Below are 57671 nucleotides of genomic sequence, written 5' to 3'. Positions count from 1 at the left end.
GATATGAGGCAAGCCATCCTTGCTGGCGATGATCGGGCACATATTGGCAAGCGGTTTGACGCCAGCCGCAATGGAGTTTGGCTGGCCGGAGCGTGGGTCGAACCACATCATGCCATTGTTCATAAGAAGATCGAGCGAGGGTGCAACGACCTTCGAGCCGAAGCGAGACAGCAATGTGTTGGTGAGCGAAACCATTGTTCCATCGCGATCAACAACGCTGATATGCGTCGTGCAGCTTTCGCCATTGCTGCCGTGGCCGAGTGTACGAAGTCGCTCTTCGGTTGCGCGCCGGATTGCCCGTGCAAAGGCCAGTGCGGTTTTGCCGGAAAGTGCATCTTCTTGCGCCAATGTCCTGTCGAGTTCTTCAAGAACGCGTGCGAGTGTCGGTCCGCCAGAAAGTCCCGGCATGGCATGAACGGCTGACCCGCGATAATCGATGGTGAGTGGTTTTTTCCATTCAGGATGGAAATTGCGCAGATCGTCCTTATCGATACGGCTTCCGCCAGCGCGCAAATCTGCGATGAGCTTCTCTGCGATTTCGCCTTCGTAGAAATCGCGTGCGCCTGCATGTGCCAGCCGCTCCAGCATGGCCGCTTTTCTGGGCATCGGAATGCTACGCGGCGAACCTGTTTCAGGAACGCGAGGTGCGCGACCGTTATCGAGAAACAACGCATTGGATGCAGGAAAGCGGTTCAATCCTTCGGTATCAATTGCCAGACAAAGCGTGGTGAACCAGTCAATTTGCAGCCCATTCCACGCATGGTCTATGGCGGGTTGCAGCGCCTCGGCAAAGCTGATTGAGCCGAAACGTTCCAGTGCGCAAGCAAGGCCGGCAATCGCGCCGGGAACACAGATAGAGCTATATCCAATAAGGTTTCGGTCTTCGACAACCTTTGGCCAGTTGAACCAGTCGCCATCGTTGCCCGGCGCCAGCGGATAATCGGCGGGGTCAATGTGGCGCGGTGAAACCACATTGAAATCAAGCCCGTCCACACTTCCGTCTTTGCCATCAGCGCGCAGCAGAAAACCGCCGCCGCCGACCCCTGAAAGCCATGGCTCAACGACACTCAGAACCAGTGCAGTCGTTACGGCCGCGTCCATGGCATTGCCACCATGGCGCAAAGCCGCTGCTCCTGCTTCAGCCGCGAGCCAGTTCTGACAGGCAACCATTCCGCCTTCGCTACGGGTCTGCTTTTTCTGGATTGCCCAGCTCTCAGCCATGCGTCTGCCCAAACCTGCGGTTTCCGATTGCAACGGGTATGTTTGCATCGACAGCAAAGCGTCCCGCGTTGGCTGATGCTCCATGGTGGGCTGCAATTTCTGCAGCGGTTGCTACCCATGCATCGTTCTGGTTGGTGATGTTTTCCAGCAGCTCTTCCAAGAGTGCGATGCGCTGCGCACGCCCTGAAATCCAGTCATGAACGGTCAGTGTGAACAGGCCGCCAAAGCGGTGCAACATGCGCCATTCAGAAATCCAGTCCTGCAAAATCGCCTGCCCGGATTGGAGAGGCCACTTGTCACGCCCCCCACCTTCAAACTTGAAGAAAATGGCATCATCCGTGGCCCATTGAACCGGAATTTCTGTGACGCTATCGATTTCGTAGGGATGATCAAAGCCAGAGAGTGAGGAGTCGTAGGCCAGGCCGACACGCTTGATCTCGTGCAGCATATGCGGTGTTATTTCCCATGCGGGTGAGCGAAAGCCAACCGGTTTGACCCCGGTCTGTTTGATGAAAAGATCGATACTTGCTTCCAACGCGCCGGAAAATTCGGCATCAGATACATCGCCAACGATCTCATGAAAATAGCCGTGAAGGCCAACTTCATGCCCCGCCTCAATGAGTGCTGGCAGAATTTCCGGATTGGTTTCTGCGGTCAGTCCGGGGACATAGAAACTGGCTTTAACATTGTAACGCTTGAAAAGGTCAATCAGCCGATAAAGCCCGGTACGGGGCCCGAAGTTGCGGATTTCCAATGTGGCAAGCCGATCAGGAAGGCCATCGCGATGCGCCCACATGAACGGCACCTGCGCATCCACATCGACAGACAGAAGCGTCGCGGATTGCTTACCAGTGGGCCATTGATAGCTGGGCCAGGGCGATTTTATGTTCAGCGGGTCTGTCATAGTGCTTTCTTTTTCTGCTGAAACACGGCGAGTGATCCTATGGAGTTGCCGCCGTCCACAGTCAGCGTAGCGCCAGTTACATAAGCGCCTGCCGATGAGGTGACGTAGAGAACAGCTGATGCCACATCGGGTGCAGATGAAGCGCGCCCAAGTGGAATAGATGAGGTCACAGTCTTTACATGCTCCTCAGACAGAGCGCTTACGTCACTTCCAGCCGCAAAGCCGGGTTCGACCGCATTGACGCGAATGCCGTATTCCGCGAGTTCAAGTGCGAAGCCTTTTGTGAGGCGGTCAAGCGCGGTCTTGGAAGTGCAATAGGGAACAACCGTGGTGCGCATCTTGCGTGCAGCACCCGACGAGATATTGACGATAGAACCGGCGGTTTCGGTGTTGACCATCTGCTTTGCGAAAAGCTGAGACAGCAGAAATGGTGCACGCAGGTTAACGCCCATGATGCGGTCCCAGTCTTCAAGCGAAATGTCGAGCAGAAAACCCGAAGGATATATGCCTGCATTGTTGACGAGAATATCTGGCGCGCCCCAGCGGGTAGCTACCTCATCTGCAAAGCGGTTGATCGAAGCTGCGTCGGTAAGGTCTGAAACGATACCGAAGTGACCATGGCCGGGAAGCTCTGCAATGCGTTCATCGATCTTTGCCTGATCCTGATCTGTAAGACAGAGGATTGCGCCTTCTTTTGCAAATGCGTTGGCGATCCATCCACCGATGATGCCGCCGGCACCTGTTACGATAACTTTTTTGCCTTTGAATTCATTCTCGAAATTCACGGATAAACTCCTATCTGCCGCGCGGGTCGAGCCGGTCGCGGATATGATCGCCGATAAGGTTGATGGAGAGCACGAGCAGGAACAAAGCGAGACCCGGAAATGTCGCGATCCACCAGGCGGAAGCGACATAATTGCGTCCCGTTGAAAGCATCGCGCCCCAGCTTGCAGTGGGTGGCTGCACGCCCAGCCCGAGGAAAGACAATCCGGCCTCAAACAAGACCATCAGTCCGAATTCAAGCGTGGCAACCACAATGAGTGCGCCTGCGATATTGGGCAGAATATGCCGCCACAAAAGGCGCAGCCATCCGGCTCCCATGAAACGAGACAGGCGTACATAGGGCATATTGGCGATTGAAAGCGTCTGTCCATAAGCGACGCGCGCATAGCGCGGCCAGCGGGTGAGGGCCAGAACGATGACAACATTGGCAAGGCTCGGCCCAAGAATTGCGACTGTGATGATTGCCAGAAGAATGGCTGGAACCGAGAGGACCATGTCGACCAGACGCATGATTATGGTCTCGGTCCAGCCGCGATAGAAGGCTGCGACCATACCAAGGATACTGCCCAAAATTCCGGAAAGAACGACCGAGGAAATAGCCACCAGAAGAGAGATACGCGCGCCGTAAATCAGGCGGCTTAAAACATCGCGTCCCAGCTCATCAGAGCCCAGATAATAGACGATGCCGCGGCTTTCAAAGCCGGGAGCTTTGAGCCTTGCCAGTAGGTTCTGCTTGTTGGGATCCATGGGCGCAAAGAACGGCGCCAGGACCGCAATCAGGATTAGAAGAATGAATATCGCCACAAAAGGTGTTACCGAAAGCGGCAGTCTCTTCGACCATTTGGCAAATATGTTGGAAGAGGGCGCATGGGACGTCATGAGTGACCTCCCATACGAATGCGCGGGTCGATGATGCTATAGAGCACGTCAGCGACCAGATTGAGTGCAATTGCGGTAATTGCACCCAGCAGAACAACACCCTGAACCAGCATGAAATCACGTGCGGCGATGGCCTGCACGGTCAATTGCCCCAGCCCCGGCCATGCGAAGACGGTTTCAACAATCACAGCGCCAGCCAGAAGATTGGCAATCTCGAGAGCTGCTACGGTGACAACCGGAATGGATGCGTTTCGCAGTAAATGGCGGATGACGATGCGCGTTATTGGCACGCCCTTGGCATGAGCGGTGCGCACATAGTCTTTTTCCAGCTCATCGAGAACGGCGGTACGTGCAACACGCGCAAATGTCGCCATGGACAAAAGCCCGAGCGCAACGGATGGCATGATGAGGCTTGGCCAGTCGCGCGCACCGGACGGCGGCAACCATCCGAGCCAGACCGCGAAGACCATGATCATCAGGATCGCGCTCCAGAAGGTCGGCATGGATTGGCCTGCAAGCACAAAACCCATAATGGCTTTTGATGTTGCGCGACCACGACGCACAGCCATAATTACGCCAAGCGGAATACCAAGACCAACGGCGACGAGAAGTGCTCCTCCGGCCAACATGAGTGTGTAGGGCAGGCGGCTTGCAATCAGGGTCCAGACCGAGACATTCTGGACATACGACCGACCGAGGTCGAAAGTGAGCAGACCACGCAGATATTCAAAATATTGAACGGCAAGTGGCCGATCAAAGCCGAGCGCTGTGCGCATTGCGTCGATATCGGCCTGGGTCGCATTCTGCGGAACGAGCAGCAGAACGGGATCGCCTGCAAGACGTTGCAGAAAGAAAATGAGCGTCATAACGCCAAGAATGGCGATTAATGCCTGCACAATGCGGGTCAGAAAAAAGGCTGGCACTGCGTGTATCGTTCCCTTGTTATTTTTATTGCAGGCCTGCCGATTACGGCGCTGGCCTTGGTGCTGCTCCAATTAAGACAGGGTCATCGGAACAGCTGTATCTATTTGTTTTGATGCATGTCTCCCCCAAAACCGGTCCCATTTTTGGGAGACCTGCTCTGGGGTTTAGTCCTGCCAGTTCATGCGGTTCAGGAAGAGGCTCTCATTGGCTGTCGGCTTCCATTGAAGTTGCTTTGCTGCACCATAGATGATCGCTGCCTGATAAAGCGGTACAAGTGGTACATCTTCGGCCACGAACGAGCTGACTGTCTTGTAGTTCTCAAGGCGAGCTTTTTCATCGAGCGTGCCGCGCGCTGCTTCCAGTGCCTTATTGATTTCAGGATTGTTCGTGGACGACCAGGAGCTTGAAGAATGCAGGAGTGGAAAGAGAACCCCGTCCGCATCCTGACAGGCACAAGACCAACGACCGAAGGCGATAGCGGGCTGGCTTTTCGGCTCACTCTGCGCGCGTTTAAGATAGGTCGCCATATCGGTCATCTCGATATTGACGGTCAGCCCCGTTTCGCCAACCATCTGGGCCACAGCCTGCACGATGCGTTGATCGAAGGTTGGGGCAGTGGCGAAGCTCACGGCTTTACCGGTTGCGCCCGCATCCTTGATAAGCTGCCTGGCCTTTTCCAAATCGTAAGCATAGCCTTCAATGCCATCGACGTAACCAAAATGCGATGGCGTTACCATTTGTGCGACTGGCTTATCAACGCCTCCAAGCAGCCCCTCAGTAATTGCTTGCTTGTCGATGGCGCGGGCCACCGCTTCGCGGACGCGCTTGTCATCGAAAGGGGGGAGGTTCGGGTTGAGCTTCACATAGCCGACGCGCTCGGTGAGCACCGACAGCGGCCTGGCACTGGCAGAACCTTCAATCTGAGCTGCGAGATCGGCATCAAGACCAACCGCCAGATCGGTCGTGCCGGATTGCAGATTGGCGATACGGGTTGCCGCATCAGGAACGGCGCGGAATTCGGCGGTTTTGAACGCGCCTTTCTCACCCCAATAATCATCATTGCGTTCCAATGTAACCGAAACGCCGCGCTGCCAGTTTACAAACTTATATGGGCCGGAGCCGACAGGGGCCGCATTGAAGCCGTCGTCGCCTTTTGCTTCAACGACCTTTTCCGGAACAATGGAGAGTTTGACGAGCTGTGCCAGAAGTGCAGGATAAGCGCCATCTGTCTTCACAGTGACTTCGTTGTCGCCGGTGGCTTCGGCTGAAACGATTTTGTTGAACTGGCCAAGCTGCGGGCTCGCGAAGGCCGGGTTGATGATGCGATTTATGCTGAAGGCAACATCTTTCGCCGTTAGCGGCGAACCGTCGTGAAACTTAACATCATTGCGAAGCTTGAAGACAATTTCCGTGTCGGAGTTGTATTTCCATTCGGTGGCAATCTGTGGTGTGATCTCGCCATCGTCGGTGCGCGTAACCAGATTGTCGAAGATATTGCGATAGACGTAGTAGCTGTCCGGGTTCCATTGCTTGTGTGGATCAAGCGATGATGGCTCGTTCACGAGATCAATGACCAGCTGATCTTTGGCAAAGGCTGCGGTCACCGTAAGCGGTGAACAGGCCAGAACGAGGCCTGCAATGGCGGAACGGATCGAACGGCTCGCTACTTTCATATCTATAATGCCCCTGGTTTATCCAAATGTGGTTCTGAACGGTTTTGTTGCTCGGTTTTGTTTTTGCCTGCACTGCGGCGGGCGGGCTTTGCACCGACCATCGCTTCCGATTCAAGAAAGCGGTCGAGGAGGTAGGTTTCGAGTGCTGTGTTGGCAGCGCCAAATAGTTCCAGAGCTTCGCTCTTTCGCCCTTCGATAATCGCGCTGATCAGCCGTGATCTGTTGGCGGGGATCAGTCTGACGCGCCCGGTTTTCTCGAAAAAATTAACCAGCCGCACAGCACGGTCCCAAAGGTCGGTCAGCCAGCCGGAAACAATCGGCATGTTGAGCCGGGTAGCGAGAAGGTCCAATATTTCGCGCTCATAGCGGCGGATGGTCGGGAGAATGTCGCCACCAAGCTCGTTGCGCTGTGTGAGTGCGAGATGCATTTCACCAAGTGCGTTCAGTCGCTGGATGGAGGACTCATCCAGCACTGCTGCGAAAAGCAATGGCTCCAGATGACGTCGCGCTGCGCTTAGTTCACGGATTTCGCCCGCCGAAATTGGCGTCACAACCCAGCCGCTGCGCGCCGATGATGATACCAGTCCGCTTGCTTTAAGACGTGCGAGTGCTGCGCGCAGTGCACCGCGCCCCAATGCAAATTCTGTTGCAAGTGCGGATTCAGACAGCCGTTCACCCGGCGCCAGAACGCAGTTCACAATTGCATTTCGCAGTGCCTTTTCCGCCAGGTCTCCTTTGCCTTCAGGCGCGACGGGAGACGTATAGGCATCGTTGTCCAACATTTATAACTGACCTCTTAGTTTTATATTTTGAAATCTCTTTAAACGAAAGAAAAGGACATATTTTCTGTTCCTGATCGCCGAAGTGAAGAATTCTTCTCCATAACGCGCTCCAGAGGAAACATCAGCATGTTGCCTTCACAATTCCAATAAATCAACTGTTTCTCTTAGGACCGCAAAATTGAAATGACATTTTTCAATTGCCTGCAGATTTAGAAAACCTGTTGGTTGCACCGGTTTCTATAAGGTGACAATATCATACATTAATATTGCAAATGGCAAAACTGAGATATCAAACAATCAGTTTGATTTGCAGTTAATTTTATTCAGTCGGGAAATCCGGGGAACCCACGGGAGATAATACGATGCGCCTCAAAACCGCGCTCTACGCCGCGCTGCTGGCCGCTACCGCGCTCGCGGCCCAGCCGAACAATGCCAGCGCCAAAGACTTGCTGGCGGTGGATTTTATTGCAGAGCCAAGCTCGCTTGATCCACATGTGCAGTGGAACACTGATAGCTTTAATGTCTATCGCAACATTTTCGATAACCTTCTCACCCGTGACGACAAGGGTGAGATCGTTCCGCAAATCGCAACTGAGTGGAAATATCTTTCCGACGCGGAAGTTGAATTCAAAATTCGCGACGATGTGAAGTTCCATGATGGCACCCCGCTGACCGCGCAGGACGTTGCCTTCAGCATCAGGCGTATTATCGATCCAGCCTTTGCCAGCCCCCAGATTGGCCAGTTCAACCAGATCAGCGATGCCGTTGCAAAGGATGACACGACGGTTGTCGTGACAACAAAGGGACCCTATCCGGTTCTGCTCGCACAGTTGACGAAACTATCCATCGTGCCAAAGCATGCGGTCGAGGCGGTCAGCAAGGATGAGTTCAATATCAAGCCGGTGGGATCGGGTCCTTACAAACTAGAGAACTGGAACCGTGGCGTTGAAGTGTTGCTGGCACGTAATGACGACTATTGGGGCAAGAAAGGCGAGTTCCCGAAAGTTGCTTTCCGCGCAGTCCCTGATGGTTCTACCCGCATCGCCAATTTGCAGGCTGGAACCACGGATCTCGCCAGCAACCTCGATAATGATCTGGCTGCTCAGCTTGAAGCATCGGGTCAGGGCAAAGTTTTGCCGGTTCGCGGTGAACGTATTGCTTTCTTTTCACTCAATATCAACAAAGCACCACTTGATGATCCGCGCATTCGTTTGGCGATCGCTCATGCCATTGATAAGCAAGGCATCGTCGAAGGTATTCTTGGCGGTTACGATGCACCGATCGATGAGCTTACTTCGCCGGTTTCATTTGGTTTTGTCGAGGGCATAAAGGCGCCTGAATATAATCCCGAGAAAGCCAGGGAGCTGGTGGCCGAAGTCGGTGATGCAGCCAAGACCGAGATCACGCTGCTCACCACGCCGACCTATGATCAGCGTGTCGTGCAGGCTATCCAGCAAATGCTGAACGATGTGGGCCTCAACGTCAAAATCGTTACGACTGACATGGGCAACTGGATGCAGCAGATGCAATCCGGCCCCGGCACGATTCCATCGGCTGCTTTTGGGCGTTGGAGCTGTGGCTGTCAGGATGCCGATGGCACACTCTATCCGCTTCTGCACTCGTCCAGCAGTTGGTCGACAATCAAAGATGAGCGTCTGGACAAGGCACTGGATGAGGCACGAACTGTCATCAATCCGGAACGTCGCCTCGAACTCTACAAGTCTGTGCATGAGATTGTCGCTGCGGAGAACTACATCATTCCGCTTTATCAGGCTTCAGTGCTTTACGGAGCGGCAAAGAACGTGGAGTTCACGCCGCTGCCCAACGAGAACCTCTTCCTTAACCGCGTTGGCTGGTCGGAAAAATAAGCGGATCGAAGAAACTGTAAAGCCGGGCTGGCATTCAGCCCGGCTTTTGCCGTTTTCAAGTGTGATGACAGGAAAAGACTGAAGTGATTACAATTCTCGAAAATGCCAATGTCGTTGATGTCGAGAACGGCGCTATTCTCGCTGATCAAAACATCGTTTTGGAAAATGGTCTCATCCGCGAGGTGAGTGAAGCGAAGCCGTCACATTCCGTTGTAAACCGGGTCGATCTCAAAGGCTCATTCGTCATTCCGGGGCTTATTGACGCCCATGTACACGCTACTGCTTATACGGCCAATCTAGGCGAGCTGCCGCGTCAATCGCCGATGTATGTCGCAGCACGTGCGGCAAAGGTGCTGGACGGAATGCTTTCGCGTGGGTTTACAACTGTACGCGATGTCGGGGGCGCAGACTTTGGTCTGGCGCAATCTGTGGAGGAGGGACTGATTTCGGGGCCTCGTCTTCTGTACGGAGGCAAGGCGCTTTCAGCGAGCGGTGGCCATGGCGATCATCGCGCCATGGGCGTGGATCGGACTGATGAGACCTATGCACAAGTCAGCCTTGGTCGCCGCTGCGATGGTGTTGATGAAGTTCGCCGCGCAGCGCGTGACGAGATCAGGCGCGGTGCGCATCATATCAAGATCATGGCCAATGGCGGTATTTCATCCCCTACTGACCGCATCACGTCGGATCAGTTCTCGGAACAGGAAATCGCGGCAATTGTCGATGAAGCCAATATGGCTGACCTCTATGTGGTGTCGCATACCTACACCGCGCGTTCGGTTGCACGTGCGGTGCGCAACGGCGTCCGCTCAATCGAACATGGTAATCTGCTTGATGAAGAGACAGTCGCTCTGATGAAGCAGGCTGGGAGCTTCCTGACGCCGACGCTTTCTTGTTTCCGGGCGCTGGCGGAAGTTGGGGCGGAAAGTGGCTTCCCGAAAGACCGGATGGACAAGATCAAGCTGGTGCTCGACTCTGGACTTTATGCCGTTGAACTTGCCTATCGCGCAGGTGTTCCGATGGCATATGGCACCGATCTGATCGGGCCGATGCATTCACGCCAGCTGCATGAGTTTGCCTTGCGTGCTGATGTTATTCCACCACTTGATCTGCTTCGCGCAGCAACAAGCACGGCGGCGGAGCTGGTCCGTCTTGAGACCGAAATCGGCTACGTTAAGGAAAATTACCGCGCCGATCTCAATGTTCTCTCAGCCAATCCGCTTGATAAAGGCATTCTGGAAAGTTTCGCCGATCACTTGCAGCTTGTCATCAAGGGCGGCGAAATCGTCAAAAACTATTCTTCATAAAGTACGAAAAGCGATCTCGCATTCTTCAGCGACCTGACGGTCCCATTCGCTCTTATCCAGAGAGGCGAGTGGAAGGATGCGGGTTGCTCGCTTGGTGAAGGGAAACTTGGTCGCATCTGTCGAGGCATAGCCGCCGCTATCAACGACGAAAACACCTTGCTCCGCAAGCGGCGTAAACGATGTGCGAAAATGGTTGCTTGATTTGATGTGAATGATCGCCTTGCTTTCCAGATTGATGCCCAGACTACGGAAAGCCTGTGTGTCATAGGCCTGAATACGCTCGGTGACGAGAACGATGTGACCGTGATCGCGGACACGAAGCACGGCCCCTAAACCGCCTTCTAACAATTCACCGTGCAGATTTGCGCCTTCGTTACGATAACGAACCTCTGTGACGCGTTCCACGAGCGCATCGACAACAAACGGCGCCCCATTTTGCAAACGCCCCATTGAGATTTTACCGCGATTACCTTCGCCGATCGCTTGCGCAGCCAAAACAGCGTCGCCATCAACCATAAAGCCTGCTGCAAACGGCAGGTCGTGTGCAGAAAGACTTGCGAAAATATCGGCGACGTTGGCGACGCCGCCCGAACCGGGATTATCACCCGCGTCACCAATGACCACACGCCCTTTGGTGGCACGCTCATAGATTTCCGGCGCGATGGCATTGAATGCAGGCGCTGGTCGGGTGATGGCTTCGCGCTGTTGCCAGATGGCCTCTGCCATGTCGCGATAGGCCTGCTTCATGGCTTCTTCGTCGGTGCCGGTTACAAGAACAGAGCTCCCAACATCATCGGAATCCACATAGGGGAAGCCGCCCATTACAACCACATCGGCCAATCCGTTGTGGCGCTCGATATCATTGGAAAGCGCAACCAGACTTTTGAACGGCTCTGCATCGCTGGTTTGTGCGCTCATCGGTGCTGCTACTGGCAAGCGGAAGCGCCGTGTCCGCCAGCTCACAGGATCAAGCGCCAACTGTATCAATTTTTTGCCGCGCGCGTGAGTGTCTGCATGTGGGTACAGTTTGCCGCCTATCACCACATCAACAACATGCGGCAGCATGGGTTCGACATTGGCATGAAAATCGAGCGGTACGGCTATGCGAACATCAGGGCCAACAATCGCGCGTACTTTCCGGGCAAGATCAGTCTCAGGTGTGGCGACGCCCTCAACGGTCAAGGCTCCGTGCAACAAAAGCGCTACGATGTCTATGGGGCCTTTAGATGCAATGTTTTCAAGTGATTGAATGATTTCCGCCACGAGACGGTGATAGCTTTCTGCCTCGAGCGTTCCACCGGGAAGACATCCGGTGCAGACGCCGTAGGCTATCTCATAACCGGCGTCATCGAGCGCTTCCGTCACCCCGCCCAGCCAGTTGCTGGTTGAGCCGAATTCCCGCCGCACATCTTCGCCCTGAAAATATTGAGCAGAGAGAAAGCCCTCGTAATTAGCTTTTACGGGTGTGAAGGCATTTGCTTCGTGAAAGAGCTGAATAACGGCTGCGCGGGGCATGGGGTTTCCTTGGAGCTTTGATCAGACTTCGCGGCCATCTTGCCAACGAAAGTAGGGCAGGATGAAACGGGCGGTCCGGCTGACAATCGGGTGAAAGGCAACCTGCGGCACAGGTGTGGGACGCAATGCGAGCTGGTCATCCGCTACGCCGCAAACGGCATCGGCAACTACATCCGCCATGGCGCATGAGAGTGCGAGGCCGCGCCCATTACAGCCAATCCAGCTGTAAAGACCGTCGTCGCGTTTATGCAGATGCGGCAGGCGATCCACCGTCATGGCGATGCGCCCACCCCAGAACGTCTTCACTGTTCCGCTTAGCAGATCAGGGAAGAGCTCACGCAACCGGACCTCAACCATTGCAGGCAAACGATACGGCGCACCGGCCTGAATGGCGAGTGCGCCGCCGGAAACCAGCCGCCCCTCACGGTCTTTGCGAAAATAACGAAGGTCGAACCGGGTATCTGATGATGCTTCATTGCCGGGAAGGATTGTATTCGCCAGATCACCCAGCGGTTCGGTTGCCGCTTGATAGGACGTAACCGGCACAATGGAGCGTCGAAGCTCAGGCCAGAGACTGCCGGTGTGGGCGGCGGTCGCGAGCACCACTTTTTCCGCGTGAAGGTCGCCGGTCGGGGTCTTGATCCGCCAACCTGTTGACGTTCGGGTGAGATTGAGCGCGGGACTTTGCTCGAAGATTGTGACGCCTTCTGATGCGGCACCACGAGCAAGGCCGACTGTGAAAGCATAAGGGTTTATGTGGCCGCCGCCGCGATGCTCCCATCCGCCATGATACGCATTTGTTCCCAGGCGTGCAGCCAACGCATCCGGAGCAATTGCTGTCGCTGGTGCGCCGGCTTCAGCCCATTGCGCTGCGAGAGCGGAAACGCGCTTGAAGCGACCGGGACTATGCGCTGGTTGCAGCCAGCCAGTGCGACTTAAATCGCAGTCGATCTGGTAGCGGTCAGCTAAGGCATAAAGCTTGTCGGCAGCGCCCTTCACGAGTTCAATAAACCGTTCAGCCTGTTCTGCTGGCCAGATATTTCGCAAGGCATTGGGGCCATGACGTGTCAAAGCAGAAATAACCTGCCCATTGGCACGGCCTGAAGCTCCATAGCCAACCTTGGCTGCTTCAAGCACAGTGACTTTGCGACCGCGCCTTGAAAGCTCGATAGATGCCGCAAGACCGGCAATGCCACCGCCGATGACTGCAACTTCGGTTTGCGCAACACCTGTGAGAACTTCGCCTTCAAACCTCTCACGCGAGAGCGACATCCATAGGGACGAAGGCTTACCCGATGGCCAGGATTTCATGCCTGCACCATCGCGATTTCCAATCCGCAACTTTCGCGCAAATCGAAAAGAGCATCACTGTTTCCGCTGATTGTCAGGCGATCCTGTTCTGCCATGACCGCGATATTCGGCGATCTGTCACTGGATAGCACCTCAAGTTCTGAGGCATTTGGTGTTGCAACCGATATCAGACGCTGCGCACCGTTGGGGTGTTCCATTATGTCAGATGTCCAGAGAAGTTGAGGCGTGTGGTGCTGACAGAGCAAACATTGATAGGCTGGGGTAACACTATCTTTGAAACGGCTTATCGAAAACCGTAACTCGCCAGCGTCGGTTTGTCGTGAAAAGTGCCTTATCGCCTCAGTCTCGATGTTCTTATCTTTGAAGATTTGAACGTCGGCCTCGACTTCTGTGCTACGAAGAGCAATCCCGCGCAATCCCGAACCATTTTCAAGAAGCTTGCGCCATCTGGCATTGGCTTCTGTTTTCTCAACGATTGCGAGGATCTCGATATAGGTGCCATTGAGCATGATACAGCGATTTGCCGTCCCCATGGCTGCGCTGTGCATTGCACTTGGTGTGACATGGAATCCGGCATTCTCAAATGCCGTTCCGGCAGCATCCAGATCGCCTGTGAGAACCACAACATGGTCGATGGGTAAGTGAAAAGTCATGCGGCCACCGTCATTTTTCTGATGCCATAGATGCGGTCGACAATGATGAGCGTCGCAACAGCCATCAGCAGTTGCAGCGTACTGAGAGCGGCGATTGTCGGATCGAACTGATGTTCAAGATAGCTCAGCATTACGACCGGCAAGGTATTGGTGCTTGCGCTCGCGAAGAAATAACTCACCGGCAAATTGTCGAACGAGGTGAGAAATGAAAACAGCGATCCGGCCATAATGCCGGGGCGGATGAGCGGCAAAGTTACATGCCAGAAGACCTGCAAAGGGTTGGCGCCCAGAATGGCGGCCGCTTCTTCATAGCTTTTGGGCATACTGCCATAAACGCCTGCAACCGTGCGAACGACATAGGGAAGACATACGATGGTATGGGTGATCAACAGTGCGCTGAATGAAATGCCTAGTCCAAGCCTGCTCATGAAGAACAGCGACGCGAAACCAATCACAATCATCGGCATCGACAACGGTGACAGCAGAAACGCCATGACAGCGCTTGCCCAGCCTGTGCGTGAGCGGGCGAGATAAAGGCAGGCGGGGATGCCGATGAGGCAGGAAAGAACGGTCGCGCCGATCCCGACTTTAAAGCTGACGATAAGGGCATCCACAAATGGCTGGTAGGCGAAGATATTCGCGAACCATTTGAGCGACCAGCCCGGAATGGGAAATGCCACATAGCCCGCAGATGTGAAGGACACGAGAACGACAACAAGAATGGGGGCGAGCATGAAAATGAAGAACGCGATCACAAACGAGATCAATGCAATGTCTGCACAGTCTTTGCCAAAGAGTTTCATCGTTTAAACTCCCCGACGGCGCACGAGACGCAATTGCAGGAAGAGACAGGCAACTGCGATCACCAGAAGGATCGAACTCATTGCACTCGCCATGCCAAAATCACGTGTGGTGTTGAATTGCTGGTAGATCATTAATGGGAGAGTCTGAAGACCACCGCCCAGCATAACCAGCGTCACGAAGCTTCCATTTGCAATCATAAATACAAGTATTGCACCGGTTCCGATGCCATCGAGTGAGAGCGGCAAAGTCACTTCCCAGAAGGTGCGCAGACGACCGGCACCGAGAATTTTCGCGGATTCCTCTAGTCTGCGATCTATGCCCAGTAACACTGTGCTGATTGAGAGCACCATGAAGGGTACGAGCACATGCACAAGGGCCGCTATGGTGATTTCTGGCGAGTTGGTAAACCGCAACGGCGCTGAGATGATACCGAGTTGGTCAACAAGAAGGTTGTTGATGAGACCGCGACGGGCAAACAGAACCTGCCAGCCGAAGGTACGCATAATGATGGAAGTCAAAAGTGGTGCGATAAGCAAAAAAACGATCAGCCCAGCCCAGCGGCCTGCTTTACGGACCAGAAAATAGGCGACTGGATATCCGATGATGACGCAAATCAGTGTCACGCCACCCGAAAGCAATATCGTCTCGCCGATCACGCGCAGATAGAAGGGATCGGTAAGCAGCGTGACATAACGTGCGAAAGTCAAACCGCCTTCGCTATCGAAAAAGCTGCGCATGCTGTTGTCAAACAGCGGCAGGACGAAAAAAGCCAGCAGGAATGCCAGAGCAGGCAAGATGAGCAGCCAGCCCGGCAGAGCCAGCCCTGTTCTTGCTTTAGCGTTTGATGTTTCTGTCTGGCTCATATCCGTCTCCGCGACCTTACTGACCGATTTCCCGGTTCCAGCGATCCACCCATTCATTACGAACCTGAGCAATCTGCTCATATGGCGGGAAGGCTGTTTGCTGCCATGGCGTGATGCGTGGCTTGAGCTTTTCGCTGTAAACCACGTCCTCATTGGTGACGCCGTAATTCATGATGTCGGCAAATTGCGTCTGATTGGCTGCATCAAGGACTTCGTTGATATAATCCCAGGCGAGCGGATTTGCGTTTTTCGCCTTCTGGATAGCCAACCCGTTGAGCGAGCCGCCTTCTTCCGGATTGATGAAATCGATCCAGGTCGCGCCCGCATCATAATGGTTCCAGGTGCGGCCATCGAAATAAATGCCGATATCGGCTTCGCCGGAAGAAAGATGGTTGAAGAAATCATTTGGTCCGGCCCAATAGACCAGATTGTCCTTCATCCGCTCAACGGCTTTGAAGAATGGATCAACGTTGTCGGCGCCGCCGCCAAATGCCTTGGCCATGGCCCAGATCAGCATGATCGGCGTGACAGCATAGCTGATGGACGGGATCGAGGCGACGAACTCGCCTGCAGCAACTCTGTCGACAAATTCGGCGAATGACTTCGGTGGGTTTTTCACCCGATCCTTATTGTAGGTGATACCGGCAACACCATAGTCGAACAGCGTGCCTTTGCCTTCAACCGAATCCGTTAGCTGCTGTGGAATTTTAGCGAGGTTAGGCAGCTTCTCGACAGTAAAGTCGTCAACAAGGCCTGATCTTGCTGCGGTCAATGCGAGGTCCGGTGTCATGATGAGTACATCGACCGGTGGCTTCGCAGGTGAGGCTTCGACCTGCGCCAGCCATTGAGGCGGGCCACCGAGCGAGACATTGGCTTTTGCACCGGTCCTGGCTTCAAATGGTGCCACAAAGCACTTGCGAACAGCTTCTTCCCATATGCCGCCGAAGGCGGTCACGGTGATTTCTTTTGCTGCCTGCGCATTGGCGATGCGTGGCAACCCGCTTGCGGCAAGACCCAGACCAAGCATGGCGCCCGAGCCGAGGAGGTTGCGTCTGGTAATTAATGTCATTGCGATACTCCGTATCTGGAACAATCAGGCGTTTGCGGAATTGGAAATTGCGACGAGGTTCTGGACAGCCGTTCGCAACGCGATACCCGCTGCAAGCACGCTTTCGACCTTTGCATTTTCTCTTGGAAAGTCTTCGGGAAGCTCAGGTAAAACAGCGTCAAACACAGCTTTGCGTTGGCGCTGCATTACTGATCCCGGAAGCTGCACGAGTGCGTTGTTCAGGCTGTCCATCAACGCCGGTTCAAACACTTCGTCCCAGCGCTTTCGCTCAGGCCCAAATCCATTGGCGGGCCCGCTTTCTGACAGCGTTAGGCGGTGTGTGGCTGTGGCCTCTTTATCGATCGTGCCATTGTTTATCACCACGCCATAATGGGTTTGAGCTGCGGCGAGCGAGACGAAACCATCAAGGACATCACGCAGCACGGCATTGGGGTCTCGTTCAAGTGGATTGCCCCAGCCACCTGCGCCGGGTGTCAGAAAGGTGACCGTATCGCCCGCGTTGACGTTGAGCACGTCGATCTTGCCAAGCCTGCGCTCATCACTGCGCCCTCGATTGACGAACAGCGCACCTGGGAGACCCGCCTGACCACCATAGGAACCCCATGGCCGGAACAGCAGACGTTCCATGCCACGGCCGAGCACATTGGTGTCATCGGTTAATGCGCGAAAGGTCAGTTCCATGCCGCAACCACCGCGCCATTGGCCGGAACCACCGGAATCCGGACGCAGGCCATAATGCAGGATTTCAACACCAAGCTCGGCTTCCACCGTTTCAACGGGGTTATTGGCCAGATTGGAGATGCCGCTATCACGACCATCAACGCCATCAACGCCATCACGACCCAAGCGTGCGCCCGTGCCACCGATCATCGGTTCGATGACCTGTACGCGACGCCCACCCTTGCCATCTGGTTCGGCCATTACAACGGGAATGACGGTGCCTGATGATGCCGCAGGCATGACATCAGGCAATGCCTTTCCGAAGGCGCCATTCAAAACATCATTGACACGAATAGCGGCTGCATGGCGAACGCCTGTTGCGGCAGGTTCCTGCGGATTGACCAGACTTCCCTCCGGTGCGGTTATCCGAACCGTATCGAGAAGACCAACATTCAGCGGTACTGTTGGATCAAGTGTGTTGACCAATGCAAGTACCCGCAGTGTCAGCCACGCATGGGGCCGTCCGCGCGAAGGAATGTTCATGGCCGTAGCCACTTGCGGATCAGTTCCGGTAAAATCCAGATGCACTTCGCCGTCTTTGAATGTCACGGTCAGTGCGATGCGAACAGGCAGGTTACCAGCTGCGTCATCATCAAGATAATCCGAGAACGTATAGGAGCCTGCGGGAACCTTTCGCAGAACCGAGCGGGCCTTTTGTGCTGCATAGGACACAAGCTCGATGCTTGCTGCCGAAACTTCATCTGCTCCGTGTTGAACAATCGCCTGTTCGAAGCGGCGGCGACCGGCAGCAAGAGCGGCCAGCATGGCGCGAATATCGCCCATATTGGCTTCAGGCGTACGGCTGTTTGCTTCCAGAAACAGGCGCACTTCAGGAGACATTTCTCCGCGCTTCATCAGTTTGACCGGCGGAATACGCAGGCCTTCCTGAAAGATTTCGGTATTCATTGGAGAAATGCTGGATGGCACGCGTCCGCCTACGTCCGAGCAATGTACGAAACACCAGCCATAAGCAACCACGCGGCCCTCGTGGAAGTAGGGCTCGATCATATGAAGGTCGGGCAGGTGTGTGGCGAGGCCTTCTGAACGATAGGGATCGTTGGTCAGGATGACATCGCCGGGTTCGAGCGGTCCGACTGCTTCAATCGTTGGCCCGCATTCAAGGCCGACAAATCCTGAAACACCAATGGAACGCGGATAGGCGAAAAATCGTCCGTCCAGCCCGGCAAGCGCACAGGCAAAATCCGCTGTTTCCTTGACGTAAAGGGTGCGGCCCGTCCGCTGCAGTGTCAGGCACATTTCTTCGCTGATAGCTGCAAGCTTGTTGCCGAGAATGGCAAGCGTGACTGGATTGAGTTTCATTGTGCCAGCCTTTCAAGATGCAGATTTCCGGTTTTGTCGCAATTTGCTATCCAGCCCGGTAGCAGAATAGTGGTGGTGTCATCCTGCTCGATTATTGCAGGGCCATGAACTTGATCGCCGGCGCGGAAACTATCGCGGTCGTAGATATCTGCATTCAGCCATGCACCTTTGTGGAACAAGCGACGTTTTCCTTTGATTTTCGGCGTGCCATCGCCTTCCGGGAATTCCTGAGCGGCTAAATCGGGTGTGACACCAATGACAGCAAGGCGCGCAGTCCCCAGTTCGACTTCTGCTGTGCCGTCGCGGAAACCATAAATGCGCTCGTGTTCGCGGTGAAAAGCCTCGGAAATGGCATGAACGCTGGCATCGACATCGTTTAATGCCACGCGCAATTCATAAGCCTGACCGACATAGCGCATGTCGGCGGCCTTTTCGAAAAGGCGTCCGGTACTTTGCTCGCCTTCCTGGTCGAGCCAGTCATTTCCTTCGGCAGCAAGGGTTTCAAATGTCCCGGCAAGAGTTGTCGCGGTCGCTTCATCCAGCTCTCGACGCAGGCTGCGAACGAAATCGCGCCGTAGGTCTGCTGCCGCTGCACCCAATGCACAGAATGTTCCTGCTGCTGGAGGGACGACGATGCGGGCAATGCCCACTTCTTCCGCCAGAAGGTTGGCGTGTGTTGGGCCTGCGCCGCCAAATGGAACGAGCGCAAAGGTTGCCGGATCAAGGCCGCGTGCGGCGAGTGTTTTATAGAGTTCTGTCGCCATGCCAGCCGTGGTGACTGCAAGTGAACCCTGAGCCGCCTCAGCCGCAGCATTCTCGCCGTGAAATCCGATGCGATTGCCAACCTCCGCAAGAGCTGCCGCAGCAGGCACGCTATCAAGCTGCATACGTCCACCAAGAAAACCAGCCGGATCGATATAGCCAAGCGTGAGGTAGCAATCGGTGATGGTTGGCTCTGTGCCGCCGCGACCGTAGGAGATGGGGCCCGGCATTGCGCCAGCACTGCGGGGGCCGACTTTCAGCACGCCATGATCATCAACCCATACGATTGAGCCGCCACCTGCACCGATGGCCGAGACGTCCACCACCGGCAAAACCAGAGGCAAACCGCCAATATCGGTTTTGGTGGCAAGTGCAGCAGAGCCATCTTGTGCCACGGCGATGTCTGACGACGTGCCTCCCATGTCGAATGTGATGATTGCGCGCACGCCTGATGTTGCAGCCAAACGCGCGGCTGCCATCACGCCGGAGGCTGGTCCTGAGAGGATGGTTTCGACCGGACGCTCCTGCGCGGAGCCGATGCTCAGCGATCCGCCATTGGAAGCCGTGACAAGGATCGGAGCATGTACGCCATCGCGAGCAAGACCTGTTTTCAGCCCGTCAAAATAGCGCTGCATCAAGGGCTGGATATAGGCGTTGAGACAGGCAATCAGCGTGCGCTCATATTCGCGGATTTCGGGCCAGATAGCTGCTGCAGATGTGATGGAAAGCCCATTTGTCTTTGCGGATATTTTCTGCGCCAGCTCTGTTTCAACTGATGGATTGGTGTAGCCATTGATCAAGACAAGTGCTGCCGCATCGACATCCAGCGCATTAAGTTGCGTCGCGATTTCTTCAAGAGCCGTATCGTCGGGGATTTGGGTTGTTGTGCCGTTCGCTGAAAGCCGCGCACCGATTTCGATGATGCGATGGCGCGGCACCAGTGGCTCTTCCTTGCTTGCATGAAAATCAAAGGAAGAGGGCATGCGACTGCGCGCGATTTCCAGAATATCGCGATAGCCTTCGCTGACGATGAGTGCGATCTTTGCACCGCGCCGCTGGATAATGGCATTGAGGCCTATTGTCGTGCCATGCATAAGCGTGTCGATCTGGTCGGCTCCAAGATCGGCTTTCTTAAGCAGTGACTGCAAGCCTACGATCAACGCCTGAGATGGGTCTTCAGGCGTCGATGGTTCCTTGTAGTGGATCAGGTTTTTGCGGTCAGGATCGAACAGAACAAAATCGGTAAATGTTCCGCCCACGTCGATGCCGATACGTGCACCATTCTTCTGCATATTCTGAGCTTTCAGTTCATTCTGATGTTACGACGACCGCATCCTGCGGGTTCCAGTCGAGCGTGATTTCCTGATTGAGATGGTAGGCGAGTTCGCCAAGGCGGCTTTCCGCTTGCCGGTAGATGAATATTTCCCGGCCAAGTGCCGGAACATCGATCTGATAAGCCGCGTAGTTTCCACGGAACACCGCGCCGACGATCCGGCCATTGAACAGGCCATTTCCATCTGCGACCGGCACGATGCGCTCTGGCCGCACCGAAAGTGTGAGGGGCTGTGAAGGGGGACGCGCTGAGGCGAGGGGAAGAGCCACGCTCCCCTGACTTCCGTTGATCAGGAGGGATGCGCCGTCTGGCGATGTCTGTCCCTCGAAAATGTTTGATGCTCCCAGAAACTCGGCAACAAAGCGGCTCTGCGGTTTGTCGTAAATTTCGCCTGGCGTTCCAAGCTGGAGAATCCGCCCCTTGTTCATGACTGCGACTTCGTCGGCCATGGAAAGCGCTTCTTCCTGATCGTGCGTCACAAGAAGGGTGGTAATGCCAAGCCGCGCCTGCATGGCGCGGATTTCAAACTGCATGCTTTCGCGCAAGGATTTATCGAGCGCGCTTAAAGGCTCGTCCAGCAGCAAAACTTTTGGGTTCACCACCAGCGAACGTGCAAGCGCCACGCGCTGCTGCTGGCCGCCCGAAAGCTGGGAGGGAAAATCATCGCCACGGCCAGACAATTGGATGAGATCGAGCATCGATTTGATGCGCTCATCGCGTTCTGTTTTTGCAGCGCCCTGCATCTTCAAGCCGAAGCCGATATTTTCCGCGACCGTTCTATGTGGAAACAGGCTGTAGTTCTGAAAAACCATGCCGAGACGGCGCCGATGAGGCGGAAGACTGGTTACATTGGTTCCGCCGATATGGATCGTGCCTGAATCTGCACTTTCAAATCCTGCAACCATACGCAAGGTTGTCGTCTTGCCGCACCCCGATGGACCGAGCAATGAGACGAGTTTTCCTGCCTCGATGATCAGATCAAGACTGTCGACAGCCATGTTCGACCCAAAACGCTTCGTTATGGCTTTAAGCACAAGTTCGCTTGCTCCGCCCTTCGGATCTAAGCTCATGCGGGCGTCTCGCGATTTACCCTGCTGTCTGTAAGAAAGATCATGTGCATTTCCAGCATTACAATATATTGTAGCGCTACAATCGACCTTCAAGCCGATTTCGTCAAGGATGGGTTTTCTGCGTTTCATTGGTTTGTGAGTATAAAAAACCTTGAGAAGTAACATTGATGAGAATATTTGGTGCATTAGGCCATGAATAACCTCGCTCGCAGCAAAAATGTCATAACGATGCAGTCGGTTGCACAGGCGGCTGGCGTATCGCCTATGACCGTATCCAATGCGTTCCGCTACCCCGAGCGAGTGCTTGAGGAGACGCGGTTGCGCGTTTTTCAGGTCGCGGCGGAACTTGGCTATGTTCCAAACCATTCTGCAGGCATTCTTTCGTCCGGGCAAAGCCGGGTTATTGGCGCAGTCATTCCGTCGATGAAGAATTCGAGCTTCTATAAATATGTGCGCGGGATGCAGGATCGCGCCAGCGAGAGCGGCTATGAGTTGATACTCAAACTTGCGGAAACCAGGCAGGACGAAACGGCAGCAATTCAGACATTTATCGGTTTGCGTGTCGCTGGCATTTCGCTGGTCGGCAACCAGCATTCAGAAGAAGCCATTGATCTTATCAGGAAGACCGAAACACCTGTCGTAGAAGGTTGGGTCACTGACAATGTGCTCGATATGGCGGTTGGCTATTCTATGACAGATGCAACACGGACAATGGCTTGTCTTCTCGTCGAACGAGGTTGCCGTCGTATCGGGTTCGTCGGATATGGTGGCGCATCCGCACGTCGATATAGTGATCGTCTGCCAGCCTTTGAGGAGACCATGGCCGCAGCCGGTCTGGAACATCACCGGGTCTGCATCGTGGATGAAGCGGATGGTTTTGGTGCTGGCCCCAAGGCGCTTGAAGCACTGCGCCGTATCGATCCTGATATCGATGGTGTGATCTGTCCCACCGATATCGTGGCGGCTGGTGTTATATTCGAATGCACACGCCTTGGATGGAAAGTGCCGGAGCGTCTTGCTGTCACCGGATGGGGTGATTACGAGATCGCATCGGAGATCACGCCGGGGCTTTCGACGATCCAGCCGAATGCCTATGAAATGGGTGTGAAGAGTATGGAAATGATTGTCGCACGCGTATCGGGAACGACGGCGGACGATGCAATCGTCGATATCGGGTATGATGTCGTGAAGCGTGAGAGTGCATAGGTTTTTCAGGCACAGATTGTTTAGCTGTTCGCTTTCTTTCTGAAAGAAGAAGCGTCGATGCTCGCAAGCTGATGAATGGTGGACCTATCCGATCTTTTCCGCGCTTGAGCAGACACATGATATGCAGCGCTGAGCTTTAAGAACAGCGGTTGGGAGCGTGGCTTCTACCGGCAAATAACCGTCATGATTGGTGTTTCTCTGATCATCTATCTTCGGATGCGTGATGCCAGCAGAAACAGCATGATCAGGGAAGACTGAGAAGTTAAAATGCCGGGCATTGCAGCCTGGTATTTTTTTGTTGGGTGGAGCGCTTAGTCAACCTCAATCCGTCTGTTGTCCGATGGGGAGGATTTCTCCGAAATCGTTTGTGCTGCATTCTGGATAAGTGGTCCAAAACTGTCGCTGAAGCCTTCAGCGGTCCATTCCTGCAGACTGCCCGCCACATGGATTGCACCGACAGGAGCGCCTCTCCAGTCCAGAATGGGGGCGCCAATTACGACCTCATGATTGAGCAGCTGCCTGCATAGCAGCGAGTGCCCACGTTCACGCGTGGCGCGAACATAGTCCATTACACCTTCAAGATCACGGACAGTATGCTGTGTGAAAGGTGTGAGATCTGAACGGCTGACAATATCTGCAATCTTCTTGTCCGGCAGCCTCGAGAGAATAGCGACGCCGCCTGCCGTGCAATAGGTTGGAACGGCATTTCCAACAATGGTTGCGCTGAACACCTCATGCTTTGACGGCATGCGCAAAGCGTAAATAACGCGAACATCATCGAAGAGCGAAAGATCGACACGCTCGCTGACCCGGCGACGCAGCTCCAGCAAGACCGGATTTGCGCGTTGAAGCATGGGATTAAGTCGCAACAGATCGTGCGTCATGTCGAGAATACGCAAACCAGGTAAATAACCGCGATCTTCAGGGTCGCGGGCCAGCATATTTAGTTTCAACAGAGAATGAACGATACGCTGTGTTGCACTGCGGTCAATGCCAGCAGCGGCTGCTACCTGACTAAGCGACAAAGGATGACGCGCACTTTGAAATGCTGACATGACCGCAACGGTTCTTGCAACTGAGCGCAAGAATAGCGGGTCGTCCTTGTAGGCTTCACCCTCATCAGGATCGAAAGTGGATATGCCGCGCAGGTCTCGAAATGTGTTCATGCGAAAAAGCTTTAATCCAGATTCAAGGATTGACAAGGATCAAAATTGGTCACTATCATAAAAAATCAATATAGATGTATCGCTGACAGATACACATCATAGCCCGAGGGGGCAAATCAGGAAAATGGGAGTGCGCTCGTGTCAAAACGCGTGGCTGTAGCTGGCTTTTTGCATGAAACGAATACATTTGCTGCCGCTCCGGCGACTATGGCGGCCTTTGTTCAGGGTGGCGGATATATTCCGCTTTCGCGTGGTGACGCGATTTTCGAGAATGCGCAGAACGTCAATCTTGGCATTGCTGGCGCGCTCAGGTTTGCACAAGAAGCTGGTTGGGATGTCGTGCCGGTCCTTTGGGCTGGTGCAATACCTTCAGCGCCAGTTACTCAGGACGCCTATGAGGCAATTGTTACAGAGATTGTCTCAGGACTGCGTGATTGCGGTCCACTTGACGGCATTTTCATTGATCTGCACGGTGCAATGGTCGCGGAGCACGTGGATGACGGAGAAGGCGAGCTTCTTGAACGGGTCCGTTCAGTTCGTCCATCTGAGCCTTTATCGATAGCGCTTGATCTGCATGGCAACATCACGCGTCGCATGTTCAAACATGCCGATGTTATGGTTGGCTTCCGTACCTATCCACATGTCGATATGGCCGAAACGGGCTATCGGTCTGCTGAAGCTTTGCAGGCCTTGATGGATAAGCCTGACGGTTTGCATAAGGCGATGCGACAGGGCGATTATCTCATTCCTATTGCATGGCAATGCACGGATGAACAGCCTGCCAAAGACCTGTACGGCATGACGGTCGATGTGCCGGAAAATATACTGACAGCGTCGCTTTTCATGGGGTTTCCCGCTGCCGACTTCGCAGAATGCGGACCTTCGGTCTTTGCTTACGGCTGGGACCGACAGGCAGTTGAGAACTGCGCAGATGACATCCTGGCTGCACTTTCGGCAGCCGAACCGTCCTTCGCAGGTATCTCTTATCAGCCGAAAGAAGGGGTTGAGAAGGCTATCGAGTTGGCAAGAGATGCATCTCGTCCCATCATCATTGCCGATACGCAGGACAACCCCGGCGCAGGCGGCAGCTCGGATACGACCGGGATGCTTCGCGCACTTGTTGCCTGTGATGCAAAACGCGCGGCCATTGGCTGTATCCACGATCCCGAAGCGGCAAGGATTGCGCATCAGGCGGGCGAGGGAACCGAGATCGAAATATCTCTTGGTGGCAAGTCGGGAATTGACGGCGATGAACCATTCAAGGCGAGCTTCATCGTGGAGAAACTTTCAGACGGCAAGGCCCATGCTACGGGGCCTTATTATGGTGGCACGTGGCTGAACATGGGCCCATCGGCTTGTCTGCGTCTTGGTGGAACACGGATCGTTGTCACAACCAACCTCGCGCAGATGGCGGACCGTGCGCTTTATCGTATGGTTGGCATCGAGCCGGAACAGGAAGCCATTCTCGTCAATAAAAGCTCGGTGCATTTCCGGGCCGACTTCGCACCTATTGCGGAAAAACTCCTGGTCTGCACAGCACCCGGAGCAATGCCGCTCAGCCCGGCACAACTATCATGGAAGCACTTGCGCTCGGGCATAAGGCTCGAGCCGCTCGGACCTGAGTTCAAATAAAATAATAAGAATAACAACCTTCAGAGGAACCAAGTAGATGCAGTTTTTTAAATCACCACAACCTGGCCCCATCCTCCGCAAACTAAAATATGGGATAGCAGTTTCACTGATTGCCCTTGGGGCTGGCAACGCATGGGCTGAAACCACGCTGACTGCCGTTATGCATTCGGATTTGCGTATTCTCGATCCGATTATCACTACGGCTCACATCACACGCGATCATGGATACATGATTTACGATGTGCTGATTGCTGTTGATGAAAACTTCAAGCCTCAGCCACAAATGGCAGACTGGACTGTTTCAGACGACAGCAAAACTTACACATTCACGCTGCGCGACGGTTTGAAATTCCACGATGGTGCGCCGGTGACAGCTGCTGATGCTGTGGCTTCGCTTGAGCGCTGGGCCAAGCGCGATGCCGGTGGTCAGCTTATCATGGATATCACAGACTCCCTGAAGGCCACTGATGACAAGACACTGGTCTGGACACTCAAGGAGCCATTCGCGCCGTTCCTTGATACGCTTGCCAAGCAGGCGGCTTTGCCTCCTTTCATCATGCCTGCACGGATTGCTGCAACACCTGCCGATACCGCGATTACCGAACACATTGGTTCTGGTCCGTTCAAGTTTGTGCCAGCGGAGTTTCAGCCCGGCGTTGGCGTCAGCTATCTTAAGAATGAAGACTATGTGCCGCGCGGTGAACCTGCGAGCTGGATGGCCGGTGGTAAGGTGGTGAATGTAGACAAAGTGCGCTGGGTCACCATGACCGATGCGCAAACCGCCGTGAATGCGCTCACAAGCGGTGAAATTGACTATGTCGAACAAATCCCCGTTGATCTGGTGCCGCTCTTTGATGGCGATGACTCTGTGATCCTCGAGCAGCGCGATCCACTCGGCTATCAGACGATGGGACGCCTCAACTTCAAGCATCCGCCGTTCGACAACCCCGACATTCGTCGTGCAGCATTCCTTGCAATGTCGCAGGAGCCAGTGCTTGCAGCGCTGATGGCCGATCCGAATTACTACAAGGTTTGCGGTGCGATTTTCGGCTGCGGCACACCCAATGCCACCAATGTCGGTGCAGAGAGCATCATCGCGCAGGGCAATGTTGAAGAGGCGAAAGAACTGCTCAAAAAAGCCGGCTATGATGGCAAGCCGATTGTATTGATGCAGCCTACCGATGTTACCAGCCTGTCGCCCCAGCCTGTTGTCGCTGCGCAACAACTCCGGGCTGCCGGCTTCACGGTAGACATGCAGCCGATGGATTGGCAGACGCTCGTCGGTCGCCGCGCTTCAAAGGACGAACCTTCAAAAGGCGGTTGGAATATCTTTTTCACAAACTGGCAGATCCCAGAAATCGCTACTCCGCTCAATTCGGTGATGCTGAATGGTCGTGGTGATCAGGGTTGGTTCGGCTGGCCACAGGACGACAAGATCGAAGAACTGAAAAAAGAATATATTGCCGCCAGGACGCCTGAAGAACAGAAGGCCGTTGTCGAAAAGATCCAGGCTCATACGTTGGAGAACGTGCTCTATATCCCGCTTGGTGAATATAACCCGCCACAGGCACGCCGCTCTAATATTGTTGATATGCTCGGCTCTCCGGTTCCGGTCTTCTGGAACGTGAAAAAAACCGAAGAGTAATCCGCCCGCCGCTATCGCGGTCGACGCGGTAGCGCCCAGTTCAATGCGGAACCGGGTTTGTACCGGTTCTGCCTCAAGCGGGACGCGCATATGGCTATCTATCTGTTAAAACGTATCTTTGCGCTCGTGCCAGTGCTGCTGCTGGTATCGATTTTTGTCTTTCTTCTTCTCAGGCTGACGCCGGGTGATCCGGCGGCAATTCTTGCAGGTGATGCTGCAACATCCGAACAACTCGAACGCATTCGTGAGGCGATGGGCCTCAATGAGCCTATTTTGACGCAATATTTCACCTGGATGGGCAAAATATTGCAGGGCGATCTCGGCGTTTCGCTGATTTCGGGTGTTCCTGTGCTCGATATGGTTTCACAACGCATCGGCCCGACAATATCCATTGCGGTTCTGACCATTATCATTGCAGTTCTCGCAGCAATTCCAATGGGCGTGATCGCAGCATGGCGTCATCGTTCGTGGATTGATTATCTCGTCATGAGTTTTTCGGTTCTGGGTTTCTCGGTGCCGGTTTTTCTGGTCGGCTATGTCTTGCTGCTTGTTTTCTCTGTCAATCTGGGCTGGCTTCCGGTGCAGGGTTTCAGGCCGATTTCATCAGGCCTTGGTGGCTTCATGGAGAGGGCGATATTGCCAGCACTGACACTGGCTTCGATCTATATCGCGCTTATTGCCCGCATGACCCGTGCGGCAATGCTTGATGTGCTGGGTGAAGACTATATCCGCACGGCGCGTGCGAAAGGTGTCAGTGATCGCCGCCTTCTTTTCGTTCACGCATTGAAAAATGCTGCCGTGCCGGTCGTTACCATTATTGGCACCGGCTTTGCATTGCTGATTTCGGGCGTAGTTGTGACTGAGAGCATCTTCAATATTCCCGGTATAGGCCGGCTGACTGTGGATGCTGTGTTGGCGCGTGATTATCCGGTCATTCAGGCGATGATCCTCCTGACGAGTGCGCTCTATGTTTTCGTCAACCTTCTGATCGATCTTTCCTACACACTGTTCGACCCAAGGATACGTTATTGATGCGCACAGAACAGACATCGGCAGGCATGCACCGGGTGCTGCGCCTGTTCTCGCTGCCGCGCGCGACACGCGTTGGTATCGGACCGCTGATTGCAGGATTTCTCCTCACTGCAATCCTCCTTCTGACGCTTGCTTCTCCGTGGATCGCTCCCCACGATCCACTGGCCATGAATCCGCTGATGCGTTTAAAGCCGCCTTCGGATGAGTACCGGCTCGGAACTGATAATTATGGCCGGGACCTCTTCTCGCGCATGATCCTGGGTGGCCGCATCTCGCTGTTGATCGGGTTATTCGCTGCCGGGGCTTCGATCGGCGTTGGCGTGTTTATCGGCCTGATTGCCGGCTTCTTCCGCACGGCTGATGCGATCATCATGCGCATGATGGATGCCCTGATGGCGATGCCATCAATCCTTATCGCTATCGCGCTGGTCGCTTTGAATGGTCCGTCGATTGGCTCAGTCATCGTGGCGATTACCATTCCGGAAATCCCGCGTGTGGTGCGACTTGTTCGCTCTGTCATCCTGACTGCGCGAGAGGAACCCTACGTGGAAGCAGCGCTTGCCCTTGGTTCAAGCACTCCAAAAATCCTGTTCCGGCATCTTCTGCCCAATACGATGGCGCCGCTCATTGTGCAGGGCACTTATATTGTCGCATCGGCCATTCTTACCGAAGCGATCCTTTCATTCCTGGGTGCAGGCATCAGTACTGAAATTCCGACATGGGGAAACATCATGGCCGAAGGCCGTCAGTTCTTCCGCATCAAACCGTCCATCGTGCTGTGGCCGGGTCTGTTGCTGACGCTCTGTGTTCTTTCGATCAATCTGCTCGGCGATGCGGCGCGCGATACGCTCGACCCACGTCTGAAAAAGCGGGAGGGCTGATATGGAACTGCGCAACCGTGATTTCACGGCAGAACCTGTCGTGCTGGAAGTTGAAAATCTCGTCGTTGCACTTCCCGGCGGCACGCCGGTGCTTCGCAGCGTGAGCTTTGATATTCGTAAGGGCGAAACAGTCTGTCTGGTGGGTGAGTCTGGGTCGGGAAAATCCGTTACATCGCTGACTGCCATGGGACTTTTACCAAAAGATGCACTGCTGGTAAAAGCGGGTGCTATCAGGCTGGATGGCAAAGATCTTCTCCAGCTCTCGCCCGCAGATATGAAAAAGATGCGTGCTACGCGCATCTCTATGATCTTTCAGGAGCCGATGACTGCGCTGAACCCCGTTATGCGGGTGGGTGAACAGATCACGGAAGTTCTGGACGTGCACACCAACCTGTCAGCGGAAGCCAAACGCACCAAAGTCATCAACATTATGGAGCAGGTTCATCTGCCCGATGTGGAGCGTATTTATCAAAGCTATCCGCATCAGCTTTCGGGCGGTCAACGTCAACGTATTATGATCGCCATGGCGCTCATCCTCGAACCTGTGGTGCTGATTGCTGACGAACCAACCACAGCGCTCGACGTGACGACGCAGAAGCAGATTCTGTCGCTGATTGCGGAGTTGCAGGAGAAGCATGGCACGGCTGTGTTGTTCATCACGCACGATATGGGCGTGGTGGCGGAAATCGCCGACCGGGTCTGCGTCATGCGCAATGGCGAAATTGTAGAACGTGGAACAATTCGCGAAGTTTTGTCATCGCCACAGCAGCAATATACCAAAGATTTGCTGGGTTCTGTACCAAGCCTCATTCCGCGTCTGTCGCGCGAGCCACAAGGGCGGGAAGCGGTGATCCGCGTTCGCGATCTTGGCATGACTTATCGCAGTGGTGGGATTTTCAGCACAAAGCCAGGTGTTAATGCCTCGCGCGAAGTGAATTTCGAGCTCCAGCCGGGACGTACACTCGGTATTGTTGGCGAGTCCGGTTCAGGCAAGACGACCGTTGCGCGCTCTATAATGCGGTTGATCGAACCGACTGAAGGCGAGATCGTCGTCGATGGGCGAGACATTGCACATCTTGGAAAACGCGAGATGAAGCCGTTCCGCAAGAAGCTTCAGGTCGTGTTTCAGGACCCGTTTCGTTCTCTGAACCCACGCTGGACGATTGAACAAAGTCTCACCGAAGGGCCGCTTAATTACGGTGTGCCTTATGAGGAGGCGGTGGCCGAAGCAAAGCGTTTGTTGAAGATCGTTTCCCTGCCTGAGGATTCACTGAAGCGATACCCACATCAGTTTTCCGGGGGGCAGCGCCAACGTATCGCCATTGCACGCGCTGTTGCGCTTCGACCGGATATTCTGGTGGCTGATGAGGCTGTGTCTGCGCTTGATGTTTCGGTGCAGGCACAGGTTCTCGATCTGCTGGCGGAGCTTCAAAGAGACACCGGCATAGCGATCATTTTTATCACGCATGATCTGCGTGTTGCGGCACAGATTTGCGATGAAGTGCTGGTGATGAAACGCGGGCAGGTGGTTGAGCAAGGCGATGCTGCCGATGTGCTTGGCAATCCATCGCATGAATATACGCGTTCTTTGATTGAAGCGGCTCCCGGTCGCTTCTGGGATTTTGCGGCTGGACGTCCAGCCGCCTGATCGGAGGGCCGCAAATGCGGCCCCGGTTATCTTCAATATTTCAAACAGGAATGAAATCATGCCCATCATACCGTTTATTGAGGAGAAAGCCGGCGAGATGCGCGCGGTTTTCGAGGACCTTCATCGTCATCCGGAAATTGGTTTCGAGGAACAACACGCCTCTGGCGTTGTTGCGGAACTCCTGGAAAAATGGGGCTTCGATGAAGTCCATACAGGCATCGCCAAGACCGGTGTTGTCGGTATATTGAGAGGTCGGAACGCTGGCAATCGCCGTGTTGGTCTGCGCGCCGATATGGATGCGCTACCGATTGATGAGATTTCCGGTGTTCCTTATACATCGCAAAATCCGGGCAGAATGCATGCCTGTGGCCATGATGGCCATACGACGATGCTGTTGGGTGCTGCGCAATATCTTGCGGCTACGCGCAATTTTGAAGGGACCGCGGTTTTCGTTTTTCAGCCAGCGGAAGAAGGTCTTGGCGGCGCACGGGGCATGATTGCCGAAGGCCTTTTTGAGCGCTTTCCTTGTGATGAAATCTACGGGATGCACAATCAGCCACTGGGCACGCTTGGCAAAGCGGTCATTCGCAAGGGTGCGGCCATGGCAGGCGCCAGCTTCTTTGATATCAAACTTACCGGCAAAGGCAGCCACGCAGCACAGCCCCACAATGCCCGTGACGTTCTGGTGATTGGTGCGGATCTGGTCGGGCAATTGCAGACCATTGTCTCGCGTAATATTCCGGCAACGGATGCTTGTGTGGTTTCCTGCACCCAATTCCATACCGGTAGCGCCTACAATATCGTGCCGGAAGTGGCGACGATCACCGGCACGATCCGCTATTTCGAGCAGCGTGTTTGCGAACTGGCAGAAACCCGTCTTCGTGAGATTTGTGCGGGTGTTGCCTCAGGTTATGGCATCAAGGTTGATGTCGATATCCGCAATGTCTTTGATGTTTTGCGCAATGATAATGAGCTGTCTGACGCCTACATCGCTGCTGCGCGCGATGTGCTGGGTGAGGAAAATGTAAGCGATGACTGCCCGGCCTTTATGGGCAGTGAGGATTTTGCGGACATGCTGGCCCGGGTGCCGGGTGCTTACATCAATGTACTGCACGGCGGGAAAGCAGCCCTGCACAATCCTGCCTTTATGCTTGAACCGGAAACGCTACCGATTGGCTCATCGATCTATGCCCGGATTGTTGAAACTCGCCTGCCAGTGAATAAGGACTTAGCTGCATGAGTGCGCATGAATTACCCTTTGATCTTGATGGCATGATTGCACGTCTGCGGCCGTGGATTGAAACGGAAAGCCCGACATTTGATGCGGCTGCCGTCAATCGTATGGTTGAAACGGCTGCCTATGATTTTGCGGCTGCGGGTGCCAGCATTGAGTTTATTCCGGGGCGTATGGGCTTTGGCGGCTCGCTGCGCGCACGGTTTCCGCATGCAAACCAAGGTAAGCCGGGAATTATGGTCTCCGGACATCTCGATACGGTTCATCCGCTTGGCGTGATCGACATTAATCCTTATCGCCGTGAGAGCGGCAGGATTTATGGCCCTGGTATTCAGGATATGAAGGGTGGAAATTTTGTGGCGCTCGAAGCCATGCGACAGATAGCAAGAAGCGGACTTGCAACCAAGCTGCCTGTCACCTTCCTGCTGACACCTGATGAAGAGGTCGGGACGCCTTCAACGCGTGATCTGATCGAGCAGGAAGCCCTCAAGAACAAATATGTACTGGTGCCCGAACCTGCGCGGCGTGATGGCGGTGCTGTTGTCGGACGCTATGCGATAGCGCGCTACAATCTTGAGACTATAGGCAAGCCAAGTCATGCGGGTTGGTTGTTGAAGGAAGGCCGTTCGGCAATCCGGCGCATGGCGGAAAAAATAATCGAAATCGAAGCGCTCACGACTGATGACTGCACCTTCTCGGTTGGGGTTATTCAAGCGGGACAATGGGTCAATTGTGTTTCATCGAGCTGTAATGCCGAAGCGCTCAGCATGGCCAAAACCCAGAAAGATCTGGAAGACGGTGTTGCGCGCATCATGTCTCTTGCCGGTACCAAAGACGATGTCGAGTTGATCGTTACGCGCGGTGTGACGCGACCCGTCTGGGAGCCGGGACAGCCACAGGATATGAAGCTCTTCAACTTTGCCAACGATGTTGCCAAGGAAATCGGTTTCACCATGACCGCTCAGAGTTCGGGCGGCGGTTCTGATGGTAATTTCACCGGTGCGCTTGGTGTGCCAACGCTCGATTCCATCGGTGTACGCGGTGAGGGCCTGCATACTTTGGGCGAGCATATTTTCGAGGATAGTCTGGTGGAACGTGCCCGTCTTCACGCGGGCTTATTTCTGGGACTCGAATAAATTGTAAAAGAGTGGTTTCTGATAAAATACAATCATCGGAGCCGCTCTGCCTGTTTGTTTTACTTATTTTCAGGAAACACCTGAGGTGCGGCTATGTCCGATTCAACAAGATTAACCGCAGCCCGCGTTGCGGGTCTGCAAAACGATGTCACAATCCGTGTAGATCAATGGGGCATTGCTCATATCAGGGCAGAAAACCTCCATGATCTCTTTTTTGCGCAAGGCTGGAACGCTGCGCGTGACCGTCTTTGGCAGATCGATATCGCGCGCAAGCGTGGACTTGGTTTGTTGGCACGTGATTTTGGGCCCGGTTATCTGGAGCAGGATAAGGCCGCACGGTTGCTTCTTTACCGCGGCGACATGGCGTTGGAATGGAAGGCATATGGGCCGGATTCAGAGGAAATCTGCACCGCTTTTGCCAAAGGTATCAACGCCTATGTGGATGCTTGCAATTCAGGCGAGATACCGCTTCCTCCTGAATTTACGCTCCTTGGTCACAAGCCTGATCGCTGGAAGCCGGAAGATGTGGTGCGTGTGCGTACGCACTCGCTGACACGCAATGCATCGTCCGAACTTCTGCGTTCCAAAGTCATGGCAATCGCTGGTGTGGAACTGGGAGCGGAGCTTGATATGCTTCGTAAGGAGTTATCATACGGGGTGGTGCCTGAACCGGTTGACGGTTTTGATCCCAGCGTCATGACCGACAGGGTGTTGCGCGACTTTCAGCTAGCTGTAAGTCCAGCCACTTTTTCAAAGAAACGGCTTGTCGCAACCCTGGTCGAGGCAGATCAATGGACGATAATCTCATCATCAGGTGAGATCGTGCGGGCTTCTTTTGAAGAAGGCTCAAACAATTGGGCCATATCGGCAGAAAAGACCACAACAGGTCGACCTATACTGGCCCTTGATCCACATCGTACGCATGTTTTGCCCTCTATCCGGTATATCGTTCACCTAACAATGCCAGGTCTGGATTTGATCGGCGCAGGCGAACCTATGGTGCCCGGAATATCCATGGGACATAACGGTACTGCTGCTTTCGGGCTCACCATTTTCGGCGCAGATCAGGAAGACATTTATATCTACCAGACCGATGAAAACGATCCTGATCAATATGCCTATCAGGATGGTTGGGAGACGTTCAGAACCATTACCGAAACTATTCCGGTCAAAGGATATCCTGACCAGACAGTTGATTTGAAATTCACACGGCATGGCCCAGTTCTCTATCAGGACCACGAGAATAATCGTGCATTTGGTTTGAGGACTGTCTGGATGGATGCGGGTATGGCACCATATATGGCGAGCTTGTCTGTCATGCGGGCGAAAACCTATTCCGAGTATGCAAGTGCACTCGAAGGTTGGGGCTGCCCCTCAGTCAATCATATCTATGCTGATACAACGAATACGATTGCGTGGAAGCCGTCCGGCGCCACACCCATCAGGAACAATTGGGATGGCCTTTTGCCTGTTCCGGGTGATGGGCGCTATGAATGGAGCGGCTATATCGCACCCGAAGCAGGTCCGTACGAAGTCAATCCACCACGCGGTTTTGTTGCGACAGCTAATGCCATGAATGTCCCGGACGATTGGACTGTCTCAAATCCCGCTATCGGTTATGAGTGGCTGGATAGTAGCCGTCATGACACGCTTCACAGTCAACTATCCCGCAGGGAACCTATTTCGCTTGAGGATTGTGCACGACTGCAATGTTCAACATCTTCGCCAATCGCTGCCCGTTTGTTGAAATGTCTGAGGGCGTTGCCTGTTCATGACGAGGAAACAGAGGCTTGGACGCTTCTCCAGAATTGGGACGGAGACCTCTCTGCTGATTCCGCTGCCGCCGCGCTTTTCGAAATATGGTTGAGCAAACATCTCGGTGCGCTTGCTGCTCGAACAATGAGGGCTGCTCCGGAGGTCGTTCCACTGCTCATGCCGTTTGATGCGCCTAGCATTGCCTCATGGCTGGAAACTGCGGCCTCGACTGGCGAACATATTAACGCTATTCGCCAAAGCCTTGCGGATGCTTGGGCGGAATGTATTTCATTGATGGGTGAGGATATGGCGACATGGGCGTGGGGACGCATTCACACGCTCCAACTTCGCCACCCACTTCAGTCACTGACGGACAATCACTGGTCGCTGGGCCCTATCGCGTTGGGGGGCAGTAGCTCCACACTCAACTATGCCAATTATAGGTTGAGTGATTTTTCGGTGGTCGTGGGGCCGTCAGTGCGAATGATTATCGATGTTGGGGCTTGGGACAACAGTCTGTTTGTCAATAATCCGGGCCAATCCGGATTACCAGCGTCGCGGCATTATTCCGATCTTCTCAGGAACTGGCACGAAGGAAAGCCTGTTCCACTGCTCTATTCGCAAGAGAGCATCGATGCGGCGACCGTCACGAAAATAATGTTGAGCGCGGGTTGATGATGCCCGCGTCTCAACAGGATTACTTCATCGTAATCATGACATAGGTCGGGTAGACCTCAACAAAAATCAACGGCGTAGCATTGATGATGGTCGCCTGATCAATCGGTGAAATACGGACATTGGCGAGCATATTCTCGAGCTTGGCCCGGTTATCCTTGCTGTTGAAGAATTTGTCTTTCTCATCTTCCGCATCGGCTTTGCCAAACTGGTGGACGTTGGCCCGATCCTGTCTGACAATGCCTGCCACTTTGGTGAGGCGCTGACCGGATGAGCTATAGTGATCGCGCTCGCTTAAACGAGCATAATAAGTGTCGATTGGCTTCTCTGCGGCCGTCGCAGTTCCCGTAACCGCCAGCACCATAGCTGCCATGATAGTCGAGCGCATGATATCTCCTTATATCCACCTCAACTACTAGCAGTTTCAGGCGTGTTCTTCAGTCTGTTCTTACTGTTTTACCCGCATTTTTACAGCAACGCAGCAACAACTGAACAATCGGCAGTGGAACGGGCGGTTTCGGGTCAACGTATTCCGCCCGTACTGTTCCGAATGATCAATGGGGAGGCGATTACTGATTGCTGGTTTAAATCTGAAAGCTTTCCTGGCTCACTTTCTGAGAGAATCTCTATCGCCTTCTCGACCATCTGCGGGCCATCATGGACCAGTGTGGTCAGATTATAGGAGGCCCAACCAGCTTCGGCGATATTGTCATATCCGCCAACGAGAATGTCGTTGGGAACATTGATCTGAAACTCCTGACGAAGGGCATCCATCGCGCCGAGTGCGATGAGATCGTTAGCGCAGAAGATTGCGTCTGGAAGGTCTTTGGATGAGCTGATGATATCGCGAAGGTTCTTTATCGCCTGATAGCCGGATTCATAGCGAAAATTCCCTTCAAGAATAAGCGGTTGATCCAAACCAGCTTCTTCGATTGCTGAGAAAAAGCCGAGCTTGCGATCGATGTTCGCCTGACTGTCCGTCGGTCCGGTGATGTAGCCAAATTTCTTTGCGCCGCGTTGGATGAAATGCTGCGCCATTGTGCGAGAGCCGCCAATATTGTCGCAGCTGATGGAATGAACCCAACCATCGGAAAACGGCGTGTTGAATGAGATCACAGGCACACGCAACTGCGATAATTGTTCGGCGGCTTCTTGCGACAGCACGGCCAACGCACTGACGATTGCATCGACACGATAACCGGCAAGCATTGGAACAATGTCATCGAATGTGTGGCCGCTATTGGCGTGGACCAAAAGCACGCGCCAACCTTCATCCTGAAGCCTTTGGGAAAAAGTCTCAAGAACAGTCGAATAAAATGGATTATACAGTCCGCCAATCACCACCGCCACCAGACGCGAGCGATGGCTGAGCATGATGCCGGGAATAAAACTTGGGCGATAGCCAAGTTCTTCCGCTGCGGCCATCACCTTCTTGCGTGTCTCTGGCGACACACTGGCGCCGGGCTTGTATGTTCTGGAAACAGCGGATTGGGAAACGCCTGCCAGTCTTGCCACATCTGTGGAGGATGCGTAGGGCTTGTCACGCTTCATTCCATATCCTTCGCGTTTTTTTGTCCTGTTTTTGAACAATCATCAGTTTTTGTTTTGCCATTATGTTCAAAGGCTTTCAAGGATTTGGGAAGTCTTCCCAGGTGTCAGATCACGTTTCCTGAAAATTTCCTATTGACGACATAGCTTCACTTTGCATAGCTATGCAACGCAAATGACTAGCTAGTCAATGCGTGTTTTGGGAGGAAACACATGACCCTTATTCGTACAAAGCCATTCAGCAGACGTGCATTCATGAAGGGTGCAGCCGGTCTTGGCGCTCTTTCAGCTTTCAGTGGTATGTCTTCACTGCGCGCACTCGCTGAAGAGAAGCCGACGCTGGTCAACGCGATCCGCTCGCTGTCCAATCCATATCACGCAGCCTGGAACAAGGGCGGCGAAGCTTTCGCTAAGTCGCTTGGCCTTGACTATGTGACGCTTGTTACCGAAGGCGACAGCGAGAAGGGCATTGCCGATATCCGTGCAATCCTCGCACGCACTGGCGGTAATGCTATCATCAATGTCGATCCAAATGATGCAGCCGATGCGCGCCCAATCGTGGAAGCTTGCGTCGCGGCCAAGGCTCATGTGCTGACGCAGTGGAACAAGCCTGCTGATCTGCATCCGTGGGATCATGATCCATACTACGTTGCTCATGTGAGCTTTGACGGTCAGCGTTATGGTGCTGAAACTGCGGAAATCCTCATCAAGTCCATTGGCGGCAAGGGCGGCATTCTGGGTCTTGGTGGCACGCTGTCCAATACCGTTGCTATCGATCGCCGCTCCGGTCTTGAGAAAGCGCTGGCTGCGCATCCTGATGTTCAGCTCCTTGATTTTCAGGTTGCTGATTGGCAATCGAGCAAGGCGTTCGACGTTGTCAGTGCATGGCTCACGCGTTTTGGCGATGACATTAAGGGCATCTGGTGCGCCAATGACGATATGGGTATTGGCGCATTGGAAGCCTTGCGCGCGGAAGGTCTTGCTGGCCAGATACCGATCACCGGCGTTGATGGTATTGGAACGGCAGTTGAAGCTGTGAAGAATGGCGAATTTGCAGCGACCGTTTCTTCCGACCCGTTCTGGCAGGGCGCGATGGGGCTTGCAATTCCTTACAGCGCACGCGCCGGGGTCTTTGATCCATCGAAAGAACCGAAAGATCACCGCGAGTTTTACGGAACGGCTTTGGTCGTGACGAAAGACAACGTCGATGATTTCTACGAAAATAACATCAAGAACACACCAAACCTTGATTTCAAGGACCTTTGGGGACGTGCAAGCGGACAGATCCGCGAGGGCTGATAAGCCCGTCGCGGTCTGAAACCTCCCGTCATACGTGGCGGAATATTGCCTGACAGGAAAAGTATATGAGAGTTGCGAGCCAGGATTTCACTCCGGCTGACGCTAAGGGCGTAGCCATGTCTAAAAACGGCCTCCAAAGCAGATTGCCGGAGCTGATGCGCCGGCTCGCACCGCTTATCGTGTTGCTTGTGCTCTGCGTGGGGCTGGGGTTGATCAGCCCAAACTTCTTTTCGGTCAACAACTTCATACGCATTGCATCTGCTTCCGCAATTCCGGTCGTTCTGACACTCGGTGCGACTTTCGTGATCCTGCTGGGCAGTATCGATCTTTCGATTGAAGGCGTCATGGCACTGGCGGGGGTGGTGCTGGCTTCGCTGGTGGCAGCAGACAGTTCGTGGTTTGGCAGTATTGTCGGTGTAATTGCGGCGGTTGCGGTCGGAGCTGCGATGGGAGCCTTTTCCGGGCTGCTGCATGTCATCCTGCGGATACCATCTTTCATGGTCACGCTTGGCATGTGGTTCATCGGGCTTGGCATCGCTACCCTGATAGTCGGGGGTGGAACGATTGCGATTCGAGAAGCAGCAGTGCGGAGTTTCGCATTGGAGCGTTTCGCAGGTCTTCCTTTCACTGTGTGGATTGCACTTGCGGCGCTGTTTGTCGCCTGGGTCGTGCAAAATCACACGCGTCTTGGTCGCCACATCTATGCCCTTGGCGGCGGCGAGGACATTGCGGTTCTATCCGGCGTATCGGTGCTGCGTACCAAGCTCTTCGTCTTTGCAATGGCTGGCGCGTTCTACGGGCTTGGTGCCGTGCTTGCAGCGGCGCAACTGGGGCAGAGCAATGCCGATATTGGCACCGGGCGTCTCTTCACCACCATTACGGCTGTTGTGGTTGGCGGAACCTCGCTTTTGGGTGGGCAAGGTGGTGTTCTGCAATCGCTGCTTGGTGTTCTCATCGTTTCTGTTTTGGCTAACGGCATGGTTTTGCTCGGTATTCCGCCTTACCTGCAACAAGCAGTTCTCGGTCTGATGATTATCGGAGCGGTCGCCTATGCCACGCGCCGCACACGCTTCAAGATTGTGAAATAAGCCATGTTGACGATCAGTGGACTGACAAAATCATTTGGCAGTGTTCATGCTCTTAAGGGCGTGGATCTGGAAATTCATCCGGGCGAGGTTGTTGGCCTTGTTGGCGAAAATGGTGCAGGTAAATCAACCCTGATGCGCATTCTCGCAGGGACTCAGCGTCCAAGTGCGGGAACGATTACCCGCAATGGCAAGCCCTTCGCCGTCAACTCGCCCCAACAGGCGAACGAGCAAGGCGTTGCTATGGTGTTTCAGGAGCAGTCGCTGTTGCTGAACCTTTCGATTGCCCAGAATATATTTCTTGGTCAGGAACAGCGTTTCATCCGCTTTGGACTTGTGAACTGGCGCAAGATGAACGAGGCCGCTGCCAGGCATTTGAAACAGGTCGGTATTCTTGCCGATCCGGCAAGTCTTGCCGGGGATCTCTCCTTTGCAGAACGTCAGATGGTAGAACTTGCCAAGGCACTGTCGCTTGCCGATCGTGTCGATGGCGATCTGATCATTCTGCTCGATGAGCCGACATCGGTGCTGGAGCAATCGGAAATCGATATTCTGTTTGATCGTGTCCGGGCGCTTAAATCACGTGCTAGCTTCGTGTTTGTATCTCATCGCCTTGATGAGGTGCTGGAAATCAGCGACCGCATTTATGTGATGAAGGACGGCCAGGGCGTTGCCACGATGGAGGCTGCGGGCGTCGATGGTGCTGACTTGCATCGCATCATGGTGGGCCGCGAGATGCATACCGAATATTATCTGGAGTCGGAACAAGCGGAGCCGAGCGATAAGATTGCGCTGGAGGCGCGCAATCTCTCCTGTGCGGGCAAATATCGCAATGTTGATCTGATGCTGCGCGAAGGCGAGATACTTGGAATTGCAGGCGTCATCGGTTCAGGGCGTGAAGAGCTGATCCGCAGTTTCTTCGGTTTTGAGACACCGACTTCAGGTGAAATGTTCTTGCATGGCAAGGTGGTGAAGCTTGCCAATCCTACAGAAGCTGTGGGGCTCGGCATTGGCTATATTCCAAGTGAGCGCAGGCTTGAAGGCCTTGTTATGATGATGCCGATTTCTTCCAACATCACGCTGTCGCGCCTTGATGTTGTGGAAGGCCCGGTCGGTATTCAGCATCATCGTGAGACGGCTCTGGCCGAAGACTGGATCAAGAAACTCTCAATCCGCACACCTGGTCCTCATGCACTTTGTCAGGCGCTGAGCGGCGGCAACCAGCAGAAGGTTGTTTTGGCCAAGTGGCTGACAGCAGGTTCACGCATTCTGATCCTCGACCATCCAACGCGCGGTGTGGATGTGGGTGCAAAGGAAGAAATCTTTCGCCTGATGCGTCAGTTAAGCCGCGATGGCTATGCGATCATTCTCATCGCTGACACGCTCGAAGAAACAATAGGCCTGTCGCACAATATTCTGGTCATGCGGGATGGCGAAGTCACTGCCCGTATTCCGGCACCGTCCGGCGCAAAGCCGTCGCAGGTGCAACTGGTCGAGCACATGGTGTAATCATGAACGAGAAACCCACTCTCCCCCACGTTTCCAGCGCATCGACGGCCCTATCGGCCGCACGCTTGCGCCAATATGCGCCGCTCGCCTTTCTCCTTGTCATGGTCGTGCTTATCTCAGCTTATTCACCTGGCTTCGCCAGCGTTAATACCGGGCTGATCCTGCTTGCTGACACAATGGCGTTGTTCACGCTTGCTGCTGGTTTGTCTTTTGTCATCGTTATTGGTGGTATTGATCTGAGCCTGCCTGCCGTGGCCTCGCTGGCAAGTGTGGTGACGGCGCTGCTTTTGCCCGAAGTTGGACTGCTGGCCTTTCCGCTGGCGCTTCTGTGCGGTGTTGCTGCTGGTCTTTTCAGTGGCCTAGTTCATGTGCGCCTGAAAATCCCGTCCTTCATTGCAACACTTGCAACCGGCGGCGTGGTCTCAGGCATAGCGCTTTATATTTCCAGGGCACGTAGCATTAGTATCAGCGCGGATGATCGCCCGATGCTTAACTGGATCGCTGGCGCAACATTTGGTGTTCCAAACATCATTCTGGTTGGACTGCTGATGTGCCTCATTGGCATATATATCCAGCGCTATACCCGGTTTGGTCGCTATTGCTATGCCATCGGTGCAGGCGAACCCGCTGCAATCGCCGCCGGCATCCATGTTGATCGCCAGAAAGTTTTAGCCTTCGCCTTGTCGGCACTCTTTGCGGCTGTTGCAGGCATTATGCTGGCTGCCCGCATGACAAGTGGCTCACCAACAGGTGCCAGCCAGTTGCTGCTACCAGCCATTGCAGCCGTTCTTGTGGGCGGGACACCAATCACTGGCGGGCTTGGTGGAGTTGGGCGCACGCTGGTTGGGGCACTTATCGTCTCTGTCGTGCGCATTGGCATGACATTTGTTGGCATCGACATCTTCGCTCAACAGATCGTCTTTGGTGCTGTTCTCATTCTCACCGTCGCCGTCACCATGGATCGCGACAATATCCTCATCGCAAAATAGGCAGCCTTGCGGCTGTATCGCAGGAGTTTTTATGGATCTGGAACTGAAGGGAAAGACGGCCGTCATCACCGGTGCGTCGGTCGGGATTGGTTTGGCTATTGCTGAGGGATTGGCTGCAGAAGGCGCGAACCTTGTGCTGGTTGCTCGCGGCAAGGAACGTGTGGAAGCAGAAGCACTGCGCATTGCCGAAAAGTATGGCGTCAATGCTGTGGGCGTTGCAGCCGATGTGGCGACCGTGGAAGGTACAGATGCCATAGTTTCTGCCGCGGCTAAGGCTGGTGGTGCCGATATTCTCATCAATAATGCTGGCACCGGTTCGAATGAAACCATCATGGATGCGCCGGATGAAAAATGGCAGTTTTATTGGGATCTCCATGTCATGGCCGCCGTGCGGCTTGCGCGCGGTCTGGTTCCACAGATGAAAGCCAAGGGTGGTGGCGTTGTGCTGCACAATGCTTCAATCTGTTCAGTCCAACCACTCTGGTATGAGCCGATCTACAATGTCACCAAGTCGGCCTTGATGATGTTCTCCAAGACGCTGTCGACTGAAGTTATTGGCGATAATATCCGTGTCAATTGCGTTAATCCCGGTCTTATCCTGACGCCTGACTGGGTGAAAACAGCCAAGCAGCTTACTGCCGACAAGGGCGGAAACTGGGAAGCCTATCTTCAGGATGTGGCGAACGAACATGCCGCTGCCAAACGTTTCGGCACACCGGAAGAACTGGCACATTTCTTTGTGTTCCTGTGCTCGTCTCGTGCAAGCTACAGCGTTGGTTCGACCTATTTTGTTGACGGCGGAATGCTGAAGTCCCTGTGACGGTTTTAGGAGGAATTAATCATGACTGATCATCAGGGCTTTAGCGGTGCTGTCGGTCGCTCCTATGGCGGGCCGGGACGTTATGTTCAGCGTGCAGGCGAGATTGATCGCTTGCACGAGCAGATGCAGGGTATTGGTAGCAATGCATTCATTCTGATCGACGGCTTCCTTTTCGATAGTTTCAGTGACCGTGTTTTGAAATCTGTGACGGCTGGCGGCATTGCAGGTCGGACTGAAAAGTTCGGTGGCGAATGCTGTACGGCGGAAATTGACCGGGTTACTGAACTGGCGCGCGCAGCCGGTGCCGATGTTGTGGTCGCTGTCGGTGGTGGTAAAACTATCGACACTGCCAAGCTTGCGGCAATTGCGAACAATGCCCGTATCGTTGTGGTGCCGACTATCGCATCAACAGATGCGCCATGCAGCGCAATCGCCGTTCGGTATAACGAGCATGGCGTCTATCAGGAATCACACCATTTGCCGCGTAATCCTGATCTCGTGATTGTTGATAGTGCGGTGGTTGTTGCGGCACCGGCGCGCTTTCTGGTGGCGGGCATGGGGGACGCGCTTTCAACCTGGTTTGAAGCCCGGTCAAATCTCGATTCCCGAAGCAGTAATTTTGTGCGCCCCGAGCTTCCTGCCCCGCTGGCCGGTATTGCGATTGCCAAGGCATGTCATGAAGTTCTCATGCGTGATGGTCTGGCTGCAAAGCTGGCAGCGGAGCGTGGTGCACTGACACAAGCCGTCGAGAATATCATTGAAGCCAATACGCTATTGAGTGGTCTGGGTTTTGAAAACTGCGCAGTTTCAGCAGCTCATGGCATTCACGATGGTCTGACGGTTCTGGATAACGTGCATGGCTTTTACCATGGCGAGAAAGTCGCCTTTGGCGTGCTTTGCCTGCTCATGCTTGAAGGTCGACCCTTGGCTGAGATTGAGACAATCGCACGCTTCTGTCGCTCTGTCGGGCTTCCAACCCGCCTTGCGGATTTAAATCTCGCAGACGCTACGAAAGAAGACATTGCGCGGGTTGCTGAAGCGGCATTGAAGCCCGGCTCCGTCACCTATCGCGTGGCTGTGCCTGTAACGGTCGAGATCGTGCGGGATGCGATTTTGGCGCTCGATGCATTCACGTCCAGCTTGAACTAAGGATTCTCTGCCTGGAGAACAACTCGCCGGAATTGCTCCTACAATTCCGGCATTTTTTATCAGATAGGTTGCATTTTTCGCATGTCGCTCAAAAGGCGTTTCATGCGATGAATGCGATCATGTTGATCTGTCGGCCGACGCATTGCAACGCTGGTGGAGAGAATGTCGATGACGACCAATGCGGCGATGCGTGAAATGGTCGGCGTGTACATATTGGTATTCTCAAGCGTTTCGACGATAAGCGAAACATCGCAATAGTTGGTGAGTGGCGAATCCGAGCCGGTCATTCCAATAACGGATGCGCCGTTTTCGCGGGCAATGCGGGCGATTTCGATAATGGACCGCGTTGTGCCGGTATTGGAAATGACGAAAGCCACTGCACCAGGTTTCATCATGGAAGCGACCATGAGTTGCTGGTGCGAGTCCAGTTCTGCGCCACAAGGTACGCCGAACAGCGGGAATTTCTGCTGTGCATCACGAGCGACAATTCCGGATGCGCCGAAACCGAAAAACACGATTGAATTGCATTGTGTCAGGATATCGATCGCCTTGTGAAGAGCGTCTTTATCCAGACGCGAGCGCGCCCAGTCGAGGCTTGTCATCGTATAGTCGAAAATCTTCTCTGCAACCACTTCAGGTTCGTCGGTTTCAACCAGAACAGAGTGTGTTGCAGGCGTGCCAAGCGCAAGACTTTGAGCGAGTCTGATTTTCAGGTCCTGAAAGCCCGAACAGCCGATGGCCGTCGCAAAACGTAAAACAGTTGGCTGGCTGACCTCTGCAAGCGTTGCGGTTTCGCTCACGGTTGCGTTCATGATGCGATGGGGATCGTCAAGTACGACGTCGGCTACTTTGCGATCTGACTTGCGTAGCTCGGACCGCATATTGCGGATGACTTCAATAATATTGCGACCATTCAGGCCACGCGTCTCAACGCGCCCATCAGTATCCATTCAAGCAATCCTTCTCGCGGCTCGTGGTCCGGGTCGCATTTTCAGTATGTTATAGCATCGATCTCAAAACCGGAATCGATTTTTGGCAAACACAATGCGTAAATTCAATAGGTTAGCGCGCGGCTCACCAAAGCAATTTCGCGACGTGCCCGGTGAATGCAAAGGTCGACGGTTGATTGCGCTGCGGCATCGATGGTTTCCGGTGCTTCGGTGTTGAAGTCAAACAGGCCATAATGATGGGCGACCAGATCGGTGGCACCTATATGCTTTGTAAGTGCAATTGCTTCTGCAAGTGTGAAGTTTCCGGGTACACCATTGTCGGAAAGTTCAGGACGGCGGCCATTCACGGGTAAAAGTGCGATATCGGGCTTGATGGCCGCAACTTCTGCTTCCAGCCCTTCATAAGGAATACAGTCGCCTGAATGCCATATGCGCAAGGCACCGCAATTGAAAACGTAGCCGAGGAATTTGTGATTTCCCTCAGCGTCCTGTTCCAGTGTTTCATGGGCGGCGCGGGTGGCAACTATTGTGATCGGACCAATTGAATAAGTTTCTCCGGCCTCGGTAAGCGCGATGCGCTCCGCGTTCACCCCTGAACGCAATAAGGCTTGTTCTTTCATTGCACGGGGCACAAGCAGCATTGCGTTTGGATTTTGCGTGAGAAGTGCAGGCAAAGTGCCCGGGTCCATGTGATCGGTATGCGCATGCGTACACGCCACCAGATCAACGAAAAGAATACCATCGGGTGAAACCGGTGGCGGCATCATGCGTGTGTGCGGACGCGCGGTAGCTTTATATTTTTCGGCCAGACTGTCGGAGAGATAGGGATCGATAACGATCCTCTTCTCGCTTGCTTCGAGCACGAAACCTGCTTGTCCCAACCAGAAAAGACGAATACCGGGTTGCGGCGGTTCACGCAGATATTCCTTCAAGGGAAGCGTTACGGCATTTTCCTGCAAACATCCCGGCATATCATGGCCCTTAGTTTTTAAGTGCAGCAATCAGATTATCCGCAGCGATTCTGGTTGCTCTGTCCACGCTTTCCGCAGTGAAGCCACCAATGTGGCTGGTCGCAATCACGGCAGGGTGCGCAGCGAGTTCGAGTGAAAGCGGGGGCTCCTGCTCGAACACGTCTGTTGCATAATTCGACAACTGACCGCTGTTCAGTGCCTCAATAATGGCTTTGTCATCAACCAGCTTTGCACGCGCCGTATTAACCAGAATAAGTCCCGGTTTTGCTGCCGCCAGTCGCTCTCGCGAGATCAATGTCGAGCCATCGCGCGGGGCCGGACAATGCAGCGTCAGGATATCGGCCTGAGCGATGATATCGTCTACTTCTGCAAAGCTGAACTTATCATCCGGCAGACCGAGATCAGGCTTGAGTGGGTCAAAGCCAAGCACCCTTGCGCCGACGGCTACCAGCATACGTGCAACTTCGCGACCAATGGCACCGCAACCAATGACACCCACAGTACGATCCCGAATTTCGATGCCACGCTGACGCGGCCAGCCACCGGCTTTGATGCCTGTGTCAGCTTGCGGGATCGAGCGCAGGGCACTGAAGATCAGACCGATAGCAAGTTCTGCAACGCCCAGCGAATTTGCACCCTCCGCAATCAGTACCTTGATACCGCGCTCATTGAGCAGTTCCACTGGCAGATTGTCGGTGCCGACACCATTGCGACTGATGGCTTTCAATGAACGTGCAGCTTCAATGACGCGAGGCGATACCGGTTCGACACCGGCAAGCCAGCCCGAAACATCTCCGATAAGGCGTACGAGTTCTTCTTCGTCGGGTGTTTTACCCGGCGAGGAATAGACAATTTCAAAGCCCGAATTGCGCAGGCTTTCAATATGCGGATGCGGTTCGGCTGTGAGCGAACGTGGTGTCACCAGAATACGCTGTCCCATCATCACCGTCCCGCTGCCTCGATAGCAATTTCGGAAATGCGGTCAAAAGCGGGGCCGCTCGTCGGAATATCGATATGGAAAACTTCCGCGATAACCTGCGTCCAGCCGTGAATGAAGTAGGTCCAGCCATCTACAACCTGTAGCGATTTTTCCTGTTCCTGCGTGCGCGCCTGATCAAGGAAAACCAGATTTCCACGATAATTCAGATCCCAGACGACCGATTTTTCCGGGAAGATAGCTGCGTTGGACAAAGGCGAACCGGGCGCATCCTTTCCAAGTCCGGTGGCGTTGATGATGAACGAGCCGGGCTTGAGGTTGCTCAAGACTGCGTCATTGTCTTTGGCTGTGGGAGCCAGAATATATTCCACAGGAACATCGCTTGCGACTTCCGCGTGAATGCGCTTGATTTCATCAAGACGATGCTGGCTGCGGTTGGAAACAATGATACGGCCCGGAACATTTTTGCCCCGCGACTGGCGCATCAAATGCCATGTTATGGCGATAGTCGAGCCGCCTGCACCCATCGAGAAAAGATCGGCGCCGGTGCGTTCGAAATAATCGGCACCAAGGAAACCATCAATCGCGAGCCCCGATGAAATGGGGTCTTTCGCATGACAGATGAGTTTGCCGTCTTTTTTGGAGATGCAGCTTGTTTCATCCATAAGCAGCGCATGCGGATCGATCACGTCGAACATATCACGGCAGGCGTGAAAGAGGTCGATCTTGTGCGTGGTGACGAGTGCACCCATGGAGAGCGGATCGTTGCGGATAAATTCAACCGCTTCCCGATAGGCTTCCGGCTCATCATGCAGCTTGAAATCGATGCCCTTGATGACGGCGTCCTTCAGGCCAAGATATTCTGCCCATGCCGGAAAAACCTTCATGATCGAGCTCTTGCCGGTGGTCACGCCGATAAAATAAAGTGTCGGCTGGGTTGCGGGCTGATACTTGCTCATGCGCGCTTCTCCAGGGCTTCTCGGGCCAGTTTCACGGCGCTGGCGGCATTTTTCCTTATGTCGTCAAAACGACCTTCACGAATGTCTTCCGTCTTGGCGATCCATGTGCCGCCAACCGCCACGACCTGTTTGATTGCAAGCCAGTCGCCGATTGTACCTTCGGTGACGCCACCTGTCGGAATGAAACGAACGCCGAGATGGGCAAAGGGTGCGGCGATTCCGGACAAGGCCTTCGGGCCACCGGCAATCCCTGCCGGGAAAAATTTAGCCAGTCGCACACCCTGAGCGGTGGCAAGTGTCAGGTCGGTCGGAGTCATGATGCCGGGGCAGAAAGGCAGTTTGGCTTTGGATGCAGCGTCCACGATACGCGGATCATAGCCGGGTGCCAGTCCAAAACGGGCACCACTTTGAATGGCTTTATCAAGATTGGCAGTGTCGAGGATTGTTCCAGCGCCGATGCACAGTTCCGGGCGTGCATCGCGGATTGCTGCGAGAACATCGGCAGCAGCTTCGGTGCGAAATGTGATTTCAGCAACCGGCAATCCGCCTTCGAGAAGTGCGTCCGCGAGAGGTACGGCATCTTCGACGCGCTCGATAGCGATAACAGGGACAACACCAAGGCTGGCGATAAGGTCAATAGGATTGCTCATGGCAATATCCTTCAGTTTGAATTGTCAGGCGATTGGTTCTCGTGTGCTCAGGCATATTCGCGCATGAGTGCATCAACGGTCGCGGCGTCGCGCGGCTTGTAATTAGGGTTTTCGATCAGCTTCCAGCCGCCTTCGGCTTTGGCAATCACACGATGGCGCATGCCGTTCGACTGCTCGATGATTCCATAGTCCTGTCCGCTGTCGGACGGATAAGCGAAGACCATCACGAGGTCTGTGTCGCCTGTATTGATGGAGCGGTGGATCCAGAATGGTGGCACATAACAGATGGTCTGCGCGGTAATTTCCACAATGCGGGTTTCACCGGCAGGCGATTCGAGCTGCATGAGGCCTGAGCCGCTTTGGCCGTAGTAAATCTCCGGGCGGTCAGCCTTGGCATGGATATGACCGCGCGTGAGGAAGAATTCATTTCCAACGCGGCCGGGATTCATGCGGGTGATGCCGTAAATCAGATCTCCGCTCTGGTTGCCGGGTTTGAAGTCTTCAACGTCGTAAACGACTGTTTCCCCATACGTTGCGCGAAGGGCTTCAAAAGCCTTTTCATCGCCATAAAGCCCGACGAGATCATTCAGGCGTTTTTCATAGCGGCCAGTATTACCGCTCATACCGCCATTTTTCGGGTCAACGACACTCGCTATAGGTTCGCGTAACATTCATTCCTCCATTTCGTAGTGAAATTACATAAAATATGATAAAAAGACAATCAAGTGGATAGTATCACATAAAAATCGTTGCAAATATGTCGTCAAATTTGTTGACGTGGAAATATTGTGTAATTATGCTACCCAAATACGAGATAAAATCGGTAGGAGCCGATTATTCACCAGGAGGAGAAACCCGCATGCAATCCTTGAAATCCGCCACGCTGAAATTGTCGTTGGCTATTGCCACGTCTTTTGTCGCGCTTGCTGCTGCGCAGGCAGCTGATTGTAAAATCGGCATTTCCATGAAGACGCTTGATGCGCCTTACTTTGCAGCACAGGAAGTTTCGGCGAAGAAGCGCGCTCAGGAGCTGGGTTGTGAAGTATTGACCGCTGACGGCCAGAACGATCTCAACAAGCAGGTCTCGGACGTTGAAGATATGGTTGCGCAGGGCATCAATGCTCTGATCATCAATCCACGTGACAGCAAGGGCCTTGTCCCTGCGGTTAACGCTGCGTCTGCCGCTGGCGTAAAGGTGTTTGTGGTTGATTCTACGCTTGATCCATCTGCAAATTTCGTAACCTTGGTCCAGTCTTCCAATGCAAATAACGGTCAGCTCGTCGGCCAGTGGCTTGCCAATCAGACCAAGGGCAAGGACCTCAAGATTGCTCTGATTTCCGGTGATAAGGGCAATGAAGTTGGCCAGGAGCGCCGCCTTGGTGTGCTTGCTGGACTGGTCGAAGGCCAATTGCGCAATGAAGGTCGTGTGCGCTTTGAGGTGGTCGGTCAGGGCTGGGGCATGTGGAATAATGAAGGTGGCCTGAAAGCCATGGAAGATCTTCTGACTGCAAACCCGGATATCAATGTTGTTCTGGGTGAAAACGACTCGATGGTTCTTGGTGCCCGTAAGGCTCTGGAGCAGTCCAATCAGCTGGATGGGGTCATTCTTCTTGCTGCAGCAGACGGTCAGAAGGAAGCCATGGCGATGATCAAGGAAGGCCAGTACGGCGCAACCGGCCTGAATGATCCAGCACTTGTTGCAGCCACGGCTGTCGATCTCGCCAAAAAGGCGATTGATGGCACCCTGCCTGCTGATACATCGAAGACGACTTATACGACCCCGGTCGCAATCACCAAAGACAATGTAGACAAGTATTACAAGCCGGACGCTGTGTTCTAAGAATATCCGCGTTCATAATGCAGCCAGTCTGGAAGTGAAGGGCTGGCTGCATTATGGGAATGTCCGAGGAGGCCGGAACAAACTGACGCCTGACGTCGGTGATGTTCACGAAGCTGGTTGTCATGCGACCATTTCGTTGGGGCTGAAATGCAATGCGGTGGAGCGTCCTGGATCGCTATGATCTGGAATGATTGAAATGGAAAATCTTGTAGAACTGACCGGCATAGCGAAGTCATTTGGCGGCGTTCATGCACTTCGTGGCGTAAATTTTGCGCTTCGTTCTGGCGAGGTTCATGCCTTGCTCGGTGAAAACGGTGCCGGCAAGTCCACACTGATGCGCGTACTCGGTGGTGAGTTTTCGCCTACTCGCGGCGAAGTCAAAGTCGCAGATGAACTACAGCATTTTCGCGGCCCCATGGATGCCATGTCCAAGGGCATCGCCGTTATCCATCAGGAAATGGCGCTGGCAACAGATTTGACCGTTGCTGAAAACATCTTCATGTGGATGCTGCCTTCAGTCATTTCCTGGCCGGAGCTTAACAAGCGCGCCAAAGAACTGATCACAAGCCTTGGTTTCTCCATTGCGCCAAACGCGATTGTTGGCGATCTACCGATCGCGCATCAGCAGGTTGTCGAGATTGCCAAGGCATTGTCGCGCAATGCGCAGGTCATGGTGTTTGACGAGCCGACCGCTGTGCTTTCCGCGCGCGATGCAAACCGTCTTCTTGATATTATTCGCAAGCTGCGCGAACGGGGCGTTGGCATTATCTATATCTCCCACAGACTTGACGAAGTATTCAGCATTGCTGATCGCATCACCATCATGAAGGATGGCGCTTCTGTCACGACGACAGAATGTGCATCCGTCACCATTGATGATGTTATCCGTCTGATGGTTGGACGCCCATTGAAGGCGCTTTTCGGTGAAGATGTGGAGCGCAAGGTTGGCGATGAAGTGCTGCGCCTTGAAGAACTCTCCGACGGTTCGCGCATAAAGGGTGTCTCGCTGACAGTCAGAGCCGGTGAGATTATTGGTCTTGGCGGGCTCGTCGGGGCAGGGCGTACGGAACTGATGCGGCTCGTTTTCGGTGCAGAACGCGCGAAATCAGGACGCATTTTCATTCATGGCAAGGAAAAGACAATCCGCAACCCGCGTGATGGCGTTAAAGCGGGCATTGGTCTTGTGCCTGAAAGCCGTAAGGATCAGGGTTTGATCCTTGACTTGCCGATCCGTGTGAATTCCACCATGGCAAAGCTTGCACCACTGGTAAACATGTTTGGTTTCGTGAAAGCACGTGATGAGCGTGCTGTCGTTGAAACGCTGTCAAAACGTCTGCGCCTCAAAGCGGGCAGCATCGAAGACCCGGCATCGAGCCTTTCTGGCGGCAATCAGCAGAAAGTCGTTCTTGCCAAGTGGTTCCATGCCGATGGAGATGTGCTGATTTTCGACGAGCCGACACGCGGTGTTGATGTGGGCGCAAAAACAGAAATCTACTCACTGATCAAATCGCTTGCGGCTGAAGGCCGGGCGGTTGTGGTGATCTCCTCCGAGCATCTTGAGCTTTTCGGTCTGTGCGACCGCATTCTGGTCATGCGCGAAGGTGCTGTGACCGGCTCATTGCAGCCCGAGGAATATTCCGAAGAAAATTTGCTGAAGCTTGCCATGGTCAATACGGCCAGCACCGAGCCTTCTGCATTAGCTAATTGATTGGGTAAAACCGTGACCGAAGTTGTTGAAACACCGAAGAAGACTTTCAATGCCGGAGCTCTCCTCAATCGTTACGGCACTGTTGCCATTCTGATTGCAGTTCTGATTGTGGCTACTTCATTGTCGAATGTGTTCCTCACAGAACGCAACATCATGAACGTGCTGCGTCAGGTGGCAGGCCCAAGCCTTATGGCTGTCGGTATGCTGTTCGTTATTCTGACACGAGGTATTGACCTCTCGGTCGGCTCTGTTGCGGCACTCGGCAGTGTTCTGTCAGCAATCCTCATTCAGCAATATGGAACAGGGATGGCCATCGGCGGTGTATTGCTGGCCGGAGCGGCTTGTGGTCTGGTTTCGGGTGTTCTGGTTGCCTATCTCAAGCTGCCGCCTTTTGTGACCACACTTGCGGTTATGACCATTGCACGTGGCCTTTCCTTCATTTTCTCATCGGGTCAGCCGATCATGATGGGGGACGCTGGTGCATCGGTTTCAGCATTTGGTTCCGGCACGCTTGGCAATGTTCCCTATCCGGTTGTCCTGATGATCGTTGTCTTTCTGATCGCCGGTGCAGTACTGACCTTCACGCGCTTTGGTCGTCTGGTGAAGGCTATCGGCTCCAATTCCGAAGCAGTACGCCTGTCGGGTATTTCGGTCTCTTATTATACGCTCTCAGTCTACGTAATCTCTGGCGTACTGGCTGCCGCTGCCGGTATCATCTCGACGAGCCGTACCGGTATCGGTTCAGCCAATATCAGCGTTGGTGCCGAACTTGATGCAATCGCCGCCGTTGTTATCGGCGGTGCAAGCCTCATGGGTGGTCGTGGCGGTGCATTCAACACCTTTATCGGCGTGATCATTCTTGGCATTATCGCTAATATGATGAACCTCGCCCGCGTTCCGGGCTATCATCAGCAGGTCTTCATGGGCTGCATCATCATCGGCGCGATGCTCTTGCAATATGCATCAACCTGGCTGCGCAAGAACTGAACCAAGATAAATCCTCTCCAAACTTGATGACGTGTTCCATGCCAAATGAACTCTCACTTGCAATCGACGTCGGAACGGGCAGCGTACGCGCTGCCCTTATGGACTGCCGTGGCAATGTAGTCGCCGTTGCTGCGCGTGAACACGAGCAGATTGTGCCGCAATTTGGCTGGTCGGAACAGCGTCCGGCAGACTGGTGGCAGGGTGTTGCAGCATCGATCCGAGATGTGCTGGACAAGGTTCCAGATGCTCGCGACAGGATCGTAGCCGTTGCCGCGTGTGGGCAGATGCATGGCACCGTTCTGGTTGGCGATAAGGGTGAGTTGGTACGCGACACCGCACCTTTGTGGAATGATAAGCGCACTGTTGATTATGTGACAGCCTTTGAAGCCAAACACCGCCCGGCGGAATATCTGGAACACAGCGCCAATCCGGCAGCGCCGTCCTGGCCGGGTTTCAAGTTGCAATGGCTGCGCGATCATGATGCGCAGGCTTTTGCGCGCACTGCCGCCGTGCTGATGCCGAAGGATTACATCAATCTCAAGCTCACTGGCGAAATCGCGATGGACCGTAATGATGGTGGCGCAAGCTTTCTCATGGACCCGCGCACTGGCGACTGGTCGCAGCATATGGTCGATCTGCTTGGGCTGGATCGCAAGCAACTGGCACCGCTGCGCAATCCGACAGAAATCCTCGGCAACATAACGGCGGAAGCTGCTCGCGAAACGGGCCTTCGTGAAGGAACACCAGTTCTGGTTGGCGGTGCGGATTATCCTGTTGCGTTGCTTGGCTCTGGCGTTTGCCGTCCGGGTGTCGGCTCAGAAGTGATGGGAACGTCAGCAATCATCACCGCAATCACTGATAAGCCGCTGCTTGATGCCTCTGTCTGTAATGTCGGGACCGTGGAAGGCAACTGGGGCGCGTTCATGCTGCTTGAATCTGGCGGCGATGCGATGCGTTGGGCGCGCCGTGCTTTCCATGACAAGCAGGTTTCCTATGAGGAAATCGTGGCGAAAGCTGCGGAAGCGCCAGCCGGTTCTGAGCGTCTGTTCTTCATGCCTTATCTGGCAGGTGAACGTCTTGGCGAGCACCGCAACGCGCGCGCGCAATATTTCGGTATCGGTGCGGCGCACGGCATTTCGCATCTGCACCGTTCGGTGCTGGAAGGCGTGGCCTTCGCCGTCAAACGGCATATCAATGTTCTCGATAGCATTTCCGGCTCCAAGCTTGAGCACGTAATCGCTTCCGGCGGTGGTGCGAAGACGGAACTGTGGCTGAAAATCAAGGCCAGCGTCTATGGCATTCCGATCCTTGTGCCGAAGGAAGCAGAATGTGGTTTGGTGGGCTGTGCGATCATGACGGCAGCGGCCACGGGGCGTTATTCGACGGTTGAAGATGCTGCGGACGCGCTTGTGCATTATTCGGCGGAAATTGAACCAGATCCACGCTGGGCAGAAATCTATGCGCCGATGCAGGCCTTCTTTGAGAAGCTGTATACGCATAGCCAGTCACTCTATGATGATCTCGACAGGTTGCCGCAATGAGTTCGCATGCCGTTCTTTTTGATATGGATGGAACGCTCGTTGACAGCGAGCCATTGCATTATGAAACGCTTCTTGAGGCTATCGCAGCTTTTTCGGGCACGGTGCCAGATGATTTCGAAAACCGTGTAACCGGCACAACTATTGCTGATTGTCACGCCATGCTACGCAATGAGACTGGCTTTACTGCCAATCTTGATGCCTTCGTCAAAGCGAAATATGCGGCCTATATAGACGGAGCTATCCGACTGAAACTGCGTCCGGGTGCAGCGGAAGTGCTGGCCTATCTCGAAAAGGCGGGCGTCCCTTACGCTATTGTTTCCAATTCAGATCGTATGCTTGTGGATGCAAATCTGCGTGCTGTTGGCCTTCAGCGGCCTGATTTTATCAGTGTGTCGCGTAATGATGTGCGCGAAGGCAAGCCAGCGGCAGAACCGTATCTGCGCGGCGCTTATCTGCTTGGTGTTGAGCCATCACATTGCATTGTTGTCGAAGACAGCGTGCCGGGTGCACGCGCCGGCCTTGCGGCAGACATGACCGTTATCGGTTGGCCAGAGCCGCACCGCACCGATCTCACTTTCCCGGATGGCGTTGTGATCGCCGATCCCGAAGACCTTCTTTCCAGTTTGCAGTCGCTCTTAAGCGCGGCTGCCCAATAGCAAGTCAGACAAGGATAGCATTTCCATGTTTCTCGAAAAGTTCAGAATTGACGGCAAGATTGCAGTCGTCACGGGTGCCGCACGCGGTATCGGTCTTTCTGCCTCTGAGGCACTGGCCGAGGCTGGCGCTAAGGTGATCCTCACCGATATGAGCCAGGAACTGCTGGACAAAGCCCTGGCTGAACTGTCTGCCAAGGGCTACAGCGTCGAAGGCGAATTGCTGGACGTCACCGATGTTGAAGGTGTTCAGCGTGTGCATGATGCGGTTGTCGCACGCCATGGCCGCGTTGATATTCTCGTCAACAATGCCGGGATCGCGATCAGCAATCATCCAGCCGAAACCATGGCAGACAACATCTGGAACAAGGTTATTGACGTTAATCTCAATGGCGTATTCTGGTGCTGTCGCGCATTTGGTAAGACGATGCTTGAAAATGGGTCAGGCAACATCGTCAATGTTGGATCCATGTCCGGTTTCATTGTGAACCGTCCGCAGGAACAGGCCAACTACAACGCATCCAAGGCCGCAGTGCATCATCTGACGCGCTCTCTGGCCGCTGAATGGGGCGCACGTGGCGTTCGCGTTAATTCGGTCGCGCCGACCTATATCGACACAGAAATGAACAAATACGTTTATGAGGATCCGGAAATGTATCGTCATTGGGTTGGCGGCACTCCAATGAACCGGCTCGGACGCACGGATGAAGTCGCATCCGTCATTCTGTTCCTTGCGAGCGATGCATCAAGCCTCATGACCGGCTCGATTGTACTGGCCGATGGAGGCTATGTATGCTGGTAAGTGCTGCTTCAACCATGCGCGGCGCACGTTTTCCGGGCCGTTACATTCAAGGTGCAGGCGTCATTGGCCGCCTGGGCGAAGAAGCTTCGGGCTTTGGCGACAAGGCTGTGGTGCTTTTAGACAATGGTATTTTCGATATACTGAAGCCAAAGGTTGATGCCGCTTTTGCATCTGGCCCGGAAGTACGCATCGTGCGCCATGGCGGCGAATGCTCGGAAAGTCAGATTGCGGCTCTGGTTGCCCACGCCCGTGACGCAGGCGCGAAAGTCGTCATCGGTGTTGGTGGTGGCAAGGCGCTTGATACGGCAAAAGCTGCCGCACGCGACCTTGGGCTTCCGTCGATCATTTTCCCGACAATTGCTGCATCTGATGCTCCGTGCAGTGCTTTGGCTGTTGTCTATAACGATGATGGCTCCGTGGCTTATGACACGTTCCTGCCAGGCAACCCCAATCTGGTTCTGGTGGATACGGCGCTGATTGCACAAGCGCCGGCGCGGTTCCTTGCAGCCGGTATTGGTGATGCACTTGCAACTTTTTATGAGGCTGACTCCTGCCGTCAGTCGGGCGCATTCAACTGCATGAAAATGCAGGGTGTAAGCCTTGCCTATGAAGTCGCGCGCTTCTGCCGCGATACCATCTTCGAGTTTGGTGCAGCCTCACTTGCGGAATGCGATGCCAAACAGGCTGGCCCTGCGATGGAGCGCGTGATCGAAGCAAACATTCTGCTTTCCGGTATTGGTTTCGAGTCCGGTGGCGTTGCAGCGGCACACGCTATCCATCATGGGCTGTGCGAACTCGACGATGTTCATCATCATCTGCATGGTGAAAAAGTTGCCATCGGAGTTCTGGCAGGCCTAAAGCTGCATGGCGCTGAAGAAGAGTTTCAGAAAGTGCGCGAATTTTGTCTTTCCGTGCGTCTGCCGACCAGCCTTGCCGATATCGGCATTGAAAACGCGACCGACGAAAAGCTCGAAATCGTTGCAAAGCGCGCCTGCCGGGCAGGTGAAATCATTCACAATGAGCCGATCAAGGTCACGCCGGACATGGTTGTCGCTGCATTGAAGCAGCTGATCTGAGTTTTATAGTATTTACTGGGAGGATATTATGCAGAACGTCATTTCGTCTTTCGCCAAGGACTTGTTTGCGGGAAAGCGCGTGCTGGTTTCGGGTGCTACGAGCGGTATCGGCCTTGAAATGGCGCGTGGTTTCGCGGCACTTGGTGCGTCAGTTGCTGCAAGTGGCAGCTCCGTCACCAAGATCGAAAAGGCTGTGAAGGACGAGGCCAATAAGGGCATTGAGTTCTATGAACTTGACGTTCGCAGCAATGACGATGCCATTGCATTCATGGCCAAACAGCCGCGCATCGATGTGCTGATCAATGCACAAGGTGTTGCACGGGATCAGACGGAGTGGGAAAATGACGTATTCAACGATGTCATGGATATCAATCTGAACAGCGTGTTCCGTCTGACAATGGCCGCATACCCAAAGCTAAAGGAAAGC

General features: G+C 54.1%; 50 protein-coding genes (2 of these 50 cut by a window edge). 25 read left to right on the top strand and 25 right to left on the bottom strand.

Annotated features, from left to right (window positions below; translation table 11 throughout):
* From CEV32_RS07180 to CEV32_RS07150, 7 genes are all read right to left on the bottom strand, one after another.
* A protein-coding gene (locus tag CEV32_RS07180; protein WP_094575651.1) for a gamma-glutamyltransferase family protein crosses the window boundary here: on the bottom strand, window positions 1-1221 show its 5' portion. It extends 324 nt beyond the left edge of the window; 1221 of the gene's 1545 nt are visible here — the first part of the coding sequence; it begins with the start codon at window positions 1219-1221; the stop codon falls past the left edge of the window.
* The gene (locus CEV32_RS07175) at window positions 1214-2125 is read right to left on the bottom strand and encodes a polysaccharide deacetylase family protein (RefSeq protein ID WP_094575649.1); all 912 of its coding nucleotides are present in this window, start codon (window positions 2123-2125) and stop codon (window positions 1214-1216) included. The genes CEV32_RS07180 and CEV32_RS07175 overlap by 8 nt, the downstream gene beginning before the upstream one ends.
* Window positions 2122-2910: an SDR family NAD(P)-dependent oxidoreductase gene (locus CEV32_RS07170; RefSeq protein WP_094575647.1), complete on the bottom strand. Its 789-nt coding sequence runs from the start codon at window positions 2908-2910 to the stop codon at window positions 2122-2124. The genes CEV32_RS07175 and CEV32_RS07170 overlap by 4 nt, the downstream gene beginning before the upstream one ends.
* Before the next feature lie 10 nt (window positions 2911-2920).
* The gene (locus CEV32_RS07165) at window positions 2921-3787 is read right to left on the bottom strand and encodes an ABC transporter permease (protein ID WP_094575645.1); all 867 of its coding nucleotides are present in this window, start codon (window positions 3785-3787) and stop codon (window positions 2921-2923) included.
* Window positions 3784-4710, bottom strand: coding sequence for an ABC transporter permease (locus CEV32_RS07160; RefSeq protein WP_094575644.1), 927 nt, complete (start codon window positions 4708-4710; stop codon window positions 3784-3786). Before CEV32_RS07160 ends, CEV32_RS07165 begins: the two co-directional genes overlap by 4 nt.
* A 165-nt stretch (window positions 4711-4875) precedes the next feature.
* Window positions 4876-6384, bottom strand: coding sequence for an ABC transporter substrate-binding protein (locus CEV32_RS07155; protein WP_094575642.1), 1509 nt, complete (start codon window positions 6382-6384; stop codon window positions 4876-4878).
* 2 nt (window positions 6385-6386) lie between these two features.
* Window positions 6387-7166, bottom strand: a complete 780-nt coding sequence (locus CEV32_RS07150; RefSeq protein ID WP_094575640.1) for a GntR family transcriptional regulator — start codon at window positions 7164-7166, stop codon at window positions 6387-6389.
* A 362-nt stretch (window positions 7167-7528) separates the two neighbouring features.
* Here CEV32_RS07150 and CEV32_RS07145 point away from each other — a divergent pair, with 362 nt between their 5' ends.
* Window positions 7529-9034: an ABC transporter substrate-binding protein gene (locus CEV32_RS07145; RefSeq protein WP_094575638.1), complete on the top strand. Its 1506-nt coding sequence runs from the start codon at window positions 7529-7531 to the stop codon at window positions 9032-9034.
* Between the two features lie 83 nt (window positions 9035-9117).
* Window positions 9118-10341 carry a metal-dependent hydrolase family protein gene (locus tag CEV32_RS07140; protein ID WP_094575636.1) on the top strand — a complete coding sequence of 408 codons (1224 nt, stop codon included), beginning with the start codon at window positions 9118-9120 and terminating at the stop codon, window positions 10339-10341.
* Here CEV32_RS07140 and CEV32_RS07135 read toward each other — a convergent pair.
* Genes CEV32_RS07135 through CEV32_RS07095 form a run of 9 tightly spaced genes read right to left on the bottom strand, consistent with a single transcriptional unit; the run spans window position 10336 to window position 21761 of the window.
* Window positions 10336-11856, bottom strand: coding sequence for a M81 family metallopeptidase (locus CEV32_RS07135; RefSeq protein ID WP_094575635.1), 1521 nt, complete (start codon window positions 11854-11856; stop codon window positions 10336-10338). The two genes, CEV32_RS07140 and CEV32_RS07135, sit on opposite strands and share 6 nt — an antisense overlap.
* Before the next feature lie 21 nt (window positions 11857-11877).
* A complete protein-coding gene (locus tag CEV32_RS07130) occupies window positions 11878-13167 on the bottom strand; it encodes an NAD(P)/FAD-dependent oxidoreductase (RefSeq protein WP_094575633.1) in 1290 nt (429 codons plus the stop codon).
* A complete protein-coding gene (locus CEV32_RS07125; protein WP_094575631.1) occupies window positions 13164-13820 on the bottom strand; it encodes a VOC family protein in 657 nt (218 codons plus the stop codon). Before CEV32_RS07125 ends, CEV32_RS07130 begins: the two co-directional genes overlap by 4 nt.
* Window positions 13817-14623 carry an ABC transporter permease gene (locus CEV32_RS07120; protein WP_094575629.1) on the bottom strand — a complete coding sequence of 269 codons (807 nt, stop codon included), beginning with the start codon at window positions 14621-14623 and terminating at the stop codon, window positions 13817-13819. Before CEV32_RS07120 ends, CEV32_RS07125 begins: the two co-directional genes overlap by 4 nt.
* A gap of 3 nt (window positions 14624-14626) precedes the next feature.
* On the bottom strand, window positions 14627-15487 hold the full coding sequence (locus tag CEV32_RS07115) for an ABC transporter permease (RefSeq protein WP_094575627.1): 861 nt from the start codon (window positions 15485-15487) through the stop codon (window positions 14627-14629).
* Window positions 15488-15503: 16 nt separating this feature from the next.
* A complete protein-coding gene (locus CEV32_RS07110; RefSeq protein ID WP_094575625.1) occupies window positions 15504-16556 on the bottom strand; it encodes an extracellular solute-binding protein in 1053 nt (350 codons plus the stop codon).
* Between the two features lie 24 nt (window positions 16557-16580).
* A complete protein-coding gene (locus tag CEV32_RS07105) occupies window positions 16581-18596 on the bottom strand; it encodes a hydantoinase B/oxoprolinase family protein (RefSeq protein WP_094575623.1) in 2016 nt (671 codons plus the stop codon).
* Window positions 18593-20650 (bottom strand): hydantoinase/oxoprolinase family protein, encoded by a 2058-nt coding sequence (locus tag CEV32_RS07100; protein ID WP_094575621.1) that lies wholly within the window; start codon window positions 20648-20650, stop codon window positions 18593-18595. Before CEV32_RS07100 ends, CEV32_RS07105 begins: the two co-directional genes overlap by 4 nt.
* 16 nt (window positions 20651-20666) lie before the next feature.
* Entirely contained in the window at window positions 20667-21761 is a 1095-nt protein-coding gene (locus tag CEV32_RS07095; RefSeq protein WP_094575619.1) for an ABC transporter ATP-binding protein, read from the bottom strand.
* Between the two features lie 192 nt (window positions 21762-21953).
* Here CEV32_RS07095 and CEV32_RS07090 point away from each other — a divergent pair, with 192 nt between their 5' ends.
* Entirely contained in the window at window positions 21954-22967 is a 1014-nt protein-coding gene (locus tag CEV32_RS07090) for a LacI family DNA-binding transcriptional regulator (RefSeq protein ID WP_235818756.1), read from the top strand.
* A 311-nt stretch (window positions 22968-23278) separates the two neighbouring features.
* Here CEV32_RS07090 and CEV32_RS07080 read toward each other — a convergent pair whose 3' ends face one another.
* The gene (locus CEV32_RS07080; protein ID WP_094575617.1) at window positions 23279-24133 is read right to left on the bottom strand and encodes an IclR family transcriptional regulator; all 855 of its coding nucleotides are present in this window, start codon (window positions 24131-24133) and stop codon (window positions 23279-23281) included.
* A gap of 138 nt (window positions 24134-24271) precedes the next feature.
* Between CEV32_RS07080 and CEV32_RS07075 the strand changes: the two genes are divergently transcribed.
* From CEV32_RS07075 to CEV32_RS07040, 8 genes are all read left to right on the top strand, one after another.
* Window positions 24272-25765, top strand: a complete 1494-nt coding sequence (locus CEV32_RS07075; RefSeq protein ID WP_094575615.1) for a M81 family metallopeptidase — start codon at window positions 24272-24274, stop codon at window positions 25763-25765.
* Between the two features lie 37 nt (window positions 25766-25802).
* The gene (locus CEV32_RS07070) at window positions 25803-27410 is read left to right on the top strand and encodes an ABC transporter substrate-binding protein (RefSeq protein WP_094575613.1); all 1608 of its coding nucleotides are present in this window, start codon (window positions 25803-25805) and stop codon (window positions 27408-27410) included.
* 90 nt (window positions 27411-27500) lie between these two features.
* On the top strand, window positions 27501-28442 hold the full coding sequence (locus CEV32_RS07065) for an ABC transporter permease (protein WP_094575611.1): 942 nt from the start codon (window positions 27501-27503) through the stop codon (window positions 28440-28442).
* Window positions 28442-29323 carry an ABC transporter permease gene (locus CEV32_RS07060; RefSeq protein WP_094575609.1) on the top strand — a complete coding sequence of 294 codons (882 nt, stop codon included), beginning with the start codon at window positions 28442-28444 and terminating at the stop codon, window positions 29321-29323. Before CEV32_RS07065 ends, CEV32_RS07060 begins: the two co-directional genes overlap by 1 nt.
* Window position 29324: 1 nt before the next feature.
* Entirely contained in the window at window positions 29325-30971 is a 1647-nt protein-coding gene (locus CEV32_RS07055; protein WP_094575607.1) for an ABC transporter ATP-binding protein, read from the top strand.
* 58 nt (window positions 30972-31029) lie between these two features.
* The gene (locus tag CEV32_RS07050) at window positions 31030-32211 is read left to right on the top strand and encodes a M20 aminoacylase family protein (RefSeq protein ID WP_094575605.1); all 1182 of its coding nucleotides are present in this window, start codon (window positions 31030-31032) and stop codon (window positions 32209-32211) included.
* A complete protein-coding gene (locus CEV32_RS07045; RefSeq protein WP_094575603.1) occupies window positions 32208-33341 on the top strand; it encodes a M20/M25/M40 family metallo-hydrolase in 1134 nt (377 codons plus the stop codon). Before CEV32_RS07050 ends, CEV32_RS07045 begins: the two co-directional genes overlap by 4 nt.
* 93 nt (window positions 33342-33434) lie before the next feature.
* Entirely contained in the window at window positions 33435-35771 is a 2337-nt protein-coding gene (locus CEV32_RS07040) for a penicillin acylase family protein (protein ID WP_094575601.1), read from the top strand.
* Between the two features lie 22 nt (window positions 35772-35793).
* On the opposite strand, the gene CEV32_RS07035 is transcribed toward CEV32_RS07040, so the two are convergent.
* Both CEV32_RS07035 and CEV32_RS07030 read right to left on the bottom strand, forming a co-directional pair.
* A complete protein-coding gene (locus CEV32_RS07035; protein WP_094575599.1) occupies window positions 35794-36159 on the bottom strand; it encodes a hypothetical protein in 366 nt (121 codons plus the stop codon).
* Window positions 36160-36293: 134 nt separating this feature from the next.
* A complete protein-coding gene (locus CEV32_RS07030) occupies window positions 36294-37322 on the bottom strand; it encodes a LacI family DNA-binding transcriptional regulator (protein WP_094575597.1) in 1029 nt (342 codons plus the stop codon).
* 210 nt (window positions 37323-37532) lie between these two features.
* Here CEV32_RS07030 and CEV32_RS07025 point away from each other — a divergent pair, with 210 nt between their 5' ends.
* From CEV32_RS07025 to CEV32_RS07000, 6 genes are all read left to right on the top strand, one after another.
* The gene (locus tag CEV32_RS07025; protein WP_094575595.1) at window positions 37533-38618 is read left to right on the top strand and encodes a sugar ABC transporter substrate-binding protein; all 1086 of its coding nucleotides are present in this window, start codon (window positions 37533-37535) and stop codon (window positions 38616-38618) included.
* Between the two features lie 65 nt (window positions 38619-38683).
* Window positions 38684-39706: an ABC transporter permease gene (locus tag CEV32_RS07020; protein ID WP_235818755.1), complete on the top strand. Its 1023-nt coding sequence runs from the start codon at window positions 38684-38686 to the stop codon at window positions 39704-39706.
* Between the two features lie 3 nt (window positions 39707-39709).
* Entirely contained in the window at window positions 39710-41212 is a 1503-nt protein-coding gene (locus CEV32_RS07015) for a sugar ABC transporter ATP-binding protein (RefSeq protein ID WP_094575593.1), read from the top strand.
* A gap of 2 nt (window positions 41213-41214) precedes the next feature.
* Window positions 41215-42201, top strand: a complete 987-nt coding sequence (locus CEV32_RS07010; protein ID WP_094575591.1) for an ABC transporter permease — start codon at window positions 41215-41217, stop codon at window positions 42199-42201.
* A 31-nt stretch (window positions 42202-42232) separates the two neighbouring features.
* Window positions 42233-43021, top strand: coding sequence for an SDR family NAD(P)-dependent oxidoreductase (locus tag CEV32_RS07005; RefSeq protein ID WP_094575589.1), 789 nt, complete (start codon window positions 42233-42235; stop codon window positions 43019-43021).
* Window positions 43022-43042: 21 nt separating this feature from the next.
* On the top strand, window positions 43043-44170 hold the full coding sequence (locus CEV32_RS07000; protein ID WP_094575587.1) for a glycerol dehydrogenase: 1128 nt from the start codon (window positions 43043-43045) through the stop codon (window positions 44168-44170).
* Between the two features lie 59 nt (window positions 44171-44229).
* Here CEV32_RS07000 and CEV32_RS06995 read toward each other — a convergent pair whose 3' ends face one another.
* The 6 genes from CEV32_RS06995 to CEV32_RS06970 form a co-directional block, all read right to left on the bottom strand.
* Window positions 44230-45120, bottom strand: a complete 891-nt coding sequence (locus tag CEV32_RS06995; RefSeq protein WP_094575586.1) for an SIS domain-containing protein — start codon at window positions 45118-45120, stop codon at window positions 44230-44232.
* Between the two features lie 104 nt (window positions 45121-45224).
* A complete protein-coding gene (locus tag CEV32_RS06990) occupies window positions 45225-46091 on the bottom strand; it encodes an MBL fold metallo-hydrolase (RefSeq protein ID WP_094575677.1) in 867 nt (288 codons plus the stop codon).
* A 10-nt stretch (window positions 46092-46101) separates the two neighbouring features.
* Complete coding sequence (locus CEV32_RS06985; RefSeq protein WP_094575584.1) at window positions 46102-47034, bottom strand: phosphoglycerate dehydrogenase; 933 nt, start codon at window positions 47032-47034, stop codon at window positions 46102-46104.
* Window positions 47034-47987, bottom strand: a complete 954-nt coding sequence (locus CEV32_RS06980; protein WP_094575583.1) for a shikimate dehydrogenase family protein — start codon at window positions 47985-47987, stop codon at window positions 47034-47036. The genes CEV32_RS06985 and CEV32_RS06980 overlap by 1 nt, the downstream gene beginning before the upstream one ends.
* Window positions 47984-48637, bottom strand: coding sequence for a bifunctional 4-hydroxy-2-oxoglutarate aldolase/2-dehydro-3-deoxy-phosphogluconate aldolase (gene eda / locus CEV32_RS06975; protein WP_094575581.1), 654 nt, complete (start codon window positions 48635-48637; stop codon window positions 47984-47986). The genes CEV32_RS06980 and eda overlap by 4 nt, the downstream gene beginning before the upstream one ends.
* 47 nt (window positions 48638-48684) lie before the next feature.
* A complete protein-coding gene (locus CEV32_RS06970) occupies window positions 48685-49308 on the bottom strand; it encodes a glucose-6-phosphate isomerase (protein WP_094575579.1) in 624 nt (207 codons plus the stop codon).
* A gap of 188 nt (window positions 49309-49496) precedes the next feature.
* Here CEV32_RS06970 and CEV32_RS06965 point away from each other — a divergent pair, with 188 nt between their 5' ends.
* From CEV32_RS06965 to CEV32_RS06930, 8 genes are all read left to right on the top strand, one after another.
* Window positions 49497-50477, top strand: coding sequence for a sugar ABC transporter substrate-binding protein (locus tag CEV32_RS06965; RefSeq protein ID WP_094575577.1), 981 nt, complete (start codon window positions 49497-49499; stop codon window positions 50475-50477).
* Window positions 50478-50673: 196 nt separating this feature from the next.
* Window positions 50674-52185, top strand: coding sequence for a sugar ABC transporter ATP-binding protein (locus tag CEV32_RS06960; protein ID WP_167382759.1), 1512 nt, complete (start codon window positions 50674-50676; stop codon window positions 52183-52185).
* A gap of 12 nt (window positions 52186-52197) precedes the next feature.
* Window positions 52198-53172, top strand: a complete 975-nt coding sequence (locus CEV32_RS06955) for an ABC transporter permease (protein WP_235818754.1) — start codon at window positions 52198-52200, stop codon at window positions 53170-53172.
* Between the two features lie 38 nt (window positions 53173-53210).
* The gene (locus tag CEV32_RS06950) at window positions 53211-54713 is read left to right on the top strand and encodes a xylulokinase (protein WP_094575571.1); all 1503 of its coding nucleotides are present in this window, start codon (window positions 53211-53213) and stop codon (window positions 54711-54713) included.
* Entirely contained in the window at window positions 54710-55369 is a 660-nt protein-coding gene (locus CEV32_RS06945) for an HAD family hydrolase (RefSeq protein ID WP_094575569.1), read from the top strand. The genes CEV32_RS06950 and CEV32_RS06945 overlap by 4 nt, the downstream gene beginning before the upstream one ends.
* Before the next feature lie 25 nt (window positions 55370-55394).
* Window positions 55395-56168 (top strand): SDR family NAD(P)-dependent oxidoreductase, encoded by a 774-nt coding sequence (locus tag CEV32_RS06940; RefSeq protein WP_094575567.1) that lies wholly within the window; start codon window positions 55395-55397, stop codon window positions 56166-56168.
* On the top strand, window positions 56159-57244 hold the full coding sequence (locus tag CEV32_RS06935; RefSeq protein ID WP_094575565.1) for a glycerol dehydrogenase: 1086 nt from the start codon (window positions 56159-56161) through the stop codon (window positions 57242-57244). The genes CEV32_RS06940 and CEV32_RS06935 overlap by 10 nt, the downstream gene beginning before the upstream one ends.
* Before the next feature lie 28 nt (window positions 57245-57272).
* Window positions 57273-57671 carry the 5' portion of an SDR family NAD(P)-dependent oxidoreductase gene (locus CEV32_RS06930; protein WP_094575563.1) on the top strand. Its footprint extends 354 nt past the window's final position, so 399 of the gene's 753 nt are visible here — the first part of the coding sequence; its start codon is at window positions 57273-57275; its stop codon lies off the right edge, out of view.

This window comes from Brucella rhizosphaerae, from assembly GCF_002252475.1.
Taxonomy (GTDB): domain Bacteria; phylum Pseudomonadota; class Alphaproteobacteria; order Rhizobiales; family Rhizobiaceae; genus Brucella; species Brucella rhizosphaerae.
This window is presented reverse-complemented; position numbering and strand designations above follow the sequence as displayed.

What these genes read in the sequence shown, in the direction of transcription:
- CEV32_RS07175 (WP_094575649.1), bottom strand. Translation starts at nt 2,125, where the DNA reads ATGACAGACCCGCTGAACATAAAATCGCCCTGGCCCAGCTATCAATGG.
- CEV32_RS07165 (WP_094575645.1), bottom strand. Translation starts at nt 3,787, where the DNA reads ATGACGTCCCATGCGCCCTCTTCCAACATATTTGCCAAATGGTCGAAG.
- CEV32_RS07155 (WP_094575642.1), bottom strand. Translation starts at nt 6,384, where the DNA reads ATGAAAGTAGCGAGCCGTTCGATCCGTTCCGCCATTGCAGGCCTCGTT.
- CEV32_RS07150 (WP_094575640.1), bottom strand. Translation starts at nt 7,166, where the DNA reads ATGTTGGACAACGATGCCTATACGTCTCCCGTCGCGCCTGAAGGCAAA.
- CEV32_RS07145 (WP_094575638.1), top strand. Translation starts at nt 7,529, where the DNA reads ATGCGCCTCAAAACCGCGCTCTACGCCGCGCTGCTGGCCGCTACCGCG.
- CEV32_RS07135 (WP_094575635.1), bottom strand. Translation starts at nt 11,856, where the DNA reads ATGCCCCGCGCAGCCGTTATTCAGCTCTTTCACGAAGCAAATGCCTTC.
- CEV32_RS07130 (WP_094575633.1), bottom strand. Translation starts at nt 13,167, where the DNA reads ATGAAATCCTGGCCATCGGGTAAGCCTTCGTCCCTATGGATGTCGCTC.
- CEV32_RS07125 (WP_094575631.1), bottom strand. Translation starts at nt 13,820, where the DNA reads ATGACTTTTCACTTACCCATCGACCATGTTGTGGTTCTCACAGGCGAT.
- CEV32_RS07120 (WP_094575629.1), bottom strand. Translation starts at nt 14,623, where the DNA reads ATGAAACTCTTTGGCAAAGACTGTGCAGACATTGCATTGATCTCGTTT.
- CEV32_RS07115 (WP_094575627.1), bottom strand. Translation starts at nt 15,487, where the DNA reads ATGAGCCAGACAGAAACATCAAACGCTAAAGCAAGAACAGGGCTGGCT.
- CEV32_RS07110 (WP_094575625.1), bottom strand. Translation starts at nt 16,556, where the DNA reads ATGACATTAATTACCAGACGCAACCTCCTCGGCTCGGGCGCCATGCTT.
- CEV32_RS07105 (WP_094575623.1), bottom strand. Translation starts at nt 18,596, where the DNA reads ATGAAACTCAATCCAGTCACGCTTGCCATTCTCGGCAACAAGCTTGCA.
- CEV32_RS07100 (WP_094575621.1), bottom strand. Translation starts at nt 20,650, where the DNA reads ATGCAGAAGAATGGTGCACGTATCGGCATCGACGTGGGCGGAACATTT.
- CEV32_RS07095 (WP_094575619.1), bottom strand. Translation starts at nt 21,761, where the DNA reads ATGAGCTTAGATCCGAAGGGCGGAGCAAGCGAACTTGTGCTTAAAGCC.
- CEV32_RS07090 (WP_235818756.1), top strand. Translation starts at nt 21,954, where the DNA reads ATGAATAACCTCGCTCGCAGCAAAAATGTCATAACGATGCAGTCGGTT.
- CEV32_RS07080 (WP_094575617.1), bottom strand. Translation starts at nt 24,133, where the DNA reads ATGAACACATTTCGAGACCTGCGCGGCATATCCACTTTCGATCCTGAT.
- CEV32_RS07070 (WP_094575613.1), top strand. Translation starts at nt 25,803, where the DNA reads ATGCAGTTTTTTAAATCACCACAACCTGGCCCCATCCTCCGCAAACTA.
- CEV32_RS07065 (WP_094575611.1), top strand. Translation starts at nt 27,501, where the DNA reads ATGGCTATCTATCTGTTAAAACGTATCTTTGCGCTCGTGCCAGTGCTG.
- CEV32_RS07060 (WP_094575609.1), top strand. Translation starts at nt 28,442, where the DNA reads ATGCGCACAGAACAGACATCGGCAGGCATGCACCGGGTGCTGCGCCTG.
- CEV32_RS07055 (WP_094575607.1), top strand. Translation starts at nt 29,325, where the DNA reads ATGGAACTGCGCAACCGTGATTTCACGGCAGAACCTGTCGTGCTGGAA.
- CEV32_RS07050 (WP_094575605.1), top strand. Translation starts at nt 31,030, where the DNA reads ATGCCCATCATACCGTTTATTGAGGAGAAAGCCGGCGAGATGCGCGCG.
- CEV32_RS07045 (WP_094575603.1), top strand. Translation starts at nt 32,208, where the DNA reads ATGAGTGCGCATGAATTACCCTTTGATCTTGATGGCATGATTGCACGT.
- CEV32_RS07040 (WP_094575601.1), top strand. Translation starts at nt 33,435, where the DNA reads ATGTCCGATTCAACAAGATTAACCGCAGCCCGCGTTGCGGGTCTGCAA.
- CEV32_RS07035 (WP_094575599.1), bottom strand. Translation starts at nt 36,159, where the DNA reads ATGCGCTCGACTATCATGGCAGCTATGGTGCTGGCGGTTACGGGAACT.
- CEV32_RS07030 (WP_094575597.1), bottom strand. Translation starts at nt 37,322, where the DNA reads ATGAAGCGTGACAAGCCCTACGCATCCTCCACAGATGTGGCAAGACTG.
- CEV32_RS07025 (WP_094575595.1), top strand. Translation starts at nt 37,533, where the DNA reads ATGACCCTTATTCGTACAAAGCCATTCAGCAGACGTGCATTCATGAAG.
- CEV32_RS07020 (WP_235818755.1), top strand. Translation starts at nt 38,684, where the DNA reads ATGAGAGTTGCGAGCCAGGATTTCACTCCGGCTGACGCTAAGGGCGTA.
- CEV32_RS07015 (WP_094575593.1), top strand. Translation starts at nt 39,710, where the DNA reads ATGTTGACGATCAGTGGACTGACAAAATCATTTGGCAGTGTTCATGCT.
- CEV32_RS07010 (WP_094575591.1), top strand. Translation starts at nt 41,215, where the DNA reads ATGAACGAGAAACCCACTCTCCCCCACGTTTCCAGCGCATCGACGGCC.
- CEV32_RS07005 (WP_094575589.1), top strand. Translation starts at nt 42,233, where the DNA reads ATGGATCTGGAACTGAAGGGAAAGACGGCCGTCATCACCGGTGCGTCG.
- CEV32_RS07000 (WP_094575587.1), top strand. Translation starts at nt 43,043, where the DNA reads ATGACTGATCATCAGGGCTTTAGCGGTGCTGTCGGTCGCTCCTATGGC.
- CEV32_RS06995 (WP_094575586.1), bottom strand. Translation starts at nt 45,120, where the DNA reads ATGGATACTGATGGGCGCGTTGAGACGCGTGGCCTGAATGGTCGCAAT.
- CEV32_RS06990 (WP_094575677.1), bottom strand. Translation starts at nt 46,091, where the DNA reads ATGCCGGGATGTTTGCAGGAAAATGCCGTAACGCTTCCCTTGAAGGAA.
- CEV32_RS06985 (WP_094575584.1), bottom strand. Translation starts at nt 47,034, where the DNA reads ATGATGGGACAGCGTATTCTGGTGACACCACGTTCGCTCACAGCCGAA.
- CEV32_RS06980 (WP_094575583.1), bottom strand. Translation starts at nt 47,987, where the DNA reads ATGAGCAAGTATCAGCCCGCAACCCAGCCGACACTTTATTTTATCGGC.
- eda (WP_094575581.1), bottom strand. Translation starts at nt 48,637, where the DNA reads ATGAGCAATCCTATTGACCTTATCGCCAGCCTTGGTGTTGTCCCTGTT.
- CEV32_RS06970 (WP_094575579.1), bottom strand. Translation starts at nt 49,308, where the DNA reads ATGTTACGCGAACCTATAGCGAGTGTCGTTGACCCGAAAAATGGCGGT.
- CEV32_RS06965 (WP_094575577.1), top strand. Translation starts at nt 49,497, where the DNA reads ATGCAATCCTTGAAATCCGCCACGCTGAAATTGTCGTTGGCTATTGCC.
- CEV32_RS06960 (WP_167382759.1), top strand. Translation starts at nt 50,674, where the DNA reads ATGGAAAATCTTGTAGAACTGACCGGCATAGCGAAGTCATTTGGCGGC.
- CEV32_RS06950 (WP_094575571.1), top strand. Translation starts at nt 53,211, where the DNA reads ATGCCAAATGAACTCTCACTTGCAATCGACGTCGGAACGGGCAGCGTA.
- CEV32_RS06945 (WP_094575569.1), top strand. Translation starts at nt 54,710, where the DNA reads ATGAGTTCGCATGCCGTTCTTTTTGATATGGATGGAACGCTCGTTGAC.
- CEV32_RS06940 (WP_094575567.1), top strand. Translation starts at nt 55,395, where the DNA reads ATGTTTCTCGAAAAGTTCAGAATTGACGGCAAGATTGCAGTCGTCACG.
- CEV32_RS06935 (WP_094575565.1), top strand. Translation starts at nt 56,159, where the DNA reads ATGCTGGTAAGTGCTGCTTCAACCATGCGCGGCGCACGTTTTCCGGGC.